Below are 57671 nucleotides of genomic sequence, written 5' to 3' on the forward strand. Positions count from 1 at the left end.
TCACGGCCAACCTGAACACGGTACGGCAGGCCTTTGAAGCAGTGCCGTGGGTACGCAAGGCGAGCGTGCGGCGCGAATGGCCGAACCGCTTGGTCGTCACCCTCGAAGAACATGAACCGCTGGGCACCTGGGGCGACGAAGGCCGCTTGCTGTCCGTGGCCGGCGATGTCTTCACCGCGAACCTGGCCGAGGCCGAAGAGAACGGCCCCTTGCCCGAGTTCAGCGGTCCGGCCGGCAGCGAAAAGGAAGTCGTGGCCCGTTTTGCGGATCTGCAGGCCTGGTTCGCCGTCGTCAACCTCGCACCGGAAGCCCTGACCTTGTCGAGCCGCTATGCCTGGTCGGTCAAACTCAATAACGGCATGACGGTCGAACTCGGGCGCGAACAGAGCAAGACGACTTTGCAGGATCGGGTGGCACGTCTGATCGGCATTTATCCGCAACTGGTGGCCCGTTTGCAGGACCGCATCGACAGGGTGGACTTGCGCTATCCGAACGGTATGGCACTCAAAGCCAGCGGGCTGGTGGTCGGTGCCCTCAAGGGCGGGCCGGCGCGCAAAAAATGAATTCCTTCACCCACAACGGCATGACACACATTACCCACATCACTATCACGGCAAGCAGAACAACATGACAAAAGACGCAAAGAATCTGATCGTCGGACTCGATATCGGTACCTCGAAAGTGGTGGCCGTGGTCGCGGAAGTGATGCCGAATGGCAGGCATGAAGTCATCGGCCTGGGCCAGCACGAATCGAAGGGCCTCAAGAAGGGTGTGGTCGTCAATATCGAAGCGACCGTCGAATCGATACAGCGCGCGCTAGAAGAAGCCGAGCTGATGGCCGACTGCAAGATCCGCAATGTCTACACCGGCATCGCCGGCAGCCATATCCGCAGCTTCAATTCGAGCGGCATGGTCGCCATCAAGGACAAGGAAGTCACCGCCGCCGACGTGGCCCGCGTGATCGAAACTGCGAAGGCCGTCAACATCCCGACCGACCAGCAATTGCTGCACACGGTGCCGCAGGAATTCATCGTCGATAACCAGGAAGATGTGCGCGAGCCGATCGGCATGAGCGGCATCCGGCTCGAAGTGAAAGTGCACATCGTCACCGGTGCGGTGTCGGCGGTACAGAACATCGTCAAGTGCGTGCGCCGTTGCGGTCTGGAAGTGTCCGACCTGATTCTGCAACCGATGGCCTCGGCCGATGCGGTGCTGACGCCCGATGAAAAAGAACTCGGCGTGGTCCTGATCGATATCGGCGGCGGTACCACCGACGTGGCGATCTTCACCGAAGGCGCGATCCGCCATACCGCCGTGATCCCGATCGCCGGTGACCAGATCACCAACGATATCGCGATGGCCTTGCGCACGCCGACAGCAGAAGCCGAAGAAATCAAGCTGCGCTACGGCGTCGCCAAGCAGGTGCTGGCTGATCCGGGCGAAACGCTGGAAGTGCCGGGGCTGGGTGATCGCGGTCCGCGCAATCTGTCGCGCCAGGCGCTAGCCGCCGTGATCGAACCGCGCATCGAAGAGTTGTTCGCGCTGGTGCACCAGGTGGTGCGCGAATCCGGTTACGAGGAAGTGCTGTCGTCGGGCATCGTGCTGACCGGCGGCTCGGCGATGATGCCGGGCATGGTCGAACTGGCCGAAGACATCTTCCTGAAACCGGCGCGCCTGGGCACGCCGGAATACAGCGGGCAACTGGCCGACGTGGTGCGCAGTCCGCGTTACGCGACCGTGCTGGGCTTGCTGCTCGAGGCAAAGAAACAGTATTTGCGAGGCAATATCGTCACGCGCCAGGATGGCTCGGTGAGGGCGGTCTGGCATCGGATGAAGGAATGGTTTTTGGGGAATTTTTGAGGACGCAGTTGTTCATTGACGTCCGTTACATGAAGCCGATTTGGTTGTTGAACGTGCAGTGCAAAAGCTGTCTGTTGAAAAGTCTCATTTTTGAATTACCTCGCAGCTAGCAGTTGCTAGTCGTCACCCAGTACGTGATGCCTAGCGACTGACAACTGCCTACCCTTTAAGGAAACACCATGGAAATCGAACTGCTTGAAAATGCTTCACTGGGTACCGTGATCAAGGTCGTCGGCATCGGTGGTGCCGGTGGCAATGCGGTGCAACACATGATCAACAAAGGCGTCTCCGGCGTCGAGTTCATCGCTGCCAATACCGATGCGCAAGCATTGAAGAACTCGAAAGCCCACAACGTGATCCAGATCGGCGAGACCGGTCTGGGCGCGGGCATGAAGCCGGCCGTCGGTCGCCAGCTGGCCGAAGAATCGCGCGGTCGCATCGAAGACGCACTGCGCGGCGCGCACATGGTCTTCATCGCGGCCGGCATGGGCGGCGGTACCGGTACCGGTGCCGCACCGATCATCGCGCAGATCGCCAAGGAACAGGGCGCACTGACGGTGGCGGTGGTCTCGAAGCCGTTTTCGTACGAAGGCCAGAAGTGCATGGACATCGCCGACGAAGGCCTCGAAGCGCTGTCGCAGCATGTCGATTCGCTGATCATCATCCTCAATGAAAAGCTCGAAGAGATTTACGAAGACGACAGCATGATCGAGTGGCTGCAGCATGCCGACGATGTGCTCAACAATGCCGTCGCCGGGATTGCCGAGATCATCAACGTGCCGGGTCATATCAACGTCGACTTCAACGACGTCAAGACCATCATGGGCGAGCAGGGCAAGGCGATGATGGGTACCGCCACCGCCTCCGGCGTGGACCGTGCACGGATCGCCGCCGAGCAAGCTGTGGCCTCGCCGCTGCTGGACGGCATCGACCTGTCTGGCGCGCGCGGCGTGCTGGTCAATGTCACTGCCAGCCGCAACCTCAAGGGCAAGGAAATTAAGGAAGTCATGGCCACCGTGCGCGCTTTTGCAGCAGCTGATGCGTCGATCGCGCAAGGCATCGCGTATGACGATTCGATGGGCGACGATATCCGCGTCACCGTGGTCGCCACCGGCCTCGGCCGTGCCCGCAAGAACGTGCAACTGGTGCCTACGCCTATGCTGCGCACCGGTACCCACAACGAGCCGATGATCGGTCACGCTGCCATCAACTCCGGCATGGCAAGCGGTTCGGCCATGGGTAACGGCAATGGCAATGGCAAAAATTCGGCCTCGTTCGAAGGCTTGAAAGCACCGGCAGTCTGGCGTCGCGAGTCGGCCTCGGAAACCGTGCGCGCGCTGGAAAAGAATGGCATGGAAACCTACGACATCCCGGCCTTCCTGCGCAAGCAGGCGGACTGATCTTCTGCTGTGTCGCCGGTGTGCTCCGATGGATCGGTGCACGCCGGTACGCGATTTAATTGTGTACTATCCGCTATCCCATTCAATACGAAAGGATCACTATGACCATCAAGATTGGCGAGCACCTGCCCGAAGGCAAGCTGGCAGAATTCATCGAAGTCGAATCCGCCGGTTGCACGCTCGGCCCGAATACCTTCGCCGTTGCTGACCTGACCAAAGGCAAGAAGATCGCGGTTTTCGGTTTGCCGGGCGCGTACACGCCGACCTGTTCGGCGCAGCATGTGCCGGGCTATCTGAAGCACGCGGCCGATCTGAAGGCCAAGGGCGTCGATGAAATCTGGTGTGTCTCGGTCAACGATGCGTTTGTGATGGGTGCCTGGGGTCGCGAGCAAAAAGCCACCGGCGTCATCCGCATGCTGGCGGACGGCAATGCCGACTTCTGCAAGTCGCTCGGCCTTGATGCTGACTTCAGCAAGTTCGGCATGGGCACGCGCTCGCAGCGCTATTCGATGCTGATCGATGATGGTGTGGTCAAGCAGCTCAATGTCGAGCAAGCCGGCAAGTTCGAGGTGTCGAACGCCGAAACGCTGGTCGGCCAGCTCGGCTGACCGGACGCAGGAAGTTAAAAAAACATGGCGCAGCGATGCGCCATTTTTGTTGGTTCCGACCGCACGCACGGACTCTTTTGCGTGCACCCGCCTTGCTCATGCCATGCTCAAACAACGTACTGTCAAACAACTGGTCAAGAGCGTCGGCGTCGGCCTGCATTCAGGCACCAAGGTCGCGCTGACGCTGCGCCCCGCACCACCCGATAGCGGCATCACGTTCCGGCGCGTCGACCTTGATCCGCCGGTCGAACTGCCGGCCAGCGCGATGGGCGTCGGTGATACCCGGATGGCCTCGACGCTGGATAACCATGGTGTGAAGGTCTCGACTGTCGAACATTTGATGTCGGCCTGCGCCGGTCTGGGCATCGACAACCTGATTGTCGACGTGACCGCCGAAGAAATCCCGATCATGGATGGCTCGGCCTCGTCCTTCGTTTATCTGCTGCAGCAAGCGGGCTTGCAGGAGCAGGAAGCAGCGCGCAAATTTATCCGTGTGCTGCGTAGCATCGAAGTCTCCGAAGGCGAAGGCGCGGCGCGCAAGTGGGCGCGGCTGGAACCGATGAATGGCTTCAAGCTGAAGTTTTTCATTGAATTCAATCATCCCGCCGTCGATGGCACCGGCCAGACCGCCGAGGTCGATTTCGAGATCGAGTCGTATGTGAAGGAAGTCTCGCGGGCGCGCACCTTCGGCTTCATGCAGGATGTCGAGATGCTGCGCGGGATGGGACTGGCGCGCGGTGGCTCACTTGAAAACGCCATCGTGATGGACGAATACCGCATCCTCAATACCGACGGCCTGCGCTACGACAATGAATTCGTACGCCACAAAATCCTCGATGCGATCGGTGATTTGTACCTGATCGGCCATCCGCTGCTGGCCAGCTATGTCGCCCACAAATCCGGCCATGGACTCAATAACCAGTTACTACGGGCCTTGCTGGCCGCGCCGGATGCCTACGAGATCGTCAGTTTCGACACGATCGAACAGGCACCGCCGACCTACGTGCGCCAGGCCACGCAGGAGTGGAGCCGTAACTAGTCACGCGGGCGGGCCTGCAGGCGCTTCTTTTTTCTGAATAGCCAGACTTGTTTGCGCAAGCCCGTGCCGATGCGATTGACTTCGCGTACCAGTTTGCGCAGCGGTGACAGCGATGTCTTCTGTGCGGTCCCGAGCGTGGTCCCGAAGGTGTCGTCATGCGTCAGCACGTAGGGTTCTATGCCCCGTATCGGGACGCCGTGTTCCCAGTCGCGGTCGAGCGCGGTGTCGATTGCCATGGACATTCTGGCGGTATGGCACAGCAGCCGTTCGGCGGCGTCGCGGTTGATCAGATAGCCTTGCGTGCCATTGGGCTGGACCAGGTAATCGACCAGCACGTAGGAGCCGGTGAGCGCGCGCACCGGAAACGCCGGTCTCCTGAACATCGCAAACAGCCGCACGACGTCCCAGTCGGCGGGCGCCGCACAGAGCGCTTCGACCACGCCGGCAAAGTCCGGCGACAGGCCGACATCGTCTTCGAGCACCAGACAAAGGGTGTCGCTACCGGCCAGGAATTCGGCCCACACCGCGCGATGGCTCAGGTAGCAGCCCATCTCGCCGGGGCGCAGGTCGATGCCGCTGTGCGCCAGCCGCTGTTTGCGGTCGTAGAGTGCCGGCCAGTCGCTGCCCGGCGCAATGCGGATGGCGTCAAAAAAACGGTACGGCAATTGGTAGTGCTCGAATTGCCGGCGCATGTAATCGCGTCGTTCGGGCTGGTCCGGCAGCGAAATGCAATCTATCCGGATCATGTTGCGGCCGGTGTTCCGGCGCCATCCATATGGGCCACCAGCAGGCTGACTACCAAGCCATAAAACAAGATAGTGGGACGCCAGATCAGCACCACGTCGACCATGCCCGCGATGAAAAATCCGGTCGACACGATAATGACCAGCAGTGCCGGATTGGCAGCCGACGGTGCGCCGGCATAGCGCCTTCTCGCGGCAAGCAGCGGCACAAAATACAGCAGCCCGAGGCTGAACACGCCAATGATGCCGCCCTCGGCAGCCGCCTTCAGAAATTCATTGTGCGGATGCGTGAACATGCCGAGGTCAGACGGCGTTTCGCCGGCAACCTGATAGCGCATCAGTCCCTCCTGGAAGCGGTGATTGCCGACGCCGATCAGCGGATGCGCGACGAACATCTTGCCGGCAAAGCGCCACAGCTCGATGCGGGTCGTGGCCGATGTCATCGCGGTGTTGTCGGCCGATGCGTAATGTTCGATCTCGGCCAGCGTCTGGTCCGAGCGTGACCACAACGCACTATTTGTGACAACGATGCCGATGATGGCCAGCACGGCGACCGCGCCATACAGCAATCCCTTGATGCGCTTGTTGGGCAGCAGCATCCAGACCAGTGCACCCAGGCACAGTGCCAGCAACAGGCCGCTGCGGGTTTGTGTCAGCAGCGGTACCGCGAGGGCATAGCCAATCAGCGGCAGGGCCAGCCAGCGCCGTCGCAGCGATCCATCCTGTTGTACCAGCAGGGCCAGTGCCAGCGCGCCGAGAATCAGTGCCAGCGAGGTATGCGGAATGATCCCGAGAAAGCCATTGGGCAGCACACCGCGGGCCAGGCCGAGTACATGCAAGTGCCAGAACATCAGCGGCACCGTGGCCAGCAGGAAGAGCAGGCAGCCCCAGAGAAAAGGCCGGATCGACGGCCGCAGGATCACGATCGCGAGATAAACAGGGACGCAGGCGACGAAGCGCGAGACTTCATCCATGTCGCGCAGGTGCAGCTGTTGCGGAAGGAGGAGGTACTGTAATACGGCCAATAATAGCGGCACGCACAGGGCGATTATCCAGGGCCGGCGGCAATGCGCCCAGGCTGTTTTCAGCATGGCTGGCCGCATCAGCAGATAGGCGCAGCTAGACAAAAACAGCGCGAGCGACAGCACATCGTTCATCGTCTTGTTGAGCGCCAGCGAAACCGGATACAGAAAAAACATCCCTGCGAGTAGCGAGCGTGCAAACGCGTCGGCAGATTTTTTTTGGGGCACTGAAAGTTCTTTCAAACGGCAAGTCGTGCGCGCGGGCGATGCGGCGACTGATGCCCGGGGTTAATTGTTGGTATCGCAGGGCTTCGTGCTGCTGTCTTGCTCGTGCTGTCCTGAGTCAGGGGTGAATGAAGCAAGCCCGACGAGGTAAGACGGGGTATTTCCGCCGCCAAGTATAACCGTGCCGCTCATATCGCCAACAAATGTCGGCGGCGTTTGCCATCAAATTCAGCGAAATTTTCATGCCGGATGACGGCAACGGGAACCAAGGTGAACGATTGTTAGTACTTCGGTGATACAACCGCGCGAGTCAGGCCCTTGGCCGGTTGGCCAGTGCATGAATAGCTGCCAGCAGCGTGGCATTGCGCGGCGTATTTTCCAGCGCGGTTTCGAGCTGCGTCAAAGCCGATACCGCCGGGTCCGGTAACCTCAGTTGCTTCACGGGGGGCGGGTTGTCACGCGGGCGGCCAACTTGCACTTTCAATCGAATTGCATTAACTTGCCAGCCACGTTGTTGCAATGCGTCCTGCAATTTTGGTAGCTGTTGCCTGAGCCGCGATGCCAGTGCGGCGTTCGGTGTCGACAAGACCAGTTGACCCGATTCGAATTGCAGCACGCCGCAGGTGTCGAACATTGCCGGCAGTGCCCCGGCACAGTCCGCCTGCAAAGTCATCATGCGCGTGATTGATGGCAGCAGCGCCGCCATTTTGTCGTGGCTTTGCAGGAAATCGGTGATCCCACGCGAGGTCGGTTTTTTTCGGAGTCCGGTCCTTGCGGGGACGAAAGTGGAGGGGCGCGTCATCGCGCAACCTTACCATAGTCGTTGCCGGTGCCGGCCACGCGCCGGGTCAGGCGCCGCGTTCGTTACGGCTGGATTTGTGGATCGTCAGGTCGGGTCGCTTCCCCGTGTTTTTTCGATAACCATTGCACGTGTGAACGGATCCCAGATGCAAATCATTTTGCTGCACCCGCGCTTCACGCAAGCCCGCTCGTTGACGCTGACGCTCCGGCATGGCTTGCTGGCGTTGTCGCTGCTGCTGGTGCTGGTACTTGGCAGCGCGGCCGTCATCACTGTCGTGACACTGAGCCATGCCGGCGATATCCGCTTGCCATGGGTACAAAAACTGCTGGATGCAGGCAACCAGGGCGAGGCGGCGCGCAACGATCGTTACATGCGCGAAAACATCGCGGCGATGGCCATGAAGCTTGGCGAAATGCAGGCCCAGCTGATGCGACTCGATGCCCTCGGCGAGCGGGTTCAGGGCTTGTCGGGCGTGAAGCCGGAAGAATTCAATTTCAAGGAATTGCCAGGCCGTGGCGGTGCTGCGCCATCATCGTCGCGCGTTGCGCCGCCGCTCGGCATCAGCCAGTTCCAGCAAGCGCTCGATGCGCTGGTCGTCGATATCGAACATCGATCCGATTACATGAATGCAGTCGAGACCACGCTGATGTTCGACAAGATACGCAGTAAATTGCTGCCGACGATACAGCCGGTCAATGTGACCTACAACGCATCAGGATTTGGCTGGCGACTTGATCCGTTCACCGGTCGCAGTACGTTCCACGAGGGGATCGATTTTCCTGCACCGACCGGCACGCCGATCATCGCCGCCGCCGGCGGCGTCGTCATTGCGGCCGAATTCCATCCGCAGTTCGGCAACATGCTGGAGATCGATCATGGCAACGAGATCGTCACCCGCTATGCCCACGCGTCGCGCCTGCTGATGAAAGTCGGTGATATTGTGCAGCGCGGCCAGCACGTGGCCGACATCGGCACCACCGGCCGGTCAACCGGGGCGCACCTGCATTTCGAGGTGCTGGTTAAAGGTGTCCAGCAAGATCCGCACAAGTTTCTGATTGCCGGGTCGGGCCAGGGGAGCGTGCCGCAGCAGACCCGAAAATAAGCCGTCGTTATCAGGTCGCTATTGTTTCCCGGCGGGTAAGCCCAACATTCACGATATCGCATGATAAACTCACTTCCTTTTCAGCCAAAGTCCGTTCCTGTCGCGTGCAGATCATCGTGTTCAGGGGTTTTTCACGGCGCCTATTTTAGAATCCAAGCATGTCATTACTGACCCAGATTTTCGGTAGCCGCAACCAGCGCCTGCTCAAGCAATATCAAAAAACGGTACGCGAGATCAACGCGATGGAGCCGCTCATCGAGAAGCTCAGCGATGCGGAACTGCAGGCTAAAACGCCCGCATTCCGTGACCGCATCGCCAACGGCGAAGCCATCGATGCACTGCTGCCGGAAGCCTTCGCGGTCTGTCGCGAAGCCAGCCGGCGCGTGCTGAAGATGCGTCACTTCGACGTGCAGCTGGTCGGCGGCATGGTGCTCCATTACGGCAAGATCGCCGAGATGGGCACCGGCGAGGGCAAGACGCTGATGGCAACGTTGCCGGCCTACCTCAATGCACTGGCCGGCAAGGGCGTGCATGTGGTGACCGTCAATGATTACCTGGCGCAGCGTGATGCCGAATGGATGGGCCGCCTGTATTCGTGGCTGGGCCTGTCGAGCGGTGTGAATCTGTCGCAGATGGACCATGACGACAAGCAGCTGGCCTATGCGGCCGACATCACCTACGGCACCAACAACGAATTCGGCTTCGACTACCTGCGCGACAACATGGTGTTCGATGCGGCTGACCGGGTCCAGCGCAGTCTCAATTTCGGGATTGTCGATGAAGTCGATTCGATCCTGATCGATGAAGCCCGCACCCCGCTGATCATTTCCGGCCAGGCAGAAAATCATACCGAGCTGTATCACCAGATCAATGAAGTGCCGCCGCTGCTGACTCTGCAGATCGGTGAAGAAACGCCGGACGGCAAGAGCACGATCAGCGTTCCCGGTGATTACACCAAAGATGAAAAAGCGCATCAGGTCCTGCTGACCGAAGCCGGCCACGAAAAAGCCGAACAGATCCTGACCCGCATGGGTTTGCTGCCGGAAGGCGCGTCGCTGTATGACTCGGCCAACATTACGCTGATCCACCATCTGTACGCCGCACTGCGCGCCCACACGCTGTATCACAAGGATCAGCATTACGTGGTGCAGGACAACGAGGTCGTCATCGTCGATGAATTCACCGGTCGTCTGATGACCGGCCGGCGCTGGTCCGATGGTTTGCATCAGGCGGTCGAATCGAAGGAACACGTCAAGATCCAGAACGAAAACCAGACGCTGGCTTCGATCACCTTCCAGAATTATTTCCGCATGTACGGCAAGCTGTCCGGCATGACCGGTACGGCCGACACCGAAGCCTACGAGTTCCAGGAAATCTACGGCCTCGAAACCGTCGTGATCCCGCAGAACCGGCCGAACCAGCGCAAGGACAGGCAAGACCAGGTCTACAAGACCAACGACGAGAAGTACAAGGCCATGCTGGTCGACATCAAGGATTGCTACGAGCGCGGCCAGCCGGTGCTGGTGGGCACTACCTCGATTGAAAACTCCGAACTGCTGTCCGGCATCCTTGACACCGCAGGCTTGCCGCACAACGTGCTCAACGCCAAGCAGCATGCCCGCGAAGCTGAAATCATTGCGCAGGCCGGCAGTCCGAAAGCCATCACGATCGCCACCAACATGGCCGGTCGCGGTACCGACATCGTGCTCGGTGGCAGCGTCGAAAAACAATCCCAGCATGTCGAGGCCGACGACGCCCTGAGCGACGCGGAGAAGCAGGCCCGCGTTCAGAAATTGCGCGACGAATGGCAATCGCTGCATGACCACGTCGTCAAGGCCGGTGGCTTGCACATCATCGGCACCGAGCGGCATGAATCACGCCGCGTCGATAACCAGTTGCGCGGTCGTTCGGCCCGTCAGGGCGATCCGGGTTCGTCGCGTTTTTATCTGTCGCTTGATGATGCGCTGCTGCGTATTTTTGCCGGCGACCGCGTGCGCGCGATCATGGACCGGCTGAAGATGCCGGAAGGCGAGCCGATCGAAGCCGGCATCGTGTCGCGGTCGATCGAATCAGCGCAGCGCAAGGTCGAGGCACGTAACTTTGATATCCGCAAGCAGCTGCTCGAATACGATGACGTCGCCAATGACCAGCGCAAGGTGATCTACACTCAGCGTAACGAATTGCTCGAATCGCGGGATGTGTCGCCGCTGGTGGCGTCGCTGCGTCATGGTGTCTTCAATGATCTGTTCCGCGAGCACGTGCCCGCCGAGTCAGTCGAAGAGCAATGGGATGTGCCGGCACTACAAACTGCACTGGCCGCCGAATGGACGCTGGAGGTGCCGCTGGTCGAGACACTGGCTGCCAACGACAACCTGACCGACGAAGAACTGCTAGCGAAGGTCTTGCAGGTAGCCGATGCGTCGTACGATAGCAAGATCGCCATCGTCGGCAAGGAATCGTTTGCCGGTTTCGAGCGCAGTGTCATGCTCGGCAGCGTCGACAGTCACTGGCGCGAGCACCTCGCGGCGCTGGACCATCTGCGCCAGGGTATTCACCTGCGTGGCTATGCGCAAAAAAATCCGAAGCAGGAATACAAGCGCGAAGCCTTCGAACTGTTTGGCCAGATGCTCGAGCTGATCAAGAATGACGTCGTCAAGACCGTAATGACGGTACGCATCCAGTCGCGCGAAGAAATCGACGCAGCCGAAGAGCAGCTGGCGCAATCGAAACTGGCTAATGTCAGTTTCCAGCATGCTGACTTCAACCCCGATCTTGGTCCCGAAGAATTGCTCGCACCGACGGCGAGGCCTGCCAGCGAGCAGGATGAGCCGTTGATCAATCCGATGAAGGTCGGTCGCAACGATCCATGCCCGTGCGGTAGCGGCAAGAAGTACAAGCAGTGCCACGGCAAGCTGTCCTGATTTTTCGTCCGGAGCGCTTGCCGGACTAGAAAAGGCAGGATTTCCTGCCTTTTTTTACGCCTGCAAATTCACGCGCCTACAATGGCTGCCGTCGCCCCATCCACACATTTGTTCAACCACACAGACTGTCCGACACCATGGCCGTTAATTCCCCTCTCCCCATCGCTGCGCACCTGACACCAGTCGCCGGTATCGAACTCGGCCATGCCGAAGCCGGCGTGCGCAAACCTAATCGCAAGGACGTGCTGGTCATGACGCTGGCACCGACTGCCACGGTGGCCGGCGTATTTACGCTGAACCGCTTTTGTGCGGCGCCGGTGCAGGTCTGCAAGGCGCATCTGGAAGGCTTGCATATGGCGGGTGCGCCCATCCGTGCACTGGTCATCAATACCGGCAATGCCAATGCCGGTACCGGTGAAACCGGCCTGGCCGATGCCAATGCCGTCTGCAGTGCGCTGGCCGGATTGCTGGGTTGCGAGGCGGCGCAAATCCTGCCGTTCTCGACCGGCGTGATCCTCGAGCCATTGCCAGTGGCGCGCGTCAATGCCGGCCTGCCGCAGGCACTGGCCAATCTGTCTGCCGACAACTGGTACAACGCAGCCGAGACCATCATGACGACCGACACCCAGCCCAAGGCAGGCTCGGCCACCGTCGTGATCAATGGCGAAACCATCACCCTGACCGGCATCAGCAAGGGCGCCGGCATGATCAAGCCGAACATGGCGACGATGCTGGGCTTCCTGGCGACCGATGCCGGCGTATCGCAACACGTGCTTGAGCACATGGTCAAGCAGGCCGCCGATCACTCATTCAATTGCATCACCATCGATGGCGATACCTCGACTAACGATTCATTCATGCTCATCGCCACCGGGGCCGCAACGTTGCAGGTCACCGACATCGACTCGCCCGAATACGCGCTGCTGGCCGAAGCCGTCACCAAGTTGTCGCGCACGCTGGCGCAAATGATTGTGCGCGATGGCGAAGGCGCGACCAAGTTCATGACCATCACCGTCGAGCAGGGCACCAGCATCGAAGAGTGCCGCAAGATCGCGTATTCGATCGGTCATTCGCCACTGGTTAAGACCGCCTTCTTTGCGTCAGACCCGAACCTCGGTCGCATCCTGGCGGCGATCGGTTATGCGGGTGTCGATGACCTTGATGTCAGCAAGCTCGATCTGTACCTCGATGATGTGCTGGTGGCCCGCAATGGCGGACGTAATCCGGCCTACCAGGAAGCCGATGGCCAGCGCGTGATGCAGCAAAGCGAGATCACGGTGCGGGTCCGGCTCGGTCGTGGCGATGCGGTCGCCACCATCTGGACTTGTGACCTGTCACACGATTACGTGACGATCAATGCCGACTATCGTTCCTAAGGTCCGTTCCTACTACCCGTTCATAAAAGACACCTGCCCATGACCCAGCTAGATCAATTCCTGCAACGCGCCGAACAGCTGCTTGCGCGCCTCGAAGCGGTCCTGCCGCAAAGCCCCGCCGCGATCGATTGGCAGGCCGGCACCGCCTTCCGCTGGCGCAAGCGCGCCGGTGTCGGCAGCCTGCAACCGGTACGGCAAGTCGCCGCGATTGCGTTGTCGGACCTGCAGAACATCGCGCCGCAAAAAGAGCAGATCGAACAGAACACACTGCAGTTCGTGACCGGCCTGCCGGCCAATAATGTCTTGCTGACCGGCGCGCGCGGTACCGGCAAGTCGTCGCTGATCAAGGCCTGCCTGAACCAGTTCGCTGCGCGCGGCTTGCGCCTGATCGAAGTCGACAAGGATGACCTGGCCGACCTGGCCGACATCGTCGACCTGGTCGCCGGCCGGCCCGAACGATTCATTATTTTTTGCGATGACCTATCCTTCGAAGAGGGCGAGCATGGCTACAAGGCGCTGAAGGTTGCGCTCGATGGCAGCGTTGCTGCGCAATCGGACAACGTGCTGATCTACGCGACCTCGAACCGGCGTCATCTGATGCCGGAACGGATGGCCGACAACGCCACCTACAGAAACGATGAAAGCGGTGATTTGCATCCGGGTGAAACGGTCGAAGAGAAAATTTCATTGTCCGAGCGCTTCGGCCTGTGGGTTTCGTTCTATCCGTTCAAGCAGGATGATTACCTGGCGATTGCCGGCCACTGGCTGGCGCATTTTGGCTGTACGCCGGAACAGGTTGCCGCCGCGCGCGGCGATGCCTTGCGCTGGGCCTTGCAGCGCGGTTCGCGCTCGGGGCGGGTGGCCTGGCAGTTTGCCCGTGACCATGCCGGCAAGCGGCATGGCTGACCCGTTGCCGGCCGCCAGGCCGATCGATGTCGCCGTTGGCATCCTGATGCAGCCTAATGGCGACGTGTTGCTGGGCCAGCGTCCGGAAGGCAAACCGTACGCAGGCTATTGGGAATTCCCGGGTGGGAAAGTCGAGCAGGGGGAATCAATTTTCGCGGCCTTGCAACGCGAGTTCGTCGAAGAACTCGGCATCGAAGTGCGCAGTGCCGAACCATGGTGTGGCGTCGAGCATGTCTATCCGCATGCCCACGTGCGGCTGCATTTTTATATCAGCCGGGACTGGCATGGCGCGCCACAAAGCCTGGAAGGCCAGGCCTTTGCCTGGCAGGGAACGGTCGATCTGGAGCCCTTGTTGCCGGCGACGATACCGCTGATCGTGTGGCTGAACCAATTACGCTTTGGTACTGCCGCAGCCTGATGCTGTCAGCGCTGCGGGGTGTCGTCCGGATCGGCATCCGGATCATCGATGGGGGGGCTGCCCGGAATCGTGTATTTTTCTTCGGCCCATGCGCCTAGATCAATTTGCTTGCAACGCTCCGAGCAAAACGGCCGGTATTTGCTGGCTTCCGACCATTCCACCTTGGTGCCGCAGGTCGGGCAATCCACTACTGTTGCCATGTGCTGGTAGTCACTTTCAAAGAATTTAAAAACTGCAGAGGGTGAGTTCAAACGGCACGTCTGCCTCGCTGGGCTTGGGTTTCATGTCGCCATCCTGCGAGGTAAAACGCACCCACAACATGTACTTGTTAGCCGAGATTTCGGGAATCGCACCGAGCGGTGCATCAATGGACAGTCGCAGCATCTGGTAGACCTTGCCCTGCAACATCTGCTGGTAGCTACCGGCATGCGCGACCATCGGTGCCGAGCGACCGGATTCACGGAGCAGTCGCAGTACCAGGCTGATCGCGCCGAACAGCGGTGCCATCGGTGCGAACCAGGCGGCGATATCGTCGAAGCGCTTGGATGCCGGGCCTTGCTGCCACGCGTAGTACGACGGCAAGTCGAATTCGCAGGCACCACCGGGAATGATGGTGCGGCCGCGGATGCTCATCAGCCATTCGTTGTCGCGCACGTTCTGGCCGGTCTTGCCCTGCGCGGCGATCAGCGCGCCGCTGATCTGGTCGACTTCGGCAAGTACCGCATCGAGGCGTTCGGGCTGGACGTTCGGATTGCTGCGAAATCCCAGCAGCATCTGCTTCTGCCGTTCGAGTTCCTGCAGCAGATCGGATTTCAGGTCGGCCCGACCGGCCACTTCGAGCATCTCGAAGATCGTCGAGAGGGCGACGTGATGCTGCAGCGGATGTTCCTGTTGCAGGAAAAAAGCGAATTTTTCGTACAGGTCTTCAAGCCGCAGCAACGTGCGAATACGCTCGTTGAAAGGGTATTCGTAAACAATCAAAATGGGATCCCTAAAAAGTTCGGCAACCGATACTGGCACGATTCTGAACGATGCAGCGTGAAATTACAAATACCGTCGGCAGCTGCCCGCGTCACGGCAGCGCCGCCAGCGCACAGTACAGCGCGTGCAGGCGTTCGACTTGCGGTATCAGCGCAACCGCATCGCGATCATTGCAGATCAGGTCGTCGGCGGCGGCGCTGCGTTGCGCGCGTGTGGCCTGAGTGGCCATGATGGCGCACACCTGCTGTTCGGGCAGGCCGTTGCGCGCGACGACACGAGCTATTTGCATTTCTTCAGGACAGTCGATTACCAGGATGCGGGTCACCCGTTCCCGCCAGCGGCCTGACTCGACCAGCAGCGGCACCACGAACATCTTGTACAGGCCCGATGCCGCAGCGGCAGCGCGTGCCACCTCCTGGCCGATCAGCGGATGCAGGATCGCTTCGAGCTGTTTTTTTGCGGCCGGATTGCTAAACACCTGGTCGCGCATCATCGCGCGATTCATTGCGCCGTCGGGTTGCAGGAACTGCGCGCCGAACGTGCCGGCAATGGCCGGCAAGGCGATGCCGCCCGGCTCGGTTAGCTTGTGTGCAATTAAATCGGTATCAATCAATGTCACGCCGCGCTCTGCGAACAGGTCGGCCACGGTGCTCTTGCCGCTACCGATGCCACCGGTCAGTCCGACCGAAAAATCACTGCTGTTTGCCGGTGTCACGTCAGCCACTTCAGGTACATGCGGGTCAGCGCATCGCCGGCGACCAGGGCCAGCAATCCGGCGGCGGCGAGGTACGGACCGAACGGGATAGGATTCTCACGCCCGCGCTTGCCGAAGACGATCAGGCTGACGCCGACCAGGGCACCGACCAGCGACGACAGCAGAATAATCATCGGCAGCATCTGCCAGCCCAGCCACGCGCCCAGCGCGGCCAGTAATTTGAAGTCGCCGTAGCCCATGCCCTCCTTGCCGGTCAGCAGCTTGAAGACCCAGTAGACCGACCACAGGCACAGGTAGCCGGCGGCGGCACCGATGACTGCATCGCCGAGCGGCACGAAGGTCGCGTTGATGTTCAATAGCAGACCGATCCACAGCAGCGGATAGGTCAGGTCATCGGGTAGCAACTGGGTGTCGGCATCGATGCCGCTCATCGCAATGAGCAGCCAGGCAAAGACCAGCGTGGCCAGTCCGGTGATGCCGGCACCGAAATGCCAGACCAGCGCGGCCGACACCAGCGCCGTGAACAGTTCGACGACCGGATAGCGGGCCGAAATAGGTGTGCGGCATTGCTTGCATTTGCCGCCGAGTGCCAGATAGCTGATGACCGGGATGTTCTCGATGCCGCTGATGGCGTGCTTGCAGGTCGGGCAGGCCGAACGCGGCAGCATCAGGTTGTAGCGATCCGTGTGGGGCAATGGCAGGCCGCTCTCGCTGGCGACATAGTTGTCGGACTCGCGTTGCATCATCTTTGGAATCCGATGGATGACGACGTTGAGGAAGCTGCCGATCAGCAGGCCGAAGATGCCTGCGATGGCGGCACCCGGCGCATTGCCGGGCGTCACCAGAAAAGCAAAATCCTGCATCAAACCACGGCTCCCAATTTAAAGATCGGCAAGTACATCGCAATGACCAGGCCGCCGATGATGACACCAAGGACCACCATGATGAGCGGTTCCATCAGGCTGGAGATGGCGGCAACGGCATCGTCGACTTCGTTTTCATAGAAGTCGGCGACCTTGCCGAGCATGTTGTCGAGCGAGCCGGATTCTTCGCCGATCGAGACCATTTGCGTGACCATGTTCGGGAAGACGTTGGCGTTTTGCATGGCGACCGTCAGGCTGGTACCGGTGCTGACTTCGGTCTGGATTTTTTTGGTGGCATCGAGATACACCGCATTACCGGCAGCGCCGCCGACCGAGTCCAGCGATTCGACCAGCGGCACGCCGGCGGCGAACATCGTCGCTAGCGTACGGGTCCAGCGCGCGATCGTGGCCTTGCGGATCACGGCACCGAAGATCGGTGCCTGCAGCAGCGCCTTGTCCATGAAACGCTGGACTTTGAGCGAGCGCCGCCAGGCCTGGAAGAACATATAAAAACTGCCGAAGAGCAGGCCGAAGATCAGGTACCAGTAGGCCACGAAGAAGTCCGAGATCGCCATCACGACCAGCGTCGGGCCCGGCAAATCGGCACCGAAACTCTTGAACACTTCCTTGAAGGCCGGTACCACGAAAATCATGATGACGGCGGTGACGACGAAGGCCACGACCAGGATCGAGATCGGATAGAACAGGGCCGACTTGATCTTGCCTTTGATGGCGATAGTTTTTTCTTTGTAGATCGCCAGTCGGGTCAACAGGTCTTCAAGAATACCGGCTTGTTCGCCGGCACCGACCAGGTTGCAGAATAGCGGGTCGAAGTACAGCGGAAATTTGCGGAAGGCCTGGTTCAGGCTGGTACCGGTTTCGACATCGCTACGGATTTCCATGATCAGTTTCGACATCGACGGATTGGCGTGGCCCTTGGCGACAATATCGAAGGATTGCAGCAGCGGCACGCCGGCCTTCATCATCGTGGCCAGCTGCCGGGTGAACAGGCTGATGTCCTTGTCGGTGATTTTTTTGCCGCCGCGGAAGGTTTTTTTCTTGACCTTGGTCGTCATCACACCCTGGCGACGCAGCGTGGCATTGACGATCGCTTCGCCATTGGCGCGCATTTCACCACGGACAATCTTGCCGGACTTGTCTTTGCCTTCCCAGGCATAGATCGATTCCTTGATTGCCAGTGAACCCACCGTTTTTCGGGCTGCAGTTGCCATGATTGCTCCTGGATTATTCTTGATTATTCATTGGTGCAGCCGAGGATTTCCTCGAGACTGGTCAAGCCTAGTTTTACCTTGATCAGGCCCGACTGACGCAACGTACGCACGCCATCGAGTTTGGCCTGTGCTTCGATTTCAAGGGCTGTGCCGTGGCTCAGGATGACGCGTTCGATCTCTTCTGTGATCGGCATGATCTGGTAAATGCCAAGGCGTCCCTTGTAACCGCTACCACTGCAGCGCTCGCAACCCACCGCTTTGTAGGGCATCCAGCTGCCATCGAGATCGTCGGCAAGAAAGCCGGCTTCAAGTAACACCTCGTTCGGGATATCGGTGCTTACCTTGCAGCTGCAAAGCCGGCGTGTCAGCCGCTGCGCGGTGATCAGGATGACTGACGAGGCGATGTTGAAGGGCGCCACGCCCATGTTCATGAGCCGCGTCAGCGTTGATGGCGCATCGTTGGTGTGCAGTGTCGAAAACACCATGTGGCCGGTTTGTGCCGCCTTGATCGCAATGTCGGCGGTTTCGAGGTCGCGGATTTCGCCGACCATGATGATGTCCGGATCCTGGCGCAGAAAGGCTTTCAGCGCGACCGGGAAGGTCAGGCCGGCGCGGTCATTGATGTTGACCTGGTTGACGCCCGGCAGGTTGATCTCGGCCGGGTCTTCGGCGGTGGCGATGTTGATGCCGGGCTGATTCAGGATGTTCAGGCAGGTGTAGAGCGAGACGGTCTTGCCCGAGCCGGTCGGACCGGTCACCAACACCATGCCATACGGCCGCTGGATCGCCTTCATCAGCGTATCTTTTTGATCGGGATCGTAGCCGAGTGCCTCGATGCCCATCTGCGCCTGCGAGCCATCGAGGATACGCATGACGATTTTTTCACCGAACAGCGTGGGCAAGGTGCTGACGCGGAAATCGATCGAGCGCGTTTTGCTCAGCACGAGCTTCATGCGGCCGTCTTGCGGTACCCGCTTCTCGGAAATATCGAGCTTGGAAATGACCTTAATGCGCGAGGCGAGCTTTTCCTTGATGGCCAGTGGCGGCTGGGCGATCTCGCGCAGCACGCCGTCGACGCGGAAGCGGATCCGGTAAAACTTTTCGAAGGGTTCGAAATGCAAGTCGGATGCGCCCAGGTTGATCGCATCGATCAGCATTTTTTGCAGGAACTTGACGACAGGCGCGTCGTCGATATCGGCCAGGCCGGGGTCGTTTTGAATTGCGACTTCTTCGATGGCGAAGTCGATATCGAGGCCATCGCCGGTCAGGTTGTTGAGACTTTGCTCGGCACTTTGCCCGAACAGTTCGATCAGCTTGAGCAGACCGGTATGCTCGACGATGACCGGCTCGACCGTCAGCTCGGTCTGGAATTTGATCTGGTCGAGTACCGCTGTATTGGTCGGGTCCGAGATCGCGATCGAAATTTTGTTGCCGCGTTTGGCCAGTGCAATGACGCGCTGGCTTTGCATCAGCTTGTTGTCGATCACGCCTTCCGGTCGCAGCGCCATGTTGAATAGCGAGAAATCAAGGAGCGGATAGCCGAAGGTCTCCGAACAGAAATTAGCTAAGGACCGTGCATCGATAATGCCGGAGCTGATCAGGGCATCAATGAATTGAACTTTGTCGGTCCCGGCTTGCTTGCTGAGGGTATCTGCTTGCAGTGCTGAAAGGCGACCGGCCTGAAGCAGGGCGCGCGCCAGTCCCGACATGCTGGTGTTGGAACCCGGGTTGGACAGCACTGCAGCCATATTTTTTCAATTCAAGGTTGGATCGGAGTCCGGTATCAAGGGCCCGGCAGAGGGGTCGGGCCGATCGATGTTGCGTGCAGTTGCCGGTATTGAATGACGATGATGCCTACCAGCACTAGCATTGTAAAGGTATTGCCCGCTTTGACCGGCATCCGTCGTGGGTGCATCGCGACAGTTATCCGCTTCGACCCGTGTCCTTGGCAGTCGGGGTTGGCCGGATCAGCTTGACGACCTTGATCGACTGATTTTTGACCTGGACGATTTCGATTACGCAGTCATTGATCTTCAGGCAGACGCTGGCTTCCGGAATATCCTGCAGGTATTCGAGCAGCAAGCCATTGATGGTCTTGGGACCATCGAGCGCAAACTGCAATCCCAGTTGCTTGTTGATGTCACGCAGCGTGGTCGACCCCTCGAGCAGACAACTGCCGGTGTCATCCCAGCTGACATTGTCGGCGCGTGCTGCTGCCGGCGTCGAGGTCGTGAATTCGCCGATCATTTCTTCGATGATGTCTTCCAGCGTGACCAGTCCCTGCACTTCACCGTATTCGTCGACGATGATGGCGAGCCGTTCATGGTTTTCCTGGAAGTACTGCAACTGCGTCAGCACGTCGGTGTCTTCGGGAATGAAGTAGGGCGGGGTCAGCAGCGCGCGGAAATGGTCGATGGCCAGTTCGTCGTCTTCATTGAGCAAGCCGATGGCTTTGCGTACATGCAGGATGCCGATGATCCGGTTGATCTCGCCGTCATGAACCGGCAGCTTGTTGTGATAGCAGGTGGTCAGCTGGCGCTTGATCTCGTCGATGCTTTGCGCCAGGTTCAGCGATTCGATCTGGGCGCGCGGTGTCATCACGTCTTCGACCGACATGTGCTCGAGGTCGAACAGGTTGAGCAGGATGCTCTGGTGTTTCTTGGGAATGAAATTGCCGCCCTCGAGCACCATCGAACGCAATTCTTCCTGCGAGAGTTTGTGGTCGCGTTTGACGCCCTGCCGGATGCGTAGCAAGCGCAATAGCGCCGTGACGAACAGGTTGACGAACCAGATGACCGGTTTGCTGATGGCCATCAACGGCTTGAGAATCAATGACGCCGGCAGCGCGATCCGCTCCGGGAAGGTGGCACCGATGATCTTCGGCGAGATCTCGGCGAACACGATCAGCAGGAAGGCGACGGCACCGGTGGTAATCGCAATAACCGCTTCTTCGTGGCCAAAACTGGCGATGACGATCGTGGTCACCAGCGCCGTTGCCAGCGCGTTGATCAGGGTGTTGGCGATCAGGACCAGTGACAGGACCTGGTCGGTACGATCCAGCAGCCAGAGTGTGGTCGCGGCTGCATGGCTGCCGCGCTTGGCCAGATGGCGCAAGCGATGGCGGTTGGCCGACATCAGCGCGGTTTCGGCCATCGCAAAAAATGCAGAAAGTATGATCAGGGAAGCGAGCACAAGTAGTTGCGCCCAGAGCGGAACGGTATCCAAAGGGTCACCGCAAAGAAATAAACAGCATGAAGAAGATGACCGGGATGATGTCAGGCAGTCTCAGCCGGTCATGGCCATTAGCGTAGAACACCTCGTGTCGCTTGAAACTGACTTGGCTCAATGGTTGCGGTCTACCGCGAACGTGCACAAGTCTAGCAGCGAAGTTTTGTACTGGCTATCGGGCAATCCGGCAATCGCCTGGCTGGCGCGCGCTGCCGCTTTTTCGGCTTCGCCGCGGGTGTAGTCGAGTGCGCCAGAGCTGCTGATGGCTGCCAGGATGGCATCGAAATGCTGTTCATCGCCCTGCTCGATGCAGCTTCTGACCAGTGCGCGCTGTTCGGTGCTGCCGTTATGCATCAGATGGATTAGTGGTAGCGTTGGCTTGCCTTCCCGTAGGTCATCGCCGACGTTCTTGCCGATATCGTCCGCGTTGCCCGAGTAATCAAGCACGTCATCGATCAGCTGAAATGCGGTGCCGAGCGAACGACCGTATTCGGCCGCGGCTTCGACGTCATCCCCGGAGGCGCCGGCGACCAGCGCGCCGAGTTGGGCGGCGGCTTCGAACAACTTGGCGGTTTTCGAGCGGATTACTTGCAGGTAACGTTCTTCGGTGACGTCCGGGTCGTGCATGTTCAGCAGTTGCAGGACTTCGCCCTCGGCGATCACATTGGTAGCATCCGACAGGATACGCATGACGCGCATGTCATCGACCGACACCATCATCTGGAAAGCACGTGAGTACACGAAGTCACCGACTAGAACGGAGGCCGCATTGCCGAACAGCGCGTTGGCGGTCTGGCGTCCGCGTCGCAGTGATGATTCATCGACGACATCATCGTGCAGCAGCGTCGCGGTATGGATGAATTCAACGACGGCTGCCAGGTCGTGATGGTGTGTGCCGGTATAGCCAAAAGCCCGCGCCATCAGCAAAACCAGTGCCGGCCGGATACGTTTACCACCGGCGCTGATGATGTAGTCGGCAATCTGATTGACCAGCGCGACCTCCGAGTGGAGCTGCCGGCGAATCACCAGATTGACGGCTTCCATGTCGTTGGCAATGACTTGCGTGACGGGAGGTCGGGTTGCGGAAACTTGGGCTGCGAACAAGGTAGGCCTGATAGGTATCGGAAATTGCCCCGATTATACGATGACATGGGACCGGCACTGGCGGCGCTCCGTGTGACGCGGCGGCGGGTGCGCCAGTCAGCTTCTTCCGGATTGAATTTTGACCGGGCTGGAAACATCATGTATGATTTGCGGTTTTCCCGAATCCGTGTGTAGCATTTCGCGTGTCGTGCAACGAATTCAACGAGAAAAAGTCCCTTAATAATTGATGAGGTTTCATATGTACGCGGTCATAAAAACCGGTGGCAAGCAATACAAAGTTGTCGCTGGCGAAAAATTTAAAGTAGAACAGATACCGGCAGACATAGGTTCCGAAATCACCATTGATCAAGTGCTCGCAGTGGGCTCTGGCGAAACCATTAAGTTTGGTGCGCCCTTGGTTGAAGGTGCTACGGTCCTGGTGACGGTTTTGTCGCATGGTCGACACGACAAGGTAAAGATTTTCAAGATGCGCCGTCGTAAGCATTACCAGAAGCACCAAGGCCATCGCCAGAACTATACCGAGTTGCAAATCGTCTCGATCAACGGCTAATCAGCTTCGTTGATCAGATAACCAGAATCCAAGGAGTTTCAAATGGCACATAAAAAAGGCGGCGGCACTACGCGCAATGGTCGTGACTCGGAATCAAAGCGCTTAGGCGTCAAGGTTTACGGCGGCCAGGCTATCAATGCAGGCGGCATCATCATTCGCCAGCGTGGTACCAAGACTCATCCTGGTGAAAACGTCGGCATGGGCAAGGATCACACCCTGTTCGCGCTGATCCCGGGCAAGGTTCAATTTTTGGTTAAGGGTGCTACCCAGCGTCAGTTCGTAACTGTCGTTCCTGCTTAATTTTTAAGCAGTAGCATCCAGCATCAAGCAAGGCGCAAGCCTTCAATCAAGAGGCTCTGCCACCGGTAGAGCCTTTTTAGTTTATGGCGGGACATCATGAAGTTTATCGACGAAGCAAAAATCGAAGTCATTGCTGGTGACGGCGGCAACGGCGTCGCCTCCTTTTGTCGGGAAAAGTTCAGGCCGTTTGGCGGGCCAGACGGTGGTGACGGCGGCAAGGGCGGCACTATCTGGGCAGTTGCAGATCGCAACATCAACACGCTGGTCGACTACCGGTTCTCCAAAATGCACAAAGCGCGCAATGGCGAAAACGGCCGCGGCGCGGATTGTTACGGCAAAGGCGCGGACGATATTCTGTTGCGCATGCCGGTCGGTACCCTGATCATCGATCACATCAACGGCGAAGTCATCGCTGACATGACTGAACACGGCCAGCAAGCCATGCTCGCCAAGGGTGGCGAAGGCGGCTGGGGCAACATCCATTTCAAGACATCGACGAACCGTGCGCCACGCCAAAAAGGCGACGGCAAGGAAGGCGAGCGACGCGAGCTGCGCCTTGAGCTGAAAGTACTGGCCGATGTCGGCCTGCTCGGTATGCCGAATGCAGGCAAGTCGACCTTCATCTCTGCGGTATCGAATGCCCGTCCGAAGATCGCCGATTACCCGTTCACGACCCTGCATCCGAATCTGGGGGTAGTACGCGTCAGCCACGAAAAGAGTTTCGTGATTGCCGATATTCCGGGTCTTATCGAAGGTGCGGCCGAAGGCGCCGGGCTGGGTATCCAGTTCCTGCGTCATCTGCAGCGCACCCGCGTGCTGTTGCACATCGTTGATCTGGCCCCCTTCGATACAGTGGATCCGGTCAAGGAAGCCAAGGCCATCGTCAAGGAGCTCAAGAAGTACGACGAATCGCTGTTCGACAAGCCACGCTGGCTGGTCTTGAACAAACTCGATGTCGTGCCGGAAGAAGAGCGCAGCAAGCGCGTCAAGGACTTCGTCAAGCGCTTTGGCTGGAAAGGTCCGACCTTCGAAATTTCTGCGCTGAACCACGACGGTTGTCCGGAGCTGGTCATTGCGATCTACAATTACCTGGCCGAACAGCGCGCACTCGAATACCGCGCTGAAGAAACCCAGATGTCCGAAGAGGCGCGCCAGATCGTATCGATCGATCCGGACGATCCCCGCTTCAAGGTCATGGACTGAGTTTCAGGGCTATCCCCGGCGCGAGTTGTTCTCGCGCTTTTTTTACGCCTGCCGCGTTCGGCAATGTGCAGGTGGTTTTTTGAACGATGAGCGATGACAGCAACAATACAACCGCAATCACTGGTGCAGCAAGCCAGACGCCTGATCATCAAGGTGGGGTCTTCGCTGGTCACCAATGATGGCAAGGGACTGGATCACGCCGCCATCGCGAACTGGGCCGCGCAAATTGCGCAGCTGCGGACGCTCGGCAAAGAGGTTGTGCTGGTCAGTTCCGGGGCGATTGCCGAAGGCATGCAGCGCCTCGGTTTCGACAAGCGGCCCACCGGAATTCACGAATTGCAGGCTTGCGCTGCGGTCGGCCAGATGGGTCTGGCACAGGTCTATGAAACCAGCTTTCGCGCACATGGCCTGGGCACCGCGCAAGTGCTGCTGACGCACGCCGACCTGGCCGACCGGGAGCGCTATCTGAATGCCCGCTCGACACTGTTCACGTTATTGCGCTTCGGGGTGGTGCCGGTCATCAATGAAAACGATACCGTGGTCACCGATGAGATCAAGGTTGGCGACAACGACACGCTGGGCGCGCTGGTGGCCAACCTGATCGAAGGCGATGTACTGATCATCCTGACCGATCAGCGCGGCCTGTTTACGGCGGATCCGCGCAAGGATCCGCAAGCCCGTTTCGTCGAGCACGGCAAGGCGGGTGACATCGCACTGGAAGCGATGGCAGGCGGTGCCGGCAGCAACATCGGCAGCGGCGGTATGCTGACCAAGATACTGGCTGCGCGGCGGGCAGCGACATCGGGAGCGCACACGGTGATCGCCTCGGGGCGCGAAGACAACGTGCTGGTGCGATTGGCAGCCGGAGAATCCATCGGCACCCAGTTGCAGGCGCAGACAGCGCAACTGACGGCGCGCAAGCAATGGATGGCCGATCATTTGCAAACAGCCGGCAAGGTGGTGCTCGATGACGGCGCGGTCAAGAAGCTGACCACGGAAGGCAAGTCCCTGTTATCGATTGGCGTGGTGGCAGTCAATGGCGAGTTCGGCCGCGGTGAAGTGATCACCTGCGTCGACCAGTCCGGCAAGGCCATTGCGCGCGGCATGACCAACTACACCAGTGCCGAGGCACGCCGCATCATGCGACGCCCGTCGTCGGAGATTCTGTCCATCCTGGGATTTGTCGAGCAGCCCGAGCTGATTCACCGCGATAACATGGTGCTGCTCTGAGTTCAAGCGACGGACTTATTGCGCCAGGTGCCGGATGATGGATTTGCCGGACTTCAGGCGCGCGATGATATCGCCGGCTTTGCCGGCCACGGTGCTGCCGTCACAAAAATAGTCCTGTGCCAGCGCAGCATGCCGGCGGTTGGCACTATTGCCGCTGATCGGCTCCCACGCATCCTTGCGTGAACGTGACCAGCTGCCATCGGGGCGACCGAACGCGTAGAGCTTCTTTTCCAGCGACGCGCAGCGCACTCCTTCGTAGCTGATATTGAGGGCGCCGCTGCTGCTTTGCGCCACCATCACGTAACGCACCACGCCATCGGCACCGACGGTGAGCGTCGCGGGTGCGATCGAGAATGTCTGGGTTGCGGTGGCGCTCACATCGAACGGCAGCAGCGTAGCCATGTCCGGTACTTTTGGCAGCTTGACTGAAATTTCCTGCCAGGTCTTGCCGGTGTCGTCGAACTCTTCATCGAAGTTTGCCTGCGCGTGTGCGCCGGCGTGCGCCAGCAGCACGACGACTGTCGCGGCGATGGTAGCGCCGCGGCGCCAGGTGTGGTTCATGGTCATGTCGACTTCATTCATGGTCGGAAGGTTGGGGCGCAGCGGGCATTGGTTGCGGCTCGTCGTCGCTGATCATGTCCTGGCGCTGGTGACGGTGCGGCGGACGTGCCGGCGCATCGATCAGCGGACGCGACAGATAGCGCGACAGCTCCTGCAGCGCACGCTGGTAGACATCGCGCTTGAATTCGATGACCACATCCAGCGGCACCCAGTACTCATGCCAGCGCCACGCATCGAACTCGGGATGACTGGTCAGTCGCAGGTTGACATCGCAATCGCGTCCGACCATGCGCAGCAAAAACCAGATCTGTTTTTGACCGCGATAGTGACCGCGAATATCGCGCTTGATAAAGCGGTCGGGCACCTCATAGCGTAGCCAGTCGCGCGTGCGGCCGACTATCTTGACATGCTCGGCACGAAGCCCGATCTCTTCTTCGAGTTCGCGGAACATGGCCTGCTCGGGTGTTTCGCCGTATTTGATTCCGCCCTGAGGAAATTGCCACGAGTGCTCGCGTACCCGTTTTCCCCACCACACCTCATTGTGGGTGTTGAGCAGAATGATGCCGACGTTCGGGCGAAAGCCTTCACGATCAAGCATTAGTGCACCTCGAAACTTTCTGCGGTCCGGTACGCCGTTCTCTGATTCGCGCCTGCAGCGCTCAAGAAAAATTGTCTGCCACGGTCTTGCGGCGGCAGCCGATCAACTCAAATGCTGCGTAATGTGCGAAGAGTAGGCGCATCGGCCAACTAATCCTTTAAAATTGGAACCGATTATAACCCTCTCTTTTTAAAAAGAATTCACCGTCATGCGCGCCTCCCGATTTTTTATTTCCACCCTTAAAGAAGCTCCTGCCGACGCCGAAATCGTCAGCCATCAACTGATGATGCGAGCCGGCATGATCAAGCGCCTCGGTTCCGGAATTTATACCTACATGCCGATGGGACTGCGCGTGATCCGCAAGGTCGAGGCGATCGTGCGCGAAGAAATGAACCGTGCCGGTGCAGTCGAATTGCTGATGCCGGTCGTGCAACCGGCCGAGCTGTGGCAGGAGACGGGTCGCTGGCAGGAATACGGTGCCGAACTGATGCGCGTGAAAGACCGTCATGGCCGTGATTTCATCATCCAGCCGACCTCCGAAGAAGTCATCACCGACATCGCCCGCACCGAGATCAAGTCGTATCGTCAGTTGCCGGTCAATTTTTATCATGTGCAGACCAAGTTCCGCGATGAGCGCCGGCCCCGTTTCGGCCTGATGCGCGGGCGCGAATTCACGATGAAAGATGCCTACTCGTTCGACCGCGATCCGGCCGGCATGAAGCAGTCGTACCAGATCATGTTCGATGCCTATGTGCGGATCTTCACGCGCTTTGGCCTGGGCTTCCGTCCGGTGGCGGCCGACAACGGTGCCATCGGCGGTTCCGGTTCGCATGAATTTCATGTCATTGCCGATACCGGCGAAGACGCCATCGTCTATTGCCCAACCTCCGATTACGCCGCCAACATGGAAGCCGCCGAAGCCGCGCCTATTGCCACACCGCGCGCTGCGCCGGCACAGGAACTGATCAAGACAGCGACCCCGGGCAAAGCCAAGTGTGAGGACGTTGCGGCACTGCTGGCGGTACCGCTGCAACAGACAGTGAAATCGCTGGTCCTGACAGTCGATACCGAAACTGACGGTGTCATCGTCGACAAGCAAGTCTGGCTACTCCTGCTGCGCGGCGACCATGACCTCAACGAAATCAAGGCCGGCAAGGTGCCCGGACTGGCCGGTTACCGCTTCTCGACCGAAGCCGAAATTATCGAATACTTTGGCACGCCGCCTGGCTATCTCGGTCCGATCAATACCGTCAAGCCGGTGCATGTCGTTGCTGATTTCAGCGTCGCCCACATGAGCGATTTCATTTGCGGTGCCAATGCGGTCGACTTCCATTTCACCGGTGTCAACTGGGGCCGGGATGTGCCGGAGCCGGTCAGCTACGATCTGCGCAACGTCGTCGCCGGTGATGCCTCGCCGGACGGCAAGGGCGTACTGGCGATCCAGCGCGGCATCGAAGTCGGTCACGTTTTCCAGCTGGGTACACGCTACTCGGAAGACATGAAAGCGACGTTTCTCGATGAAAACGGCAAGCCGCAATTGCTGCAGATGGGCTGCTACGGCATCGGTGTGACGCGTATTCTGGGTGCCGCCATCGAACAGAATTTCGATGACAAGGGCATCATCTGGCCGGTCTCGATCGCACCGTTCGACATCGTGCTGTGCCCGATGGGCTACGATCGCAACGAGGCCGTCAAGACTGCCGCCGACACCTTGCTGGCTGACTTGCTGGCAGCAGGGATTGATGCGATCCTCGACGATCGCGGTGAACGCCCGGGCGCGATGTTCGCGGACTGGGAGCTGATCGGCGTGCCACATCGCATTGTCATCGGCGACCGTGGCCTCAAGGATGGCAAGCTCGAATACCAGGGGCGGCGCGAAACAGCTGCCACGGCCGTCGACATAGCGGATGCCGTGGCCTTCGTTCAGGCGCGTTTGCTGGCCTAGTAGCCTCTAGTTCTGCCGCTGGACCGGCGGAACGTTCTGTCCGGTGTCGCCACTTACCGACGTAATAAAACGGGCGGCACAGGATAAGTCCAACGGGGTTCAACGACGGAGACGACATGAAAACGATGCTGAGACTGCTGGTGCTGGCCCTGCTGCTGATCGCTGGCAGTGCGCAGGCGGGCAACCAGAAAGAAGAGGCGATGGCCGATTCCGTGCGACTGGCCTTATCCCGTGCCATCACCGAATCCCGTCCGATGAAAATGCGTTTCGCCGATATCCAGGAGCGTATTCAGTACCTGTACTGGCGCGGTGAGATGTCCGAGCGCCTGAAAAAGAAGCTGCCCGATACGCAGGTCCGTATCGAATTCCTTGAAACCGTCTGGTATGAAGCGCGTCGTGCCGGTCTCGATCCGGCCATGGTGCTCGGCCTGATCCAGGTCGAATCGGCATTTCGCAAGTACGCACTTTCTCCGGTCGGTGCGCACGGCTACATGCAGGTCATGCCATTCTGGTCGCGCGTGATCGGCGACAGTGATCGCAGCAAGCTGTTCAACATGCAGGCCAATCTGCGCTACGGCTGTTCTATCCTGCGCATGTATGTCGACATGGAACGCGGCGATCTCTACCTCGCACTGGGACGCTACAACGGCAGTCGCGGCCGTCCCGAATATCCGAATGCCGTACTGTCCGCCTGGCGCGGATGGGAGTTTAAAAGCGTCTGATCTGCCCCGGAATCCCGCCTTGTTGGATTGTCATCAAGCTGTCATGCACACTGCCTACACTCCTGGTTTTCAACAAGGAGTGAACCATGCGCATTCGTTTGATTGGCTTGCTGATTGCCTCTGCCTGGGGCCTGACCGCCTGCGGTACTTCGGCAACGTCCACCATCGCCCCCCCTAAAAATGTGATCCTGTTTCTTGGCGACGGCTATGGCATGGTGCCAATGACCGCCGCGCGGATTTATGCAGTCGGTGAAGATGGCGAACTGACCATCGACCAGTTTTCGGACACCGCCTTCGTCAAGACCTATTCGAACGATGCCCAAGTCACCGACAGTGCGCCATCAATGGCGGCCTACATGACAGGTGTCAAAACTAATAACGAAGTCATCTCATCGAGCGCCGATACCCATCCGACCGATGCCAATGGCAAAGCCTATCTGAGCGGTGCCGACAGTACCTGCCCGACCAGCGGCAACGGAACGCCGGTCACGACATTGCTCGAACTGGCGAAAGCGGCCGGCCGCGGCACGGCAGTCGTCACGACCACACGCGTCACGCATGCGACGCCTGCCGCGACTTACGCACACGTCTGTCATCGCGATGCTGAAAACACGATCGCCACACAATTGGTGCCGGGCGGTTCCGGTTACAACACCGCCCTTGGCGCTGATGGCGTTGATGTAGTGCTGGGCGGCGGCTGGCAAAATTTTCAGGCCAAAGGCGCGGCAACCGGCTCGTCACGCAGCGACACCCGTGACCTGACAGTCGAAATGAAGAGCAAGGGATATACCTACATTACCGACAAGGCCGGACTCGATGGCGTGCCGGCGACCACTACCAAATTGCTGGGACTGTTCACCGCCAGCCACATGAACTTCGATCTGGACCGCGATCCTGCCAAGGAACCCAGCCTGACCGAAATGGCCGGCAAGGCACTCGACATCGTCTCGAAAAACCAGAAGGGCTACTTCATGATGGTCGAAGGCGGCCGGATCGATCAGGCTCTGCACCCGACACTGGCGCGCAAGGCCCTGCAGGATGCCAAGGCATTCGACGACGCGATCAAGGCCACCATTGCCAAGGTCCGCCTGACGGACCCGACACTGGCCAATACGCTCATCATCGTCACCGCTGACCACGATCACACGATGGTCATGAACGGCTATGCCGCATTGACCGGCAAGACCACCGATACCAATCCCGGCATCCTCGGCCTGATGCGCGCCTACACCGATCCAAGCAAGCCTGCCAAAGACATTGACGGCAAGCCTTTCACCACGCTGGTATTCGGCAACGGCGAAAATCGTATCCAGGCCAATCGCAGCACGACGGTGGATCTGACCGACGCGCAGGTCTACGACAAAAACTATCATCAGGAAGCCGCTGTGCGGGTACCTGCCGGCAGCGAAACGCATGGCGGAGCCGACGTATTCCTCGGTGCGATGGGCCTCGGTGCCGACACGTTCCACGGCACGCTCGATAACACGCAGGTCTTTACGCTGATGAAATCAGCGGCCGGACTTTGATCACGACATCACGGAGAACAACAACATGATCAAGAAACTGGTACTCAGCGCGATGGCCGCAAGTGTCGCCGCAAGTTTGGCTGTCGTCTTCGCTGCCCCGGCCATGGCCGCTGGCGAAGCCAAGAACGTGATTTTTTTCCTTGGTGACGGCATGGGGCCGGTCACCAAGACCGCCGCACGGATCTACAAATACAGCGAATCCGGTTCGCTGGGCATGGACACGATGCCGTACACCGCCCGCGTCAAGACCTATTCGCTGGATGCACAAACCACCGACAGTGCGCCGTCGATGGCGGCATACATGACCGGTGTCAAAGAGCGCAATGACGTCATTTCGATGAGCGGCGATACCATCGCCAAAGCGCCTTCAAAGGATGTCGCCACCAACGTCTCGAACGCCGTCACCAATTGCGCCGCCACCGGCAACGGCACCGCCGTGATGACGCTGACCGAGTACGCCATCGCGCAGGGCAAAGCCACCGGTACCGTGACCACAGCACGCCTGACACACGCCACGCCAGCGGCGACCTACGCCCATTCCTGCCATCGCGATGCCGAGTATGAAATCGCCCGCCAGGCAGTCCCGGGTGGTAGCGGTTTCAATACGAAGCTGGGTGCCGGTCTTGACGTCATGATGGGCGGAATCAGTTATTACTGGCGCCCGTATGTGGCCGGTACGACGCCACGCGGACGGCCCGACGGACGTGACCTGGTCGCCGAGTTGCAAGGCAAGGGCTACACGTTTGCCAGCGATCTGGCCAGCCTGAATGCCGCACCGACGACCCCGGGCAGCAAGCTGATCGCCTTGTTTGATCAAGCGTTGGTGCAAGGGCACATGTCGTATGACGCCGACCGCAATGCGGCCGTGGAACCCAGCCTGGCGCAGATGACCACCAAGGCCATCGAATTGCTGTCAAAGAATTCGAAAGGGTATTTCCTGATGGTCGAAGGCGGTCGTATCGATCACGCACTGCATGCCACCAATGCCCGCCGGGCACTTGTCGACACCATCGCCTTTGACGATGCGATCAAGGCAGCACTGGCCACGGTTGACCTGAGCAACACACTCATTGTGGTCACCGCCGACCATGATCACACGATGGCCTTTAACGGCTATGGCAAGCGGGGCAGTCCTATTCTCGGCAACAACATCAGCTACCAGACCGGCAAGCCGAGTCTCGATGCCGATGGCGTACCGTATTCGACGCTGGTGTTTGGTAACGGTCCCAATCGCAAGGACACCCGCGTGACGGTTGACACCAGTATTGTCGAAGGACTTGATTACCAGCAGGAGTCAGCGATCCGGACCTCGAACGGTGGCGAGAGCCACGGCGGCGGCGATGTTCAGCTCTACGGTGCCGGTGCCGGGTCCAAAATATTCAAGGGCACGATCGACAACACGAAAGTGTTCACGCTGGTCAAGAGCGCTGCCGGTCTGTAATCCTGATCGCAGCACAATGGTGGCAGCGCCTGGCGCTGCCACTTTTTCCATTTTTGGATTCCAATGAAAAATTTTCCTCTAGCACTGTTGCTGCTCACCGCGACGATGTCGGCCGGCGCGGCAGAATTGCCGTCGCTGGATGCCACCGTAACTTACGATAGCAAGTTCGTATCGCATGCCGGTGTCACCGAAACACGACAGTTCCGTAACATCCTGATCCGTCGTCCCGGTCATGTCTGGATGGAGCGCGTTCTGCCTGCACAGGCGCAGGAGCACGCCGCGGCACACGCCGGCCACAAGCACTTTGATTTTGAAACTTCGACCCAGCACCTGACGCGCACCGCCACCGGAGCGATCCGCGCCGAGTACGTCGATCGCGGCGAGCGCCGTGTCGTGTTCGTACCGCCAACGGAATACAGCGTCAGCGGGTTTGATGGTTCATGGGATAACGCTGCTGCGATGGTCTCGGAAAAAGCCGTCAAGGCGATGCCCTTGTCAAAACGCGTGACCACCGTCGCAGGTACCGAGTGGCGCGAAGAGTCGCGCAATGGCTGGTACAACCGGGTCCTCTGGTCGAACCGGCAGCAGGTCGCGCTGATCGTGGAATCAGGCAAAACCGATGGCAGCATCACGCGTCGCACCGTGCTCGAATTGCAGCCGGCCACGGCGGACGCCGCGTTGCCATGGAAGCAGATCGGTGCTTATGCGCAAATGGAGTACGACGATTTCATGGATTGAACCAGCCGGTCCGCCAAAAGCAAAATGCCCGCGAGCTGCGGGCATTTTGTCGTCGAACACCTGCCATGTTATTTCAGGTGATCTGAAATCAGTTTGGTCATCTCGAACATCGATACTTGTTTTTTTCCGCCGAAGATAGCGACCAGCTTGGCGTCGCCATTGATCATGCGTTTGTTGGCGTCATCTTGCAGGGCATTTTTCTTGATGTATTCCCAGACTTTTTTGGTCACTTCGGTCCGCGGCAGCGGATCGGCACCAACGACGGCAGCCAGTGTTGCCGAGGGTGTCATCGGTTTCATGAAGGCGGCATTGGGTTTGCGCGCCACGACCGGCTTGGCGGCTGCGGGCGCCTTGGCGGCGACTTTTTTTACGGCGGCTTTGGCCGCTACTGCCTTGACTGCTGCAGCTGGTTCAGCGGCTGCGGGTTTTTTTGCTGTTGCCATCTTCAAAGCTCCTTCACGAATTTTTTTCGGTCGATGCGCCGTTTCACGCAGCGCTCATAGTGGTGGGGATTTTCCGGCCGCGCAAGCATTTTTTGAGACTTTGTAGCGCTTATTTTGAGGGGTGTTCGTGGCGGAAACCCTTGGCTAGCGCCACTTGCCTGATGATTCGATCGGCCCCGGGCAGTCCTGCTGTCCAGGGCGTGACGGTGACCGTAAGTTGATCTTGCGCTGGCGTCAGCGCATTCCGCCGCCCGGCATCATGCCTTTCATGCTGCGCATCATTTTCATCATGCCGCCGCCCTTGAGTTTTTTCATCATGGTTTGCATCTGGTCGAACTGCGCCAGCATCCGGTTGACTTCCTGCACCTGCACGCCGGCGCCGTTGGCGATACGGCGCTTGCGGGTGGCCTTGATCAGTTCCGGCTTGGCGCGTTCCTGTTTGGTCATCGAATTGATGATGCCTTCCATGCGGCGCACCTGCTTGTCGGCATTGCCCATGTTGGCACCGGCGGCGGCTTGCTGGAATTGCGCCGGCAGCTTGTCCATCATGCTGGCCATACCGCCCATTTTTTTCATTTGTCCGAGCTGTGCCTTGAAGTCGTTCAGGTCGAAGCGGCCGCCCGACTTGATCTTCTGCGCCATGTCCTGCGCGGCAGCCATGTCGACGCCTTTTTGCGCTTCTTCGACCAGCGCCAGGATGTCGCCCATGCCGAGGATGCGGTTGGCCATCCGCTGCGGATCGAAAGCTTCGAGACCGTCGAGCTTTTCGGCAGTACCGGCGAACTTGATTGGCTTGCCGGTGATGTGTCGCACCGACAGCGCCGCACCGCCACGCGCATCGCCATCGAGCTTGGTCAGCACGATGCCGGTCAGCGGCAAGGTATCGTTGAAGGCCTTGGCGGTATTGATCGCATCCTGACCCAGCATCGCATCGACGACGAACAGGGTTTCGATCGGCTTGACGGCAGCATGCAGCGCAGCGATCTCGGCCATCATTTCGGCATCGATACCGAGGCGGCCGGCGGTGTCGATGATCAGCACATCGTGATAATGGCGCTTGGCAAAGTCGAGCGCCGCCAACGCGATATCGACCGGCTTGTCGGTCGTCAGCGACGGGAAAAAGTCCGCGCCGACTTGCGCCGTCACCGTCTGCAACTGCCCGATCGCGGCCGGACGATAGACGTCGGCCGAGACCGTCAGGACCTTTTTCTTGTGCTTTTCTTTCAGGAACTTGGCCAGCTTGCCAACCGTGGTGGTCTTGCCGGCACCTTGCAAACCAGCCATCAGGATCACGGCCGGCGGCTGGGTCGCAAAACTCAGCAGCGAGGCTTCCGGACCGAGGTCGCCGCCCATCATCGCCGCCAGTTCTTTCTGGACCACGCCGACCAGTGCCTGGCCCGGCGACAGCGAGCCGATCACTTCCTCGCCCATCGCCTTGGTCTTTACCTTGGCAATGAACTCGCGCACCGCGGGCAGGGCGACGTCCGCTTCGAGCAATGCCAGGCGCACTTCGCGCAGCATCTCGGCGGTATTGGTTTCGGTCAGGCGGGCTTCGCCGCGCATGGTCTTGACGACCTTGGCAAGGCGTTGGGTCAGGTTGTCTAGCATCGGAGGGCCATCGAAAAAAGGACTGCGGTGAGAGGGCGCGGCATGTCGCGCGGGTTGGCGGCATTTTACCTGATGCGACTGACGCCACGACAGGCTTTGCCAGTGCGAGAATCCGGACGATATCTTTGGCTTGTGTGCGGATTCCCGCCTGAACTCAGCTGCTTCCCGTATGCTCGCCCTTGCAGCGGCGCGCCCGGACACCCGGTCACGGCACTGGCACGAACCCTGCATTACGCTGAGTACAATTCAATCAACAGGAGACCAGCATGTCCACCACAATGTTCCCGAAACTCTGTCTTGCCGTCGCCATCGCCGGCACCGCCTTGTCCGCGCAGGCGCAGGAAGTGATTCGTCTGGGAAATCTGAAGCTCGCGCATTTCGGCGCCGTGTCGTACATCAAGGAAATCGCGCCGCAGTGCGGTATCAAGATTGAAGAGCGCACCTTCGCCAAAGGCCTCGACGTGATGCAGGCCATCATCGCCGGTGAACTCGATGTTGGCGCGACCGCTTCCGAAGCGGCGATTGCCGGTCGCGCCAATGGCACACCGATCTACATCGTGGCCGGTTTCGCCAAGGGCGGTGCGCAGCTGGTCGCGCGTCCGGATGCCGGCATCAAATCGGTCAAGGATTTGAAAGGCAAGAAAGTCGGCGTCACCCGTGGCGGTATCCAGGAAGTCCTGCTGGCGGCCGAGCTCGGCCAGAATGGCCTGACCTCATCGGATTCGCCGGGCAAGGATGTGCAGCTGATTTATCTGGCCTATCCCGACCTCAATCAGGCGCTGCTGGGCAAGAACCTCGACGCGATCATGCAGACCGAGCCGCAGTCGTCACAGGCGATCAACAAGGGTTTCGGCGTCGGTGTGATGAAGCCGTATGACACGCCGATCGGCGAGCCGGTGCGTACGCTGGTGATGACCGAGAAGTTCTACAAGGAAAACCGTCCGGTCGCCGAGAAGTTCATGCGCTGCTTCGTGCAAGCCACCAAGACCTTCATCGAGACCAAGGGCGCGGCTGAAAAGTACGTCACCGAAACCATCTTCAAGGGCCAGATCAGCAAGGAAGATTTCAATGACGCGATCGGCAATTCGCCGTACTCATTCGATATCACCCCCGAGCATATCCAGATCACCACCGATACGATGTACAAATACGGCGTCGGCCGCATGGCCAAGCCGCCGGTGGCCAAGGATTTCGTCAAGACCGACTTGCTCGATCTGGCCAAAAAATCCCTGAACGTCAAATAAGAGCAGCGTCATGACGAATTTCAATTGGCGTCAAGCCGTCACCGGGCTGATCGTGCCTGTCGTTGCCATCGCAATCTGGCAAACCTGTTCCTCGATGGGCTGGGTCAATGCGCTGGTGCTGCCGTCACCGTACGCGGTACTGCACAAATGGTTCGAATACCTGCTGCCGCTGACGCCGTATTCAGCCGACTCCGGCAGCTGGCTCAAGTGGGCCTTCTCCGGTGAACTGCTGATCGATACCTTCAACAGCATGTACCGCGTCGTGGTCGGCTTCCTGGTCGGCGCTGGCCTGGCCCTGCCGCTGGGCCTGTCGATGGGCGCCAGCAAGCGGGTCTATGCCTGGCTCAATCCGTTGATGCAGGTGCTGCGGCCGATCCCGCCGATTGCCTACATTCCGTTGTCGATCCTGTGGTTCGGCCTGGGTAATCCACCGGCAGTATTCCTGATCGCCATCGGCGCGTTCTTCCCGGTGCTGATCAACACGATCGCCGGCGTGCGCAATGTCGACAGCATTTATCTGCGCGCCGCCCGCAACCTCGGTGCCAGCCAGAGCACGCTGTTCCTGCGCGTGATGTTGCCGGCGGCCGTGCCGTACATCCTGTCGGGCGTGCGGATCGGTATCGGTACCGCCTTCATCGTCGTGATCGTGGCCGAAATGATCGCCGTCAATAACGGTCTGGGTTTTCGCATCCTCGAAGCGCGCGAATACTTCTGGTCCGACAAGATCATCGCCGGCATGATCAGCATCGGCATGCTAGGCCTGGTCATCGATCTCGCGGTCACCCGCCTGAATAATCATTTGCTGCGCTGGCATCGTGGTCTGGAGAATTGAAATGAGTGCATCCCCCATCAGCATCAGCGGCGTCAACAAGATCTTCACGACCGTCGACCACGACGTCATCGCGCTGCAAAACATCAATCTCGAGATCCCGAGCGGCCAGTTCGTCTGCCTGCTCGGGCCGTCCGGTTGCGGCAAGTCGACACTGCTCAATGCCGTTGCCGGCTTTGCGCTGCCGACCTCGGGCACCATCGTCACCGGTGACACCACGGTAACCGGACCAGGTCCGGACCGCGGCATGGTGTTCCAGGAATACGCGCTGTTCCCGTGGATGACGGTCGAGCAAAACGTCGCCTTCGGCCTCGAAATCAAGGGTATGCCCAAGGCCGACATCGCACCGCGTGTGCTGGCACTGCTCGAAACACTGGGCCTGAAGGACTTCCGCCAGCGCTTCCCGAAAGACCTGTCCGGCGGCATGCGCCAGCGTGTCGCGATTGCCCGCGTGCTGGCACTCGATTCGCCGATCATGCTGATGGACGAGCCGTTCGGTGCACTGGATTCCCTGACCCGGCGCACGTTGCAGGATGAATTGCTGCGCATCTGGGCCGAGCTGAAAAAAACCATCCTGTTCGTCACCCACAGCATCGAGGAAGCCATCTATCTGGCCGACCGCATCGTCGTGATGACGTATCGTCCGGGCACCGTCAAGCGCGACATCCTGGTCGACTTGCCCCGTCTGCGCGATCCGTCATCGGCCGAATTCAATGCCCTCAAGCGTGAACTGGGCCAACTGGTGATGGAAGAGCAGCAGCGCCATCAAAGCGATGAAATCAGGATGGCTGCGGTCGACTGATGATGGCGCTGTTGCACGTGCAGGTGCACCGGCGCCGGCTGTGGCTGGCGGTCGCCGCTTCGCTGCTTCTTGTCGGCCTGACCTACTGGCTGGCTGCGCGCATGGCGCGCAGCGATATCGACCGTCAGAGCGAGCGCCAGTTGCAGATCATCGCGCTGGACCTGCAATCAATGCTGGAAAAATTCGAGACGCTGCCGTTCGCGCTGTCGGTCCATCCGGATCTGACGGCGGCCTTGCTGCAACCTGCCGACGCGGCCACCGTGGCGCGCGTCAACCGGACGCTGCAAACCGTCCAGCGGCAGGCCCGTGTCGCCGCCATCTACCTGATGGATCGCCAGGGGCTGACGATTGCGGCGAGTAACTGGAACGATGCCCAGAATTACATCGGTCGTAATTTCGCTTTCCGGCCGTACTTCCGCGACGCGATTGATGGCGGGGCCGGGCGCTTTTATGGCATCGGCAGCACCACCAGCGAGCCGGGGTATTTTATTGCGCAGCCGGTGCTTGCAAGCGGGCAGGGTGGGGAAGGCAAAGCGCCGCTGGGCGTACTTGCCGTCAAAATCAGCCTCAACGAATTTGAACGCACCTGGCAAACCAGCGACGAACCGATCGTGCTGGCCGACAAGGATGGCGTAGTCTTTCTTGGCAACCGGCCGGCCTGGCAGTACCGCAGCCTGGCACCGGTCGACTCCGCCGCGCGCGACAAAATCGAAGCCACTTTGCAATACGTTGGCAAGACCATCACGCCGATCACCAGCCTGCCGGCAGCCAGCCGGAAGGGTTACGACCAATCCGTGGCGCGTCCGGTCGGGCGACTCGGCTGGCAATTGCGCTTGTTTCCGGCGCAGGCGCGCATCACGCGCACGGCGCTGCTGTGGTCGGGTGCGGTCGCGCTGGTGTTGCTGAGCGCGATGCTGTCGCTGTGGGCGCGTCATCAGCGTCGCCGCCGGCTCGAAGAACGGCAGGCATCGCGTCAGGCATTGCAGCAAGCTGCCGAAGAACTCGATCTGCAAATCGCCTTGCGTACCGGCGAACTGCTGCAAGCGAACCGTGACCTCGGCGACAAGTACGCCCGCCTCGAACACGCTGAACAATTGTTGCGCACCACTCAGGACGAGCTGGTGCAAGCCGGCAAGCTGGCGATGCTCGGCCAGATGGCGGCCGGCGTCACGCATGAACTGAACCAGCCGCTGGCCGCGATCCGCGCCTTTGCCGACAATGCGGTGACCTTTCTGGAGCGTGACCAGCCCGCCCAGGCCAGTGCCAACCTGTTGCATATCAGTGCGGCCAGTGCGCGCATGGGCATCATCATCGGCCAGCTCAAAGGCTTCGCGCGCAAGAGCCACGGCAGTGTCGCGCTGGTCGAACTGACGCCATCGGTGCATGCTTCGGCGTTGCTGTTGCAAGCCGAGTTCGACCGGCTCGGCGTGGTGCTGCAACTCGATATCGCCGTGCCGCTGCAGATTACCGGCGACGCGGTACGCCTCGAGCAAGTGCTGATCAATCTGCTGCGCAATGCGCTCGATGCCGTCGAAGAAGCGCCACCGCGCCATGTTGCGTTGAGCGTGGTGCGCGATGGCGATCACGCGCTGGTCTGCGTGCGCGATTCCGGTCGTGGTATTCCGGAGGACGTCGCCGCACAATTGTTCGCGCCGTTTTTTACCACCAAGCCAAGCGGCAAGGGACTCGGCCTCGGTCTGGCGATTTCATCGTCTATCGTGCAGGCGATGCGCGGGCAATTGTCGGCACATAACCTGCCCGGAGGCGGCGCCGAATTCCAGTTGCGATTGCCCTTATTTACTGCTACCGAAAGCGCCGGATGAGCTCCAATCACGTCGTACTGGTCGAAGACGAAGCCGCCTTGCGACTGGCCACCGGCCAGACCCTCGAACTCGGTGGCTTCACCGTACTGCCCTGCGCCAGTGCCGAACAAGCTGATGGCTTGCTGGTGCGTGATTACGCCGGGGTACTGGTCACCGACGTGCGTTTGCCGGGCCGCTCCGGTCTGCAACTGCTGGCGCAGGTGATGGCCATCGATGCTGATTTGCCGGTGGTGGTGGTGACCGGTCACGGCGATGTCGAGATGGCCGTCGAGGCGATGCGCGCCGGTGCCTACGACTTCATCGAAAAGCCGTTCGCTGCCGGACGCCTGCTGGCCGCGGTGCGGCGCGCGCAAGAAAAGCGCGATCTGGTGCTGGCGAACCGCAGGCTGCAGGCGGCGTGGTTGCAGCAGCCCGGTCTGCCGCCGCTGCTCGGCCAATCTGCCGCAATCGAACGGGTGCGCACGCTGGTCGCCTCGCTCGGGCCGACGTCGGTCGACGTGCTGATCAATGGTCAGACCGGCAGCGGCAAGGAAGTCGTCGCGCGCCAGCTGCATGCGGCCAGCAAGCGCAAAGGTCATTTTGTGGCGATCAATTGCGGCGCGCTGCCGGAATCGGTATTCGAATCCGAGATGTTCGGCCACGAAGCCGGTGCCTTCACGGGCGCGCAAAAGCGCCGTATCGGCAAGCTTGAATATGCCGATGGCGGCACGCTATTCCTTGATGAAATCGAAAGCATGCCGCTCAATTTGCAAGTCAAATTGCTGCGCGTGCTGCAGGAACGCAAGCTCGAACGACTCGGCGGCAACGAGCCGGTACCGTTCGACTGCCGCGTTATCGCCGCCAGCAAGGCTGACCTGTTGCAGCTCAGCGCCAGCGGTGCGTTTCGCGAAGACCTGTACTACCGCCTCAGCGTGGTCAGCATCGGCTTGCCGCGGCTGGCGCAACGACGCGAAGATATCCCGCTGTTACTGGCGCATTTTGTGCAGGCCGCGGCGCTGCGGCACCAGCGGCCGGTGCCACTCTGGAGTACGGCGCAACTGTTGCACTGGCAATCGCGCGACTGGCCGGGGAATGTGCGCGAACTGCGCAATGTGGCCGAGCGGCTGGTGCTCGGTGTTCTCGAGGGCAGCGCCGTGGTTGATGCGGACGATGCCGGTAGCCATCATCTGACAACCTTGCTCGATGCCTACGAAAGCATGCTGATCACGGCAGCATTGACCGCGACCGATGCCAGCGTGGCGCTGGCCGCCGAACGGCTCGGCCTGCCCCGGAAAACCTTGTACGACAAACTGAAAAAACACCGGATCACGGCGGGCCGTTCGCTTGATTGAGTTGGGTTGGTGACGCAGTGCGCCACCGGCTTGGTGTAAACTCTGGCGATGCAAAATTACTCCTTCATAGCCGCCGCGCTGTTGTACGCGAGCTGCGCTTTTCTGCCGACGCGCTGGCGCCTGCCGATTTCCGGCGGTGTCGCGCTGGCCTGGACGCTGCATGGTCTGGGTTTGTGGTCGGACGTGGTGGTGCAGGATTCACTGCGACTCGGCTTTGCACAAATGCTGTCGGCCGCACTGTGGATTTCGGTCGCCGTGTACTGGGTCGAAAACCGCAACATGGCGCTCGACAGCATGCGTGTACTGATGCTGCCGGTAGCTGCCGTGGCCGTGTTGCTGCCGATAGTTTTTCCGGGCAATGTGGTGGCGCTGGACGGCAAGACCGCGCTGTTCCCGTGGCATGTGGCCGTCGCGATGCTGGCGTACAGCACGCTGACGACGGCGGCTTTTCATGCGGTGCTGATGGCGGTGCAGGAATCATATCTGCACGCGCGCCGTGGCCCGCTCAGTGAGCGCAAGGGAGGCTGGTATGCGTCCGCCATCGCGCATTTGCCGGCGCTGCTCACCATGGAAAAAATGCTGTTCCGCCTGATTGCGATCGGTTTCGGTTTGCTCACGCTGACGGTGCTGTCGGGCCTGCTGTTTTCCGAGCAGCTGTTCGGCAAGGCCTTGACCTGGGATCACAAGACGATTTTCACACTGTTGTCGTGGGTACTGTTCGGCGTGCTGCTGGCCGGACGTCACTGGCGCGGCTGGCGTGGCAGGACCGCGCTGACCTTCACGCTGACCGGTTTCGTGACCCTGCTGCTGGCCTATGTCGGCAGTCGCTTCGTGTTCGAGGTCGTGTTGCACCGGGGGCTGACATGAAATTACTCGCCTGGCTGGTACTGGTGCTGCTGGTGATTTACGCAGTGCGCAAGAAAATGACGGCCGCGATGCGGCAACCGCCGCCACCGCAAGCGCAGCGTCCCCCTGAAGTCGAAGGCGAATCGATGGTCAGCTGTGCCCATTGCGGTATTTATGTTCCAGCTTCCGAAGCACTGACCGGACCGCAGGGGCAGCTGTATTGCAGTCCGGAGCACCGCGCTCTTCACGCGCCGTCCTGATGCAGCACTGGCGCGCTCACCGCCTCACGCTGGAGCCCGGGGGCGGATCCGCACGGGAAGAATACGCCGGTGCCAGCAGTACCTTGTGGCGCACGCTGCAAGCTTTCAATCTGTCGCGTTTCGTGATTGTCCTGCTGCTGCTGGTCTATCTTGGCGTGCTCGAGATGCGCAGTGCCGGCGACGACGTAGCGCCTCCCTATCTGCAGTTGTGCAGCGTGTACCTGTTCGCTTCAGCCGCTTTCTGGGTGCTGGCAGCACGCTCGCGCGAGCGCTTTCTGTTGCAGCTATCGACCCAGATCGCGGTTGATATCGTCCTCATTGCCACGCTGTTCGTGCTGGCCGGTGGTGCCCGCAGCGGACTGGCCATCCTGTTCCTGTTCCCGCTGGCCGGCGGGGCGATCCTCGCACCCCTGATTCTTGCGCTGTTCTACACGTCGGTAGTGGCACTGGTGCTGCTGTTCGACAGCGTCTGGCAATCGTTGCGGATGATGCCGGATGTGTCGATTTCTGCGGCCGGCTTGTACGGCATGGCCTTCTTCGCCGCAGCGGTATTGCTCAACCGGCTGGCCTCCAAGCTGATCAAGCAGGAGAGTCTCGCCGCGCAGCGCGGGCAGTCCCTGCAATTGCAGGAGGCGATCAACACGCTGATCATCGCCGACATGGGCGATGGCATCCTCGTGCTCGATGAAGACACCACCATCGTGACCGGCAATCCGGCGGCACAAACGATGCTCGGCGTTGCGCTGACGGGCGAACATGCCCTCGTGCGACTGGCCGACAGCCTGGCGCTGGCACCGATCGATGAGGCCCGGCTGGCATGGACCCGCCGTGTCGCCGGCGATGACGGCTTTGGCATCTACGTGATGCTCAAGCCGGCCGGGCGGCGTGATCTGGCAGCGCACCTGAAGCTACGTTTTGCGACGGTGCAGGCACCCGGTCTGGATCGTGAACGTACCGTGATCTTTTTGCAGGATGTCACCGAAATCGAAAACCGCGCGCAGGAGCTGAAGCTGGCATCGATGGGACGCCTGACTGCCAGCATTGCCCACGAAGTACGCAATCCGCTGTCGGCGATTTCGCATGCCGCGTCCTTGCTCGAAGAAGAGGCACCCGACCCGACGCGGGTTCGCTTGCTGGCCATCATCGAAGACAACGTGGCGCGCCTCAACCGCATGATCGAAGATATCCTGAAGCTCTCGCGCAAGGCGCAAGCACTGGGCGAGCCCTTGCCGCTGTCGGCGTTTCTGACCGGCTTGCTGGCGGAATTCGTGGATATCCACGGCTTGCCGGAGCAAGTCATTGTCGCTTCCGGCACAGCGGGTCACCGGGTGCGATTTGACCCGCTGCATTTGCGCGAAGTGATCGTGAACCTGCTGTCGAACGCGTTGCGCTATGCCAGCGGACGCAGCGGCAGTATTCGCCTCGATGTGATTGCTCTGGCCGGCAAGCGCATCGAACTGCATGTACAGGATGATGGCGTGCCGATCACGCCGGCGGTGCGCGCACACCTGTTCGAGCCTTTTTACACGACCTCCAGCAGAGGCACGGGACTGGGTCTTTATCTGGCGCGGGAACTGTGCCTCAACAACGAAGCGATGCTGGACTACGAGTACCGGCGCGAGGCGGACGACGCCTCCGAATCCAGCGGGCGCTTCGTAATCACCTTCGCCACGGCTACTATTCTTTAACGGGAAACCACTGATGAGTTCACCTCGTATCCTGGTCGTCGATGACGAAGCCGATCTGCGCGAACTGCTGGAAATCACGCTGCTCAAGATGGGCCTGGATGTCGATAGTGCCGAGACGCTGACGCAAGCGCGTGCCTTTCTGGCACAACGCGATTACGCGCTGGTGCTGACCGACATGCGCTTGCCGGACGGCCTCGGTATCGAGCTGGTCCACGAGATCACCGCCGCTGCGCGACCGATACCGATCGCGGTCATCACCGCGTTCGGCAGTGCCGACAATGCGGTCACCGCGCTGAAGGCCGGCGCCTTCGATTACCTGTCGAAGCCGGTACGGGTCGAGCAGTTGCGGCAAGTAGTGCACTCCGCGCTGCGCATTGACAAGGCCGAAGCGCCGGTGGCCAGTGGTACCGTGCCGCTGTTGCGTCTGGCCGGCGAGTCGGTGGCGATGCGCGACGTGCGCGCCCAGATCGTGCGCCTGGCGCGCAGCATGGCACCGGTGGCCATTACCGGCGAGTCGGGTAGCGGCAAGGAACTGGCCGCGCGCGATATCCACAGTCAGAGCGCGCGTGCCGGCAAGCCCTTTGTGGCCGTCAATTGCGGAGCGATTCCGGAAGCCTTGATGGAAGCCGAATTCTTTGGCTATCGCAAAGGGGCGTTCACCGGCGCAGTCGAAGACCGCGACGGGTTTTTCCAGGCGGCCAGCGGTGGCACCTTGCTGCTCGATGAAGTCGCTGATCTGCCGCTGGCGATGCAGGTCAAGCTGTTGCGGGCGATTCAGGAGCGGCGTGTGCGCAAGGTCGGCGCGACGGCCGAAGAACCGGTTGATGTGCGCCTCATCAGCGCCACCCATCAGGACCTGGCCGCTTGGGTCGAGCAGGGCAAGTTCCGGCAGGATCTGTATTACCGCCTCAATGTGATCGAGTTGCGCCTGCCGCCGCTGCGCGAGCGGCTCGATGATGTCGGCATGCTGTCCGACGTGATCCTGATGCGGCTGGCGGGAACCGATGCGCTCACGCTGCTGTCGGCCGACGCGCTGGCGGCATTGCGCGCTTGCGCCTTCCCGGGCAACGTGCGCGAACTCGAAAACATCCTCGAGCGGGCGCTGGCCTTTGCCAGCGATGGCGTCATCGAAGTTGCCGACCTGGCGCTGCGTCAGCCGCTGCCGGCGGCACTGCCCGCGCAAGCTCCAGAGCCCGCCGTGGTCGCGGCTGCGTCAGTGCCGCCCGATACCGCGCTGCCGGAGTCGCTGCCCGACCATCTCGACGAGGTCGAACGGCAGATCATCCGTAGCGCGCTGGCGCGCACCCGGTTCAACCGGACCCAGGCCGCCGAGTTGCTGGGCATCAGTTTCCGGCAACTGCGCTACCGGATGCAGCGGCTCGATATCCATGAACCCGAATAAACCGGACGACGTGTACCTGCACATCGACGCCGATGGCTGGTGCGCGCAAGCGCAGCAACTGCGCTCGCCCAATTGCGACGTGCGCGCCGACGGTATCGCCATCGACCTGCTGGTGATCCACAACATCAGCTTGCCGCCGGGGCAGTATGGCGGCCCGTACATCGCGCAGCTGTTCACCAACACGCTGGACTGCGATGCCCATCCCTACTTTGACCAGCTGCGGGCGTTGCGCGTGTCCAGCCATTTCGTGATCCGTCGCGATGGCGGTTTGCAGCAGTTCGTCTCGACCTTGCAGCGCGCCTGGCATGCCGGGGTTTCGCAGTTCGGTGAGCGGCAACGCTGCAATGATTTTTCGATCGGCATCGAGCTCGAGGGCAGCGATACCGAGCCGTTTGCTGATGCTCAGTACACCTGCTTGAGCCAGCTCAGCGGCGCGCTGCAACAGGCCCATCCGCTGCTGGCCGTGACCGGTCACGAGCACATTGCACCCGGTCGCAAAACCGATCCCGGCGCGTGTTTCGACTGGCTGCGCTATCGCACGCTATGGGCTGCCGATGTGCCACCCGGCGCACACAACGCGCTGCCGGCGTTTGTCACGGTCGCGCAAAAAACGCAACCATAAAATCTCTGCTTTTCTACAATTTAAATATTGCAGCATCTGTTCTAGCGAACTAGAATTAGTGCAAATCACGAAGGCGCAACTAGATCTAGTTAAATAGCTTGGTTAGCATCGTGATTTTCTCTTTTGGTCGCGCAGTCGCGCTGACGCGATGTCGTCAGCGAGTGCGGTAGAAAAACCAGGAGCCTCCGCGGCCAGGGAGGTCATCTAACTTCTGGCGGCAGTGTGTTTGCCGCCCGACATCACGATAAAGGTATCGCATGTCATCTTCCTCGAACAACGCCGCCAATAGCGCCAGCAATACCACCAAGTCCCGCTTCGAATTCAGCGCTGCTGCCAACGCGCCAAGCGCGCCGCAACAGCAAGCGGCCCTGGCCGACTACCGCATCCTGCGTCGCAATGGTGCCGTCGTCGCCTTCGAACCATCGAAAATTTCAATCGCTGTTTCCAAGGCTTTCCTCGCCGTCAATGGCGGTCAGGGTGCCGCCTCGGCGCGCGTGCGCGAACTGGTCGAACAGCTCACCGCTACCGTCGTTGCCGCACTGGTGCGTCGCCAGCCAGCCGGTGGCACCTTCCACATCGAAGATATCCAGGATCAGGTCGAACTGGCACTGATGCGCTCAGGCGAACATGACGTCGCCCGCGCTTACGTGCTGTACCGCGCCAAGCGCATGGAAGAGCGCGCACTGCTGCAAGCTGCGCGTCCGGCGGCCGCCTCGGTACAACTGCATGTGACCGAAGACGGCCAGCGCCGCCTGCTCGACATGCAGCAAGTCCATAACCTGATCAATGCGGCCTGTATCGGTCTCGAAAAGCACGTCGATGCCAATGCCATCTTCGCCGAGACCGTCAAGAACCTGTACGACGGCGTGCCGGTCGAAGAGCTGCACAAGTCAGCCATTCTGGCGGCGCGTGCGCTGATGGAAAAAGATCCTGCGTACACCACCGTCACCGCGCGCATCCTGATGCACGTGATCCGCAAGGAAGTCTTCGGCAAGGAAGTCGCGCAAGCCGATGCCCAAGCCCATTACCTCGAATATTTCCCGCAATTCATCCACAACGGTATCGCCGCCGAGCTGCTCGATGCGAAGCTGGCCGAGTTCGATCTGGATCGACTCGCTAAAGCGCTGGTGCCGGACCGCGATCTGCAATTCGGCTATATCGGCTTGCAGACGCTGTACGACCGCTACTTCCTGCACATCCGTGACATCCGCATCGAAATGCCGCAAGCGTTCTACATGCGCGTGGCGATGGGCCTGGCACTCAACGAAGCTAACCGTGAAGAGCGCGCGATCGAGTTTTACAACCTGCTGTCGAGCTTTGATTTCATGAGTTCGACGCCGACGCTGTTTAACTCCGGCACGCTGCGCTCGCAACTGTCATCGTGCTACCTGACGACGGTGGCCGATGATCTCGAAGGCATCTACGACGCCATCAAGGACAACGCACTGCTGGCCAAATACGCCGGCGGCCTGGGTAATGACTGGACGCCGGTACGTTCGCTCGGTGCCCACATCAAGGGTACCAACGGCAAGTCGCAAGGCGTGGTGCCGTTCCTGAAAGTGGTCAATGACACGGCCGTTGCGGTCAATCAGGGCGGCAAGCGCAAGGGCGCGGTTTGCGCCTACCTCGAAACCTGGCATATGGACATCGAGGAATTCCTCGACCTGCGCAAGAACACCGGCGACGATCGCCGCCGTACCCATGACATGAATACCGCCAACTGGATTCCCGACCTGTTCATGAAGCGCGTGATGGAAAAAGGTTCGTGGATGCTGTTCTCGCCAAGCGAAGTGCCGGACCTGCACGACAAGGTCGGGCGCGCTTTTGAAGCCGCGTACACCGGCTACGAAGCCGCAGCGGCGCGCGGCGAACTGCGCATGTTCAAGAAAGTCGAAGCGCTCGACCTGTGGCGCAAGATGCTGTCGATGCTGTTCGAGACCGGTCATCCGTGGATCACCTTCAAGGATCCGTGCAACATCCGTTCGCCGCAGCAGCATGTCGGCGTCGTGCACAGCTCGAACCTGTGTACCGAGATCACCTTGAACACCAATGAATCCGAAATCGCCGTCTGCAACCTCGGCTCGGTGAACCTGCCGGCGCACATGAAAGACGGCCAGCTCGATCACGTCAAACTGCAGAAGACCATCCGCATCGCGATGCGTATGCTCGACAACGTCATCGACATCAATTACTACGCCGTGCAAAAGGCGCGCGATTCGAACATGCGTCATCGTCCGGTCGGTCTCGGCATCATGGGTTTCCAGGATTGCCTGCACATCATGCGCGTGCCGTATGCGTCGGCCGACGCGGTGACTTTCGCCGACAAGTCGATGGAAGCGGTTTGCTATTACGCCTACACCGCGTCGACCGAACTGGCCGAAGAACGGGGTGCGTACAGTTCGTACAAAGGCTCGCTGTGGGATCGCGGCATTCTGCCGCAGGACTCGCTGAAACTGCTGATGGAAGAACGCGGCGGCTATCTTGAAACCGACCTGTCGGAAGCGATGGACTGGACCCCGCTGCGCGCGCGCATCAAGCAGTTCGGCATGCGTAATTCGAATTGCGTGGCGATCGCCCCGACAGCCACAATCTCGAACATCATCGGCGTGGCCGCTTGCATCGAACCGACCTACCAGAACCTGTACGTCAAGTCGAACCTGTCGGGTGAGTTCACCGAGATCAACGAATACCTTGTGCGCGATTTAAAAGCACGCGATCTATGGGATGAAGTGATGATCTCCGACCTCAAGTATTTCGATGGCAGCCTGGCCCGCATCGATCGCGTGCCGCAAGAACTGCGCGCCATTTACGCGACCGCATTCGAGATCGAACCATCGTGGCTGGTCGAGGCAGCATCGCGCCGGCAGAAGTGGATCGACCAGGCGCAGTCACTCAATATCTACATGGCGGGTGCCTCCGGCAAGAAGCTCGACGAGACCTACAAGCTGGCCTGGTTGCGCGGTCTGAAGACCACGTATTACCTGCGTACGATCGGCGCCACGCACACTGAAAAATCGACCTCCAAGACCGGCTCGTTGAATGCGGTGTCGGCCGATGGTGTCAGCAGCGGCGTGGCACTGAGTGCCTACACCACGGCCGGTGCGGACGTCGACGGACCATCTTGCGTGCTGCGTCCCGGCGATGATGGTTTCGAAGAGTGTGAGGCGTGTCAATAAATGTGAAAAGAGATGCCGTATCCTCGCCTTCAGGCGATCGGCATCACGCAAGGCAATGGTCAGCAAGCTGAACCGGAAAAGGAAAATATTATGTTGAGTTGGGATGAAGAAGTAACACCGGCAGTCAATCCTGCCATCCGCAATGCCGTACTGCCGACCGCCGTGACGCCATCTACAGCGACAGCTGCAGAGGTCGCAGCCGATCCGTCGCTGGTGCCGCAGGCAGAACCAAAGGCCGACCCGGCGCGGCGCATGAATGCCGCCGACAAGCGCATCATCAATGGCAATACCGACGTCAATCAGCTGGTGCCGTTCAAGTACAAATGGGCCTGGGATAAATACCTGGCCGGTTGTGCCAACCACTGGATGCCGCAAGAGATCAACATGCAGCGCGATATCGAATTGTGGAAAAGCCCGAACGGCCTGACCGATGATGAGCGTCGTCTGGTCAAGCGCAACCTCGGCTTTTTTGTCACCGCCGATTCGCTGGCCGCCAACAATATCGTGCTCGGTACCTATCGCCACATCACGGCGCCGGAATGCCGCCAGTACCTGTTGCGCCAGGCCTTCGAAGAAGCGATCCATACGCACGCATACCAGTACATCACCGAGTCGCTCGGCCTCGACGAAGCCGAGATATTCAATGCGTACCACGAAGTCAAATCGATCCGCGACAAGGACGAATTCCTGATCCCGTTTATCGATGCACTGACCGACCCGCTGTTTACTACCGGCACCACCATCAACGACCAGAAATTATTGAAGTCGCTGATCGTGTTTTCATGCCTGATGGAAGGACTGTTTTTCTATGTCGGCTTTGCGCAGATTCTGGCGCTGGGACGTCAAAATAAAATGGTTGGCGCGGCCGAACAATACCAATATATTTTGCGTGACGAATCGATGCACTGTAACTTCGGCATTGATCTGGTCAACACGATCAAGATGGAAAATCCGCATCTGTGGACACCCGAATTCCGGGACGAAATCAAAGCGTTGTTTTTAACCGCAGTCGAGTTGGAATATCGTTACGCAGAAGATACAATGCCGCGTGGTGTGCTAGGGTTGAACGCACCGATGTTCAAAGGCTATTTGCGCTTCATTGCGAATCGCCGCGCACAGCAAATCGGACTGGAGCCGATGTTCGAAAACGAAGAAAATCCGTTTCCGTGGATGAGCGAAATGATCGACCTGAAAAAGGAACGCAATTTCTTCGAGACACGCGTCATCGAGTACCAGACCGGCGGTGCGCTGAGCTGGGAATAAGAATCCGGACAGACCGAAAAAAGCGACATGGGATCTTCAACATCCGCTCATGAAGGCACAGGAAGAACATGCAATCAACAACAATGACTTCTGTGTCCGCTGTCATCAGAAAAGGCGACGCCCTCATTTAATGGACAGCCACCTACGACTGCACGAAATGCTGTTGACGCCCTTGCTTCCGGTCGTGCCGGTAGCAACGGCGTGTCCGTTTAAAGAGAGAGTCGTCTTGTAGTACAACATACCGACGCTGGCGAGTTCGCCGGCGTTTTTTTTGGTTGCGACGAATGCGTTCCGCTCGCCCGTCGTGCGGCGCTACCCGCGACCAGAAGGCTGAAGTGCTGCATCAGTGAGGAGATGCAGCAGTTCGGCGATACCACATTCATAAGCGCAAACAGCCGCTGTTTGCGCCGATGAATAATCCGACCGGATCATCGCGCGATGCGCTGGTCGGGTTTCAGTCGAAGCAGGATTTTTTCCATCACGTGAAGGAGAAACAAAATGGCAACAGCACCAAAAAAAGCTGCGACGAAGTCGGTCGCGAAGAAAGCTGAGCCGGCCAAGAAAGCCGTAGCAGCAATCAAAGTCGAAGTAAAAAAAGTCGTCGCCAAAGTAGCCGCAAAACCGGCTGCGAAAAAAGTGGCTGCCGTTGCAAAAGCGGTGGCGAAAGCCGTCACCAAACCGGTAGCTAAAGCAGTCGCCAAACCAGCCGCCAAAAAAGCGGTGGTTGCCGCCAAGCCGCTCGCCAAAAAAGTCGCGGCCAAGCCAGTCGCCACAAAGGCCGTCGCCAAGCCTGCGGCTAAAGCCGTTGCCACAAAAGCCGTCGCCAAGCCAGTCGCTAAAAAAGCCGCCGTGAAGCCGGTTGCCAAAAAAGCGGCCGTGGTCGCGAAAGCCGCCGCCAAGCCAGCAGTCAAGAAAGCGGTTGCCGTGGCCAAACCGGTGGCTAAAAAAGCAGCACCTGTAAAAGCAGCGGCTGTCAAAAAGCCCGCAGCCAAAGTAGTGGTCAAGCCAGTGGCAAAGGCAGCTGCAAAACCTGCAGCGAAGACGGTTGCCAAGCCGGTCGCCAAGCCGGCTGCCAAAGTCGCAGCAAAACCGGCGGCCAAGCCTGCGGTGAAAGCCGTTGCCAAGGTCGCAGCAAAACCGGTTGCGAAAGTTGCCGCCAAGCCGGCAGCCAGGCCGGCTGCAGTGCCTAAAAAAGCAGCAGCGAAACCTGCCGCAGCCAAAACGGCAGCAGCACCGGCAGCGCCCGCTGCCGCGCCAAAAAAAGCCGCCGCAGCGAAGAAGTCTGCGACACCGGCAGCTGCTGCGCCGGTCGTTAAGACCGTGCTCAATCCGGCGGCGGCATGGCCGTTTCCAACCGGGACGCGCCCGCTGTAAAACGTTCCTGAGCAGCTTTCAGGCACAATGCCCGTTGCATGGCCTCCGTCGTGCAGCGGGTTTTTTTTGGAGAATGCACTTTGCTCAACAGTATTTTCATGCTGATTATCGATACCGTCGCCGGCATGCTTGCCGGTATGTTGTTGTTGCGATTCTGGATGCAGGCGATCCGCCTGAGACCGCCCAATCAAGTGGCGCACTTCATTTTTCAATTGACCGACTGGCTGGTCCTGCCGCTGCGGCGTGTGCTGCCGGGACTGGGTGGCTACGACTGGTCCAGCCTGGTCGGCGCCCTATTGATCGCGATGCTGGCGACGGCTGTCGAGGTAGCGCTGTTGTCCGGATTTGATGTGTCGCTGTTGCTGGCACTGACGCTGATGCGGGTAGGCCAGTGGATCCTGTACGGATTCATGGGGATGATACTGATCAGTGCCGTGTTTAGCTGGGTCAATCCGCAAGCGCCATTGGCACCGTTCATCGCCGCGCTGTCGGATCCGCTGTTGCGACCGGTACGGCGCATCGTGCCGATGATCGGCAATATCGACCTGAGCCCGTTGGTGGTGTTGCTGTTGTTGCAGATCGCGATGCAGTTGTTGCGCACGGTAGGCGCATCACTGCTCTGATGGCGCAGCCATCGCAGCCATGGTGCAGCCTGCATGCCGACGGTGTGCGGCTGGCGGTGCAGGTGGCGGCGAATGCAAAAAAAACCGAAGTCATCGGTGTCGCCGATGACGTACTCAAAATCAAGCTGCATGCCCAGCCGATCGAAGGCAAAGCCAATGACGCGCTGGTGCGATTCATTGCGGCACAACTGCATGTGCCGCGCACCGCAGTGACCGTCACGCATGGACTGACCAGCAAGCGCAAGCTGCTGCTGGTGCGGTCCGCTGGACTGAGCGTCGATGATGCGCGGCAGGCACTCTGGCCCGCCACGCCAGCGGGAACCTAGAAGCGGTAACCGAACGCCGCCTCGAAACGCTCTTCGATCTCAGTGCGTGTCGGTGCGTGGTTCTGCCCGCCCTGATGGCCAATCTTGATCGAGCCCATCAAGCTTGACAGGCGACCGATGGTCGGCCAGTCGAGTCCGTTGCTCAGCCCGTACAGCAGGCCGGCGCGGAACGCGTCACCACAGCCGGTCGGATCGATGACCGCCTCGACCGGTACCGGCGGGATCGACAGCAGCTCGCCGCCAACATAGATTTCAGCCCCGTTTTCACCGCGGGTGACCACCAGTGCGTCGACTTGCGTGGCGATTTGCGCCAGGCTCAGGCCGGTGCGTTCAGTGAGCAATTCAGCTTCGTAGTCATTGACGGCGACGTAGGTGGCCAGCGCTATAAAGTCGCGCAGCTCGGCACCGCTGAACATTGGCAGACCCTGGCCCGGGTCGAAGATGAACGGCACGTTCAGCGCGACGCAGTCCCGTGCATGCTGCAGCATGCCGTCACGACCGTCGGGAGCCACGATGGCGATGTTGAGCGGGCCGGCATCAGCGACCTTGTTGAGATGCGAAAACGTCATTGCGCCCGGATGGAAGGCGGTGATCTGGTTGCTGTCGGCGTCGGTGGTGATGAAGGCTTGCGCGGTCCATGCCTCGTCGATGCCGCGTACGCAGCGGGTCGTGATGCCTTGCAGTGCGAGGCGTTCCAGGTACGGCGTGCTGTCCTGGCCGACGGTCGCCATGATCAGCGGATCACCACCGAGCAGGTGCAGGTTGTAGGCGATGTTGCCGGCACAGCCGCCGAACTCGCGCCGCATGGCCGGCACCAGAAAGGCCACGTTAATCTTGTGTAGCTGGTCAGCCAGCAGCGCTTCGGCGAAGCGTCCTTCGAACGACATGATGGTGTCGTAGGCCAGCGAGCCGCAAATCAGGGAAGTCATGGAGTGGTCCGGAAAGAGGAGGGTGGGCGCAGTTGCGCGATCAGGGATAGAACAGGTAGACGCGGTAATTCGAGGCTTTTTGCTGCAACAGTTCGAAGGTGATGCGGGCGCTTTGCTCGCTGGCGGCTGCAAAGCCGCTGTCGGCTGCCGGTGCTTGCGGCAGATAGTCGACGGCAGTAAAAACGCGGCGGCTGACCGGAGCGCCGCTGCCGTCGAGCAGCGTCAGTTCGAGCGCCGGCCAGCGTTGCGGTAACGGGCTGCTGTTTCGCAGCAGCAGGTTCAGCGTGAAGGTGTTGGCAGCCGGGTTGAGCGTGATCAGCTCGCTCGATTCAATCGAGACCTGGCTGGCTTGTGCCAGCAGCGCGATGCGGCAGTCCCAGAGCGTGCACGCCTTGATCAGCCACGGCTTGGTTGCGGGTACGCGCGCGGCGATCTGATCGCGTAGTACGTAGACGGTTTGCCCGAGCGCGGCCAGCGCCAGCAGCACGACTAGCGCAATCAGCCAGAGCCGGCGACTGCGGCCCAGAAGCTGGCGACGCCGGCCGCGCGTCACGAAGCTGGGTTCGTCCGGCATCACATCGTAGGCCGGCTCGTCATCGGGCTCGCCGGCAGTACTAGTGGCCTTGTTGCTGCGCCACGGCCGTTGCTGCAACTGGGCTATGGTCTGCGCCAGTTCGTCAAGTGCCGGCTCGTCGTTATCCTGACGTGATTTGGCTTTCAGCGGAACCACGAAGTGCTCGTCGGCTGCCGGCAATCGGACCGTGTCAGCGTGGTCGTCCTCGTCGTCATAGGCGAGTCGCATCAGCGTCATGCGTTGCATCGGATCGGACGTCACGAGGGCATCGGCTGGCGCGATGATCGGATCGAAGGCCGGATAAAAGTCGTCCGAGTCAGCGGGGCGAGCCGGTACCGGAGCCGGCACCGACTCTTGTGCGGGTTGCAGTAATGCCGGCGGGGGCGCGGTGCCCGGCAATGCCGTCACGCCCGGTCGCAGCAAATGTTCGATACCGTTGAAGATCTGCTTGCAGGCACCGCAGCGCACCAGTCCGGCACGCAGTTTGAGCTGGTCGTGCGCGACGCGAAATGTCGTCTGACAGTGCGGACATTGCGTTGCGAGCGCCATCGCGGCTAGCGGCTGGTAATCAGCTTGCCCGACAGCGCGACCCAGCCTTCGCGTTCGGCCCAGACCGACAGGGGCAGGAACGGTGCGTAGGCGGCAATGACGTCATCAGCTTGGGTGGCCAGTACGCCCGACAGCACCAGTGCAGCACCGTCTGCCAGATGGGCACACAGCATCGGCGCCATCACTTTGAGCGGTCCCGACAGGATGTTGGCGACGACGATGTCGAAACGCTGCAAGACATCATCGTGATGGAATTCATCGGGCAGGAAATAATCGATTTCGCAATCGTTGCGGTCGCTGTTGAAGTTCGCCGATTCGATAGCCTGCGGATCGATATCGACGCCGATCACGGTGGCTGCACCGAGCTTTTTGGCCACCAGCGCCAGAATGCCGGAGCCGCAACCGTAGTCGAGTACCGACAGATCGGCGGGCGCATGGACTTCCAGCCATTCCATGCATAGCCGGGTGGTCGGATGACTGCCGGTACCGAAGGCAAGACCCGGATCGAGTTCGAGGATCAGGCCATCCGGATCAGGCGCGTCGTGCCAGCTCGGCACGACCCAGATATTGGTGCCGATATGGATGGGCGCGAATTGCGATTGGGTCAACCTGACCCAGTCCTGTTCTTCGACACTGCGCAAACTGAACGGCAGGTCGGCAGCGGCCAATGGCAGGCCGGCGATGGCGATCGCCCCGGCGATCAGGGCGTCGGTATCGGAGTCGCTGTCGGTCAGCACGACGACGCGGCTGCGTTCCCAGGCGGCCTGCTTCGGCTCCATGCCGGGTTCGCCGAACAGTGGCTGCTCGGCTGCCGTGCCTTCATCGGCATCCTCGACGGATACCGACAGCGCACCGGCTTCCATCAGCGCGTCCGACAGGCTTTCAGCCTGGTCACGCGCTACTTCAATGACGATTTCAGTCCAGCTCATGGGCGCGCTCTATTTGATGATGGTCGTGACCTTGGCGGTCTTCGGCAAATCCGGCTTGTTGGCCAATTTTTGTTCCAGGTAATGGATGTTGGTGCCGCCTTCAATGAAGCGCGCATCAACCATCAGTTCGCGATGCAGCGGGATGTTGGTCAGGATGCCTTCAACCACCATTTCTGACAAGGCGATCTGCATGCGCTTGATGGCCTGGTCGCGCGTGGCACCGTAGGCGATCACTTTGCCGACCATCGAGTCGTAATGCGGCGGCACATAGTAGCCGGCGTAGGCATGCGAATCGACACGGATACCGGGGCCGCCCGGGGCATGCCATGTCAAGATCTTGCCGGGTGATGGCGTGAACTTGAACGGATCTTCGGCATTGATGCGGCATTCGATCGCGTGGCCCTTGAGCTCGATGTCGCGCTGACGGAAGCGCAGCTTTTCACCGGCGGCGATGCGGATCTGTTCCTGCACAATGTCGATGCCGGTGATCATTTCGGTGACTGGATGCTCGACCTGCACGCGGGTGTTCATTTCGATGAAATAGAACTCGCCGTTTTCGTACAAAAATTCAAAGGTGCCGGCACCGCGGTAACCCATCTTGCGGCAGGCTTCGGCGCAGCGGTCACCGATGCGCTCGATGATCTTGCGCGGGATACCGACGGCCGGCGCTTCCTCGATCACTTTCTGGTGGCGGCGCTGCATCGAGCAGTCGCGTTCGCCGAGCCAGACGGCGTTCTTGAAGTCATCCGCCAGGATCTGGATTTCGACGTGGCGCGGATTCTCGAGATACTTTTCCATGTAGACCTCGGGATTGCCGAAGGCAGTCCCGGCTTCGGTCTTGGTCATCGTCACCGCATTGAGCAGCGCCGCTTCGGTATGGACCACGCGCATGCCGCGTCCGCCACCGCCACCGGCGGCCTTGATGATGACCGGATAGCCGACCTTGCGGGCGGTCTGAATGATGATCTTCGGATCGTCCGGCAATGCGCCTTCGGAGCCGGGCACGCACGGCACGCCGGCGCGGATCATGGCCTGCTTGGCCGAGACCTTGTCGCCCATCAGCCGGATCGATTCGGAACGCGGGCCGATGAAAACAAAACCGGATTGCTCGACGCGCTCGGCAAAGTCGGGGTTCTCGGACAGGAAGCCGTAGCCGGGATGGATCGCCTCGGCATCGGTGACTTCGGCCGCGCTGATGATGGCCGGCATGTTCAGGTAACTCAGCGCCGACGGTGCCGGTCCGATGCAGACCGACTCATCGGCCAGCTTCACATACTTGGCATCGCGGTCGGCTTCGGAATGCACAACCACGGTTTTGATGCCCATTTCGCGGCAGGCACGCTGGATGCGCAAGGCAATTTCGCCGCGGTTGGCAATAAGGATTTTTTCAAACATGGCGTGGGCTATCGGTTCTCGGTGTCGTGAAAGGGAGGAAGCAGGCGTGTCGGGCAAGCCGCAACACGCTGGAACGCTTGCGTCAGGCGATCACGAACAGGGGTTGGCCGAATTCGACCGGCTGGCCGTTCTCGACCAGGATGTGGGTAATCACGCCGGTGGCATCGGCGTCGATTTCATTGAGCAGCTTCATGGCCTCGATGATGCACAGCGTATCTCCTTCTTTTACGTTCGCACCGACCTCGACATACGCCGGCGTGCCAGGGGCGGAGGAGC

Annotated in this window: 54 protein-coding genes (2 of these 54 only partly in view); 33 read left to right on the forward strand and 21 right to left on the reverse strand. The window is 60.0% G+C overall.

Going from position 1 to position 57671, the window contains the following annotated elements:
• From RHM62_RS04350 to lpxC, 5 genes are all read left to right on the forward strand, one after another.
• Positions 1 to 563 carry the 3' portion of a cell division protein FtsQ/DivIB gene (locus tag RHM62_RS04350; RefSeq protein ID WP_322124339.1) on the forward strand. Its footprint begins 217 nt before the window's first position, so 563 of the gene's 780 nt are visible here — the last part of the coding sequence; the start codon falls outside the window, past its left edge; the stop codon is at positions 561 to 563.
• Positions 564 to 627: 64 nt separating this feature from the next.
• Positions 628 to 1860, forward strand: coding sequence for a cell division protein FtsA (gene ftsA, locus RHM62_RS04355; RefSeq protein WP_322124340.1), 1233 nt, complete (start codon positions 628 to 630; stop codon positions 1858 to 1860).
• A 179-nt stretch (positions 1861 to 2039) separates the two neighbouring features.
• On the forward strand, positions 2040 to 3260 hold the full coding sequence (gene ftsZ, locus RHM62_RS04360; protein ID WP_322124341.1) for a cell division protein FtsZ: 1221 nt from the start codon (positions 2040 to 2042) through the stop codon (positions 3258 to 3260).
• Positions 3261 to 3361: 101 nt separating this feature from the next.
• Positions 3362 to 3868, forward strand: a complete 507-nt coding sequence (locus RHM62_RS04365) for a peroxiredoxin (RefSeq protein WP_322124342.1) — start codon at positions 3362 to 3364, stop codon at positions 3866 to 3868.
• Positions 3869 to 3971: 103 nt separating this feature from the next.
• Positions 3972 to 4907, forward strand: a complete 936-nt coding sequence (gene lpxC, locus RHM62_RS04370; RefSeq protein WP_322124343.1) for a UDP-3-O-acyl-N-acetylglucosamine deacetylase — start codon at positions 3972 to 3974, stop codon at positions 4905 to 4907.
• On the opposite strand, the gene RHM62_RS04375 is transcribed toward lpxC, so the two are convergent.
• From RHM62_RS04375 to RHM62_RS04385, 3 genes are all read right to left on the reverse strand, one after another.
• Complete coding sequence (locus tag RHM62_RS04375) at positions 4904 to 5653, reverse strand: glycosyltransferase family 25 protein (RefSeq protein WP_322124344.1); 750 nt, start codon at positions 5651 to 5653, stop codon at positions 4904 to 4906. The genes lpxC and RHM62_RS04375 overlap by 4 nt on opposite strands.
• Complete coding sequence (locus RHM62_RS04380) at positions 5650 to 6900, reverse strand: O-antigen ligase family protein (protein ID WP_322124345.1); 1251 nt, start codon at positions 6898 to 6900, stop codon at positions 5650 to 5652. The genes RHM62_RS04375 and RHM62_RS04380 overlap by 4 nt, the downstream gene beginning before the upstream one ends.
• Before the next feature lie 307 nt (positions 6901 to 7207).
• Entirely contained in the window at positions 7208 to 7699 is a 492-nt protein-coding gene (locus tag RHM62_RS04385) for a DciA family protein (RefSeq protein WP_322124346.1), read from the reverse strand.
• 145 nt (positions 7700 to 7844) lie between these two features.
• On the opposite strand from RHM62_RS04385, the gene RHM62_RS04390 reads away from it, so the two are divergent.
• From RHM62_RS04390 to RHM62_RS04410, 5 genes are all read left to right on the forward strand, one after another.
• The gene (locus RHM62_RS04390) at positions 7845 to 8801 is read left to right on the forward strand and encodes a M23 family metallopeptidase (RefSeq protein WP_322124347.1); all 957 of its coding nucleotides are present in this window, start codon (positions 7845 to 7847) and stop codon (positions 8799 to 8801) included.
• 158 nt (positions 8802 to 8959) lie between these two features.
• A complete protein-coding gene (gene secA / locus RHM62_RS04395) occupies positions 8960 to 11722 on the forward strand; it encodes a preprotein translocase subunit SecA (protein WP_322124348.1) in 2763 nt (920 codons plus the stop codon).
• Positions 11723 to 11859: 137 nt separating this feature from the next.
• On the forward strand, positions 11860 to 13098 hold the full coding sequence (gene argJ / locus RHM62_RS04400) for a bifunctional glutamate N-acetyltransferase/amino-acid acetyltransferase ArgJ (RefSeq protein WP_322124349.1): 1239 nt from the start codon (positions 11860 to 11862) through the stop codon (positions 13096 to 13098).
• Positions 13099 to 13137: 39 nt separating this feature from the next.
• On the forward strand, positions 13138 to 14004 hold the full coding sequence (locus tag RHM62_RS04405; RefSeq protein ID WP_322124350.1) for an ATP-binding protein: 867 nt from the start codon (positions 13138 to 13140) through the stop codon (positions 14002 to 14004).
• A complete protein-coding gene (locus tag RHM62_RS04410) occupies positions 13997 to 14422 on the forward strand; it encodes an NUDIX domain-containing protein (RefSeq protein WP_322124351.1) in 426 nt (141 codons plus the stop codon). The genes RHM62_RS04405 and RHM62_RS04410 overlap by 8 nt, the downstream gene beginning before the upstream one ends.
• Before the next feature lie 5 nt (positions 14423 to 14427).
• On the opposite strand, the gene yacG is transcribed toward RHM62_RS04410, so the two are convergent.
• The 8 genes from yacG to ispB form a co-directional block, all read right to left on the reverse strand.
• Positions 14428 to 14622: a DNA gyrase inhibitor YacG gene (yacG, locus tag RHM62_RS04415; RefSeq protein ID WP_322124352.1), complete on the reverse strand. Its 195-nt coding sequence runs from the start codon at positions 14620 to 14622 to the stop codon at positions 14428 to 14430.
• A 25-nt stretch (positions 14623 to 14647) separates the two neighbouring features.
• On the reverse strand, positions 14648 to 15403 hold the full coding sequence (zapD, locus tag RHM62_RS04420) for a cell division protein ZapD (RefSeq protein WP_322124353.1): 756 nt from the start codon (positions 15401 to 15403) through the stop codon (positions 14648 to 14650).
• 91 nt (positions 15404 to 15494) lie between these two features.
• Positions 15495 to 16118, reverse strand: a complete 624-nt coding sequence (gene coaE, locus RHM62_RS04425; RefSeq protein WP_322124354.1) for a dephospho-CoA kinase — start codon at positions 16116 to 16118, stop codon at positions 15495 to 15497.
• Positions 16115 to 16981, reverse strand: coding sequence for an A24 family peptidase (locus RHM62_RS04430; protein ID WP_322125317.1), 867 nt, complete (start codon positions 16979 to 16981; stop codon positions 16115 to 16117). Before RHM62_RS04430 ends, coaE begins: the two co-directional genes overlap by 4 nt.
• Positions 16981 to 18213 (reverse strand): type II secretion system F family protein, encoded by a 1233-nt coding sequence (locus RHM62_RS04435; RefSeq protein WP_322124355.1) that lies wholly within the window; start codon positions 18211 to 18213, stop codon positions 16981 to 16983. The genes RHM62_RS04430 and RHM62_RS04435 overlap by 1 nt, the downstream gene beginning before the upstream one ends.
• 23 nt (positions 18214 to 18236) lie before the next feature.
• The gene (gene pilB, locus RHM62_RS04440; RefSeq protein WP_322124356.1) at positions 18237 to 19961 is read right to left on the reverse strand and encodes a type IV-A pilus assembly ATPase PilB; all 1725 of its coding nucleotides are present in this window, start codon (positions 19959 to 19961) and stop codon (positions 18237 to 18239) included.
• Between the two features lie 175 nt (positions 19962 to 20136).
• Entirely contained in the window at positions 20137 to 21438 is a 1302-nt protein-coding gene (locus tag RHM62_RS04445; protein ID WP_322124357.1) for an HlyC/CorC family transporter, read from the reverse strand.
• A 117-nt stretch (positions 21439 to 21555) separates the two neighbouring features.
• Positions 21556 to 22545 (reverse strand): octaprenyl diphosphate synthase, encoded by a 990-nt coding sequence (gene ispB, locus RHM62_RS04450; RefSeq protein ID WP_322124358.1) that lies wholly within the window; start codon positions 22543 to 22545, stop codon positions 21556 to 21558.
• A 238-nt stretch (positions 22546 to 22783) separates the two neighbouring features.
• Between ispB and rplU the strand changes: the two genes are divergently transcribed.
• The 4 genes from rplU to proB all read left to right on the forward strand — a co-directional run bounded on the left by rplU (position 22784) and on the right by proB (position 25828).
• The gene (gene rplU / locus RHM62_RS04455; protein WP_009665832.1) at positions 22784 to 23095 is read left to right on the forward strand and encodes a 50S ribosomal protein L21; all 312 of its coding nucleotides are present in this window, start codon (positions 22784 to 22786) and stop codon (positions 23093 to 23095) included.
• A 42-nt stretch (positions 23096 to 23137) separates the two neighbouring features.
• Positions 23138 to 23395, forward strand: coding sequence for a 50S ribosomal protein L27 (gene rpmA, locus RHM62_RS04460; protein ID WP_009665833.1), 258 nt, complete (start codon positions 23138 to 23140; stop codon positions 23393 to 23395).
• 96 nt (positions 23396 to 23491) lie between these two features.
• Entirely contained in the window at positions 23492 to 24598 is a 1107-nt protein-coding gene (cgtA, locus tag RHM62_RS04465; RefSeq protein WP_322124359.1) for an Obg family GTPase CgtA, read from the forward strand.
• A 93-nt stretch (positions 24599 to 24691) separates the two neighbouring features.
• On the forward strand, positions 24692 to 25828 hold the full coding sequence (gene proB / locus RHM62_RS04470) for a glutamate 5-kinase (RefSeq protein ID WP_322124360.1): 1137 nt from the start codon (positions 24692 to 24694) through the stop codon (positions 25826 to 25828).
• Between the two features lie 15 nt (positions 25829 to 25843).
• Here the strand turns inward: proB and RHM62_RS04475 are convergent, their stop codons facing one another.
• Both RHM62_RS04475 and RHM62_RS04480 read right to left on the reverse strand, forming a co-directional pair.
• Positions 25844 to 26395 carry a CNP1-like family protein gene (locus RHM62_RS04475; protein WP_322124361.1) on the reverse strand — a complete coding sequence of 184 codons (552 nt, stop codon included), beginning with the start codon at positions 26393 to 26395 and terminating at the stop codon, positions 25844 to 25846.
• Between the two features lie 7 nt (positions 26396 to 26402).
• Positions 26403 to 26987 carry an RNA pyrophosphohydrolase gene (locus RHM62_RS04480; RefSeq protein ID WP_322124362.1) on the reverse strand — a complete coding sequence of 195 codons (585 nt, stop codon included), beginning with the start codon at positions 26985 to 26987 and terminating at the stop codon, positions 26403 to 26405.
• Between the two features lie 208 nt (positions 26988 to 27195).
• Between RHM62_RS04480 and RHM62_RS04485 the strand changes: the two genes are divergently transcribed.
• From RHM62_RS04485 to RHM62_RS04505, 5 genes are all read left to right on the forward strand, one after another.
• The gene (locus tag RHM62_RS04485; RefSeq protein WP_322124363.1) at positions 27196 to 28932 is read left to right on the forward strand and encodes a proline--tRNA ligase; all 1737 of its coding nucleotides are present in this window, start codon (positions 27196 to 27198) and stop codon (positions 28930 to 28932) included.
• 116 nt (positions 28933 to 29048) lie between these two features.
• Positions 29049 to 29654 carry a lytic transglycosylase domain-containing protein gene (locus RHM62_RS04490; protein ID WP_322124364.1) on the forward strand — a complete coding sequence of 202 codons (606 nt, stop codon included), beginning with the start codon at positions 29049 to 29051 and terminating at the stop codon, positions 29652 to 29654.
• An 86-nt stretch (positions 29655 to 29740) separates the two neighbouring features.
• On the forward strand, positions 29741 to 31180 hold the full coding sequence (locus RHM62_RS04495; RefSeq protein WP_322124365.1) for an alkaline phosphatase: 1440 nt from the start codon (positions 29741 to 29743) through the stop codon (positions 31178 to 31180).
• A 25-nt stretch (positions 31181 to 31205) separates the two neighbouring features.
• On the forward strand, positions 31206 to 32621 hold the full coding sequence (locus RHM62_RS04500) for an alkaline phosphatase (RefSeq protein WP_322124366.1): 1416 nt from the start codon (positions 31206 to 31208) through the stop codon (positions 32619 to 32621).
• 63 nt (positions 32622 to 32684) lie between these two features.
• Positions 32685 to 33359 (forward strand): hypothetical protein, encoded by a 675-nt coding sequence (locus tag RHM62_RS04505; RefSeq protein WP_322124367.1) that lies wholly within the window; start codon positions 32685 to 32687, stop codon positions 33357 to 33359.
• Positions 33360 to 33427: 68 nt separating this feature from the next.
• On the opposite strand, the gene RHM62_RS04510 is transcribed toward RHM62_RS04505, so the two are convergent.
• Together RHM62_RS04510 and ffh are read right to left on the reverse strand one after the other, a co-directional pair.
• On the reverse strand, positions 33428 to 33802 hold the full coding sequence (locus tag RHM62_RS04510) for an SWIB/MDM2 domain-containing protein (RefSeq protein ID WP_322124368.1): 375 nt from the start codon (positions 33800 to 33802) through the stop codon (positions 33428 to 33430).
• 234 nt (positions 33803 to 34036) lie between these two features.
• Complete coding sequence (gene ffh, locus RHM62_RS04515; RefSeq protein WP_009664426.1) at positions 34037 to 35410, reverse strand: signal recognition particle protein; 1374 nt, start codon at positions 35408 to 35410, stop codon at positions 34037 to 34039.
• Between the two features lie 266 nt (positions 35411 to 35676).
• Here ffh and RHM62_RS04520 point away from each other — a divergent pair, with 266 nt between their 5' ends.
• The 12 genes from RHM62_RS04520 to RHM62_RS04575 all read left to right on the forward strand — a co-directional run bounded on the left by RHM62_RS04520 (position 35677) and on the right by RHM62_RS04575 (position 50696).
• Positions 35677 to 36654 carry an ABC transporter substrate-binding protein gene (locus RHM62_RS04520; protein ID WP_416172287.1) on the forward strand — a complete coding sequence of 326 codons (978 nt, stop codon included), beginning with the start codon at positions 35677 to 35679 and terminating at the stop codon, positions 36652 to 36654.
• A gap of 10 nt (positions 36655 to 36664) precedes the next feature.
• Positions 36665 to 37486, forward strand: coding sequence for an ABC transporter permease (locus RHM62_RS04525; RefSeq protein ID WP_322124369.1), 822 nt, complete (start codon positions 36665 to 36667; stop codon positions 37484 to 37486).
• Position 37487: 1 nt separating this feature from the next.
• Positions 37488 to 38285 carry an ABC transporter ATP-binding protein gene (locus RHM62_RS04530; protein WP_322124370.1) on the forward strand — a complete coding sequence of 266 codons (798 nt, stop codon included), beginning with the start codon at positions 37488 to 37490 and terminating at the stop codon, positions 38283 to 38285.
• Positions 38285 to 40108, forward strand: a complete 1824-nt coding sequence (locus RHM62_RS04535) for a sensor histidine kinase (protein WP_322124371.1) — start codon at positions 38285 to 38287, stop codon at positions 40106 to 40108. Before RHM62_RS04530 ends, RHM62_RS04535 begins: the two co-directional genes overlap by 1 nt.
• A complete protein-coding gene (locus RHM62_RS04540; protein WP_322124372.1) occupies positions 40105 to 41439 on the forward strand; it encodes a sigma-54 dependent transcriptional regulator in 1335 nt (444 codons plus the stop codon). The genes RHM62_RS04535 and RHM62_RS04540 overlap by 4 nt, the downstream gene beginning before the upstream one ends.
• 48 nt (positions 41440 to 41487) lie before the next feature.
• Complete coding sequence (locus RHM62_RS04545) at positions 41488 to 42306, forward strand: cytochrome C assembly family protein (protein WP_322124373.1); 819 nt, start codon at positions 41488 to 41490, stop codon at positions 42304 to 42306.
• A complete protein-coding gene (locus tag RHM62_RS04550; RefSeq protein ID WP_322124374.1) occupies positions 42303 to 42545 on the forward strand; it encodes a PP0621 family protein in 243 nt (80 codons plus the stop codon). Before RHM62_RS04545 ends, RHM62_RS04550 begins: the two co-directional genes overlap by 4 nt.
• Entirely contained in the window at positions 42545 to 44233 is a 1689-nt protein-coding gene (locus RHM62_RS04555; RefSeq protein WP_322124375.1) for a sensor histidine kinase, read from the forward strand. Before RHM62_RS04550 ends, RHM62_RS04555 begins: the two co-directional genes overlap by 1 nt.
• A gap of 13 nt (positions 44234 to 44246) precedes the next feature.
• Positions 44247 to 45635, forward strand: a complete 1389-nt coding sequence (locus RHM62_RS04560; protein WP_322124376.1) for a sigma-54 dependent transcriptional regulator — start codon at positions 44247 to 44249, stop codon at positions 45633 to 45635.
• Positions 45622 to 46257 carry a 1,6-anhydro-N-acetylmuramyl-L-alanine amidase AmpD gene (ampD, locus tag RHM62_RS04565; RefSeq protein WP_322124377.1) on the forward strand — a complete coding sequence of 212 codons (636 nt, stop codon included), beginning with the start codon at positions 45622 to 45624 and terminating at the stop codon, positions 46255 to 46257. The genes RHM62_RS04560 and ampD overlap by 14 nt, the downstream gene beginning before the upstream one ends.
• 257 nt (positions 46258 to 46514) lie before the next feature.
• A complete protein-coding gene (locus tag RHM62_RS04570) occupies positions 46515 to 49433 on the forward strand; it encodes a ribonucleoside-diphosphate reductase subunit alpha (RefSeq protein WP_322124378.1) in 2919 nt (972 codons plus the stop codon).
• Positions 49434 to 49523: 90 nt separating this feature from the next.
• Positions 49524 to 50696 (forward strand): ribonucleotide-diphosphate reductase subunit beta, encoded by a 1173-nt coding sequence (locus tag RHM62_RS04575; RefSeq protein WP_322124379.1) that lies wholly within the window; start codon positions 49524 to 49526, stop codon positions 50694 to 50696.
• 428 nt (positions 50697 to 51124) lie between these two features.
• Here RHM62_RS04575 and RHM62_RS04580 read toward each other — a convergent pair whose 3' ends face one another.
• Positions 51125 to 52282, reverse strand: coding sequence for a hypothetical protein (locus RHM62_RS04580; protein ID WP_322125455.1), 1158 nt, complete (start codon positions 52280 to 52282; stop codon positions 51125 to 51127).
• Between RHM62_RS04580 and RHM62_RS04585 the strand changes: the two genes are divergently transcribed.
• Positions 52229 to 52693: a YggT family protein gene (locus RHM62_RS04585; RefSeq protein ID WP_322125319.1), complete on the forward strand. Its 465-nt coding sequence runs from the start codon at positions 52229 to 52231 to the stop codon at positions 52691 to 52693. The two genes, RHM62_RS04580 and RHM62_RS04585, sit on opposite strands and share 54 nt — an antisense overlap.
• The gene (locus tag RHM62_RS04590) at positions 52693 to 53019 is read left to right on the forward strand and encodes a DUF167 domain-containing protein (RefSeq protein WP_322124380.1); all 327 of its coding nucleotides are present in this window, start codon (positions 52693 to 52695) and stop codon (positions 53017 to 53019) included. The genes RHM62_RS04585 and RHM62_RS04590 overlap by 1 nt, the downstream gene beginning before the upstream one ends.
• Here RHM62_RS04590 and RHM62_RS04595 read toward each other — a convergent pair.
• From RHM62_RS04595 to accB, 5 genes are all read right to left on the reverse strand, one after another.
• On the reverse strand, positions 53016 to 53948 hold the full coding sequence (locus RHM62_RS04595; RefSeq protein ID WP_322124381.1) for a carbohydrate kinase family protein: 933 nt from the start codon (positions 53946 to 53948) through the stop codon (positions 53016 to 53018). The genes RHM62_RS04590 and RHM62_RS04595 overlap by 4 nt on opposite strands.
• 40 nt (positions 53949 to 53988) lie before the next feature.
• A complete protein-coding gene (locus tag RHM62_RS04600; protein ID WP_322124382.1) occupies positions 53989 to 55071 on the reverse strand; it encodes a DUF3426 domain-containing protein in 1083 nt (360 codons plus the stop codon).
• A 5-nt stretch (positions 55072 to 55076) separates the two neighbouring features.
• Positions 55077 to 56000 carry a 50S ribosomal protein L11 methyltransferase gene (prmA, locus tag RHM62_RS04605; protein WP_322124383.1) on the reverse strand — a complete coding sequence of 308 codons (924 nt, stop codon included), beginning with the start codon at positions 55998 to 56000 and terminating at the stop codon, positions 55077 to 55079.
• 9 nt (positions 56001 to 56009) lie between these two features.
• Entirely contained in the window at positions 56010 to 57395 is a 1386-nt protein-coding gene (gene accC / locus RHM62_RS04610; RefSeq protein ID WP_322124384.1) for an acetyl-CoA carboxylase biotin carboxylase subunit, read from the reverse strand.
• Positions 57396 to 57477: 82 nt separating this feature from the next.
• A protein-coding gene (accB, locus tag RHM62_RS04615; protein WP_322124385.1) for an acetyl-CoA carboxylase biotin carboxyl carrier protein crosses the window boundary here: on the reverse strand, positions 57478 to 57671 show its 3' end. It continues 256 nt past the right edge of the window; only the last 194 of its 450 coding nucleotides appear in the window; its start codon lies off the right edge, out of view; it ends in the stop codon at positions 57478 to 57480.

The sequence above is a fragment of the Actimicrobium sp. CCC2.4 genome (assembly GCF_034347385.1).
GTDB lineage: Bacteria > Pseudomonadota > Gammaproteobacteria > Burkholderiales > Burkholderiaceae_D > Actimicrobium.

Coding starts and splice junctions, on each gene's coding strand:
- ftsA (WP_322124340.1), top strand. CDS start 628: ATGACAAAAGACGCAAAGAATCTGATCGTCGGACTCGATATCGGTACC.
- ftsZ (WP_322124341.1), top strand. CDS start 2,040: ATGGAAATCGAACTGCTTGAAAATGCTTCACTGGGTACCGTGATCAAG.
- RHM62_RS04365 (WP_322124342.1), top strand. CDS start 3,362: ATGACCATCAAGATTGGCGAGCACCTGCCCGAAGGCAAGCTGGCAGAA.
- lpxC (WP_322124343.1), top strand. CDS start 3,972: ATGCTCAAACAACGTACTGTCAAACAACTGGTCAAGAGCGTCGGCGTC.
- RHM62_RS04375 (WP_322124344.1), bottom strand. CDS start 5,653: ATGATCCGGATAGATTGCATTTCGCTGCCGGACCAGCCCGAACGACGC.
- RHM62_RS04385 (WP_322124346.1), bottom strand. CDS start 7,699: ATGACGCGCCCCTCCACTTTCGTCCCCGCAAGGACCGGACTCCGAAAA.
- RHM62_RS04390 (WP_322124347.1), top strand. CDS start 7,845: ATGCAAATCATTTTGCTGCACCCGCGCTTCACGCAAGCCCGCTCGTTG.
- secA (WP_322124348.1), top strand. CDS start 8,960: ATGTCATTACTGACCCAGATTTTCGGTAGCCGCAACCAGCGCCTGCTC.
- argJ (WP_322124349.1), top strand. CDS start 11,860: ATGGCCGTTAATTCCCCTCTCCCCATCGCTGCGCACCTGACACCAGTC.
- RHM62_RS04405 (WP_322124350.1), top strand. CDS start 13,138: ATGACCCAGCTAGATCAATTCCTGCAACGCGCCGAACAGCTGCTTGCG.
- RHM62_RS04410 (WP_322124351.1), top strand. CDS start 13,997: ATGGCTGACCCGTTGCCGGCCGCCAGGCCGATCGATGTCGCCGTTGGC.
- yacG (WP_322124352.1), bottom strand. CDS start 14,622: ATGGCAACAGTAGTGGATTGCCCGACCTGCGGCACCAAGGTGGAATGG.
- RHM62_RS04430 (WP_322125317.1), bottom strand. CDS start 16,981: ATGCAGGATTTTGCTTTTCTGGTGACGCCCGGCAATGCGCCGGGTGCC.
- RHM62_RS04435 (WP_322124355.1), bottom strand. CDS start 18,213: ATGGCAACTGCAGCCCGAAAAACGGTGGGTTCACTGGCAATCAAGGAA.
- pilB (WP_322124356.1), bottom strand. CDS start 19,961: ATGGCTGCAGTGCTGTCCAACCCGGGTTCCAACACCAGCATGTCGGGA.
- rplU (WP_009665832.1), top strand. CDS start 22,784: ATGTACGCGGTCATAAAAACCGGTGGCAAGCAATACAAAGTTGTCGCT.
- rpmA (WP_009665833.1), top strand. CDS start 23,138: ATGGCACATAAAAAAGGCGGCGGCACTACGCGCAATGGTCGTGACTCG.
- cgtA (WP_322124359.1), top strand. CDS start 23,492: ATGAAGTTTATCGACGAAGCAAAAATCGAAGTCATTGCTGGTGACGGC.
- proB (WP_322124360.1), top strand. CDS start 24,692: ATGACAGCAACAATACAACCGCAATCACTGGTGCAGCAAGCCAGACGC.
- RHM62_RS04475 (WP_322124361.1), bottom strand. CDS start 26,395: ATGACCATGAACCACACCTGGCGCCGCGGCGCTACCATCGCCGCGACA.
- RHM62_RS04480 (WP_322124362.1), bottom strand. CDS start 26,987: ATGCTTGATCGTGAAGGCTTTCGCCCGAACGTCGGCATCATTCTGCTC.
- RHM62_RS04485 (WP_322124363.1), top strand. CDS start 27,196: ATGCGCGCCTCCCGATTTTTTATTTCCACCCTTAAAGAAGCTCCTGCC.
- RHM62_RS04490 (WP_322124364.1), top strand. CDS start 29,049: ATGAAAACGATGCTGAGACTGCTGGTGCTGGCCCTGCTGCTGATCGCT.
- RHM62_RS04495 (WP_322124365.1), top strand. CDS start 29,741: ATGCGCATTCGTTTGATTGGCTTGCTGATTGCCTCTGCCTGGGGCCTG.
- RHM62_RS04500 (WP_322124366.1), top strand. CDS start 31,206: ATGATCAAGAAACTGGTACTCAGCGCGATGGCCGCAAGTGTCGCCGCA.
- RHM62_RS04505 (WP_322124367.1), top strand. CDS start 32,685: ATGAAAAATTTTCCTCTAGCACTGTTGCTGCTCACCGCGACGATGTCG.
- RHM62_RS04510 (WP_322124368.1), bottom strand. CDS start 33,802: ATGGCAACAGCAAAAAAACCCGCAGCCGCTGAACCAGCTGCAGCAGTC.
- ffh (WP_009664426.1), bottom strand. CDS start 35,410: ATGCTAGACAACCTGACCCAACGCCTTGCCAAGGTCGTCAAGACCATG.
- RHM62_RS04520 (WP_416172287.1), top strand. CDS start 35,677: ATGTCCACCACAATGTTCCCGAAACTCTGTCTTGCCGTCGCCATCGCC.
- RHM62_RS04525 (WP_322124369.1), top strand. CDS start 36,665: ATGACGAATTTCAATTGGCGTCAAGCCGTCACCGGGCTGATCGTGCCT.
- RHM62_RS04530 (WP_322124370.1), top strand. CDS start 37,488: ATGAGTGCATCCCCCATCAGCATCAGCGGCGTCAACAAGATCTTCACG.
- RHM62_RS04535 (WP_322124371.1), top strand. CDS start 38,285: ATGATGGCGCTGTTGCACGTGCAGGTGCACCGGCGCCGGCTGTGGCTG.
- RHM62_RS04540 (WP_322124372.1), top strand. CDS start 40,105: ATGAGCTCCAATCACGTCGTACTGGTCGAAGACGAAGCCGCCTTGCGA.
- RHM62_RS04545 (WP_322124373.1), top strand. CDS start 41,488: ATGCAAAATTACTCCTTCATAGCCGCCGCGCTGTTGTACGCGAGCTGC.
- RHM62_RS04550 (WP_322124374.1), top strand. CDS start 42,303: ATGAAATTACTCGCCTGGCTGGTACTGGTGCTGCTGGTGATTTACGCA.
- RHM62_RS04555 (WP_322124375.1), top strand. CDS start 42,545: ATGCAGCACTGGCGCGCTCACCGCCTCACGCTGGAGCCCGGGGGCGGA.
- RHM62_RS04560 (WP_322124376.1), top strand. CDS start 44,247: ATGAGTTCACCTCGTATCCTGGTCGTCGATGACGAAGCCGATCTGCGC.
- ampD (WP_322124377.1), top strand. CDS start 45,622: ATGAACCCGAATAAACCGGACGACGTGTACCTGCACATCGACGCCGAT.
- RHM62_RS04570 (WP_322124378.1), top strand. CDS start 46,515: ATGTCATCTTCCTCGAACAACGCCGCCAATAGCGCCAGCAATACCACC.
- RHM62_RS04575 (WP_322124379.1), top strand. CDS start 49,524: ATGTTGAGTTGGGATGAAGAAGTAACACCGGCAGTCAATCCTGCCATC.
- RHM62_RS04585 (WP_322125319.1), top strand. CDS start 52,229: ATGCAGGCGATCCGCCTGAGACCGCCCAATCAAGTGGCGCACTTCATT.
- RHM62_RS04590 (WP_322124380.1), top strand. CDS start 52,693: ATGGCGCAGCCATCGCAGCCATGGTGCAGCCTGCATGCCGACGGTGTG.
- RHM62_RS04595 (WP_322124381.1), bottom strand. CDS start 53,948: ATGACTTCCCTGATTTGCGGCTCGCTGGCCTACGACACCATCATGTCG.
- RHM62_RS04600 (WP_322124382.1), bottom strand. CDS start 55,071: ATGGCGCTCGCAACGCAATGTCCGCACTGTCAGACGACATTTCGCGTC.
- prmA (WP_322124383.1), bottom strand. CDS start 56,000: ATGAGCTGGACTGAAATCGTCATTGAAGTAGCGCGTGACCAGGCTGAA.
- accC (WP_322124384.1), bottom strand. CDS start 57,395: ATGTTTGAAAAAATCCTTATTGCCAACCGCGGCGAAATTGCCTTGCGC.